The sequence below is a fragment of the Kitasatospora sp. NPDC001095 genome, from assembly GCF_053598615.1.
In genome coordinates this window covers 1-47,617 of the sequence record NZ_JBSFKQ010000055.1, presented here as the reverse complement: position 1 = coordinate 47,617, position 47,617 = coordinate 1, and the positions used below count along the sequence as shown (strand labels likewise).

General features: G+C 74.5%; 41 protein-coding genes, 2 pseudogenes and 1 riboswitch. Of the genes and pseudogenes, 20 read left to right on the top strand and 23 right to left on the bottom strand.

Annotation, left to right across the window (positions count from 1 at the left end; genetic code table 11):
- Positions 1-224: 224 nt before the first annotated feature.
- The 3 genes from ACWDBB_RS31045 to ACWDBB_RS31035 form a co-directional block, all read right to left on the bottom strand.
- The gene (locus ACWDBB_RS31045) at positions 225-1,943 is read right to left on the bottom strand and encodes a hydrogenase maturation protein (protein WP_449792733.1); all 1,719 of its coding nucleotides are present in this window, start codon (positions 1,941-1,943) and stop codon (positions 225-227) included.
- Between the two features lie 186 nt (positions 1,944-2,129).
- Entirely contained in the window at positions 2,130-3,053 is a 924-nt protein-coding gene (locus tag ACWDBB_RS31040) for a DUF4231 domain-containing protein (RefSeq protein WP_449792732.1), read from the bottom strand.
- A 281-nt stretch (positions 3,054-3,334) separates the two neighbouring features.
- Positions 3,335-4,795, bottom strand: coding sequence for an NCS2 family permease (locus tag ACWDBB_RS31035; RefSeq protein ID WP_449792731.1), 1,461 nt, complete (start codon positions 4,793-4,795; stop codon positions 3,335-3,337).
- A 177-nt stretch (positions 4,796-4,972) separates the two neighbouring features.
- Between ACWDBB_RS31035 and ACWDBB_RS31030 the strand changes: the two genes are divergently transcribed.
- Both ACWDBB_RS31030 and ACWDBB_RS31025 read left to right on the top strand, forming a co-directional pair.
- Positions 4,973-5,287 carry a DUF2530 domain-containing protein gene (locus ACWDBB_RS31030; protein WP_449792730.1) on the top strand — a complete coding sequence of 105 codons (315 nt, stop codon included), beginning with the start codon at positions 4,973-4,975 and terminating at the stop codon, positions 5,285-5,287.
- A 52-nt stretch (positions 5,288-5,339) separates the two neighbouring features.
- Positions 5,340-7,799, top strand: a complete 2,460-nt coding sequence (locus tag ACWDBB_RS31025; protein WP_449792729.1) for an HAD-IC family P-type ATPase — start codon at positions 5,340-5,342, stop codon at positions 7,797-7,799.
- 45 nt (positions 7,800-7,844) lie between these two features.
- Here ACWDBB_RS31025 and ACWDBB_RS31020 read toward each other — a convergent pair whose 3' ends face one another.
- Together ACWDBB_RS31020 and ACWDBB_RS31015 are read right to left on the bottom strand one after the other, a co-directional pair.
- Positions 7,845-11,141 carry a sacsin N-terminal ATP-binding-like domain-containing protein gene (locus ACWDBB_RS31020; protein WP_449792728.1) on the bottom strand — a complete coding sequence of 1,099 codons (3,297 nt, stop codon included), beginning with the start codon at positions 11,139-11,141 and terminating at the stop codon, positions 7,845-7,847.
- Positions 11,142-11,348: 207 nt separating this feature from the next.
- Entirely contained in the window at positions 11,349-12,230 is an 882-nt protein-coding gene (locus tag ACWDBB_RS31015; RefSeq protein WP_449792735.1) for a DUF3027 domain-containing protein, read from the bottom strand.
- Between the two features lie 569 nt (positions 12,231-12,799).
- On the opposite strand from ACWDBB_RS31015, the gene ACWDBB_RS31010 reads away from it, so the two are divergent.
- From ACWDBB_RS31010 to ACWDBB_RS30995, 4 genes are all read left to right on the top strand, one after another.
- The gene (locus ACWDBB_RS31010) at positions 12,800-14,152 is read left to right on the top strand and encodes an MFS transporter (protein ID WP_449792734.1); all 1,353 of its coding nucleotides are present in this window, start codon (positions 12,800-12,802) and stop codon (positions 14,150-14,152) included.
- A gap of 73 nt (positions 14,153-14,225) precedes the next feature.
- Complete coding sequence (locus ACWDBB_RS31005; protein WP_449792727.1) at positions 14,226-14,756, top strand: hypothetical protein; 531 nt, start codon at positions 14,226-14,228, stop codon at positions 14,754-14,756.
- A gap of 10 nt (positions 14,757-14,766) precedes the next feature.
- The gene (locus ACWDBB_RS31000; RefSeq protein WP_449792726.1) at positions 14,767-15,558 is read left to right on the top strand and encodes a futalosine hydrolase; all 792 of its coding nucleotides are present in this window, start codon (positions 14,767-14,769) and stop codon (positions 15,556-15,558) included.
- Positions 15,551-16,402: a 1,4-dihydroxy-6-naphthoate synthase gene (locus ACWDBB_RS30995; protein ID WP_449792725.1), complete on the top strand. Its 852-nt coding sequence runs from the start codon at positions 15,551-15,553 to the stop codon at positions 16,400-16,402. The genes ACWDBB_RS31000 and ACWDBB_RS30995 overlap by 8 nt, the downstream gene beginning before the upstream one ends.
- Positions 16,403-16,430: 28 nt before the next feature.
- On the opposite strand, the gene ACWDBB_RS30990 is transcribed toward ACWDBB_RS30995, so the two are convergent.
- Entirely contained in the window at positions 16,431-16,814 is a 384-nt protein-coding gene (locus ACWDBB_RS30990; RefSeq protein WP_360348240.1) for a cold-shock protein, read from the bottom strand.
- 470 nt (positions 16,815-17,284) lie between these two features.
- Here ACWDBB_RS30990 and ACWDBB_RS30985 point away from each other — a divergent pair, with 470 nt between their 5' ends.
- Positions 17,285-17,524: a hypothetical protein gene (locus ACWDBB_RS30985; RefSeq protein WP_392882480.1), complete on the top strand. Its 240-nt coding sequence runs from the start codon at positions 17,285-17,287 to the stop codon at positions 17,522-17,524.
- Positions 17,525-17,555: 31 nt separating this feature from the next.
- Here ACWDBB_RS30985 and ACWDBB_RS30980 read toward each other — a convergent pair whose 3' ends face one another.
- Positions 17,556-18,188, bottom strand: a complete 633-nt coding sequence (locus ACWDBB_RS30980; RefSeq protein ID WP_449792724.1) for an HAD family hydrolase — start codon at positions 18,186-18,188, stop codon at positions 17,556-17,558.
- Between the two features lie 98 nt (positions 18,189-18,286).
- On the opposite strand from ACWDBB_RS30980, the gene ACWDBB_RS30975 reads away from it, so the two are divergent.
- The 4 genes from ACWDBB_RS30975 to ACWDBB_RS30960 all read left to right on the top strand — a co-directional run bounded on the left by ACWDBB_RS30975 (position 18,287) and on the right by ACWDBB_RS30960 (position 22,261).
- A complete protein-coding gene (locus ACWDBB_RS30975; protein ID WP_449792723.1) occupies positions 18,287-19,330 on the top strand; it encodes a FecCD family ABC transporter permease in 1,044 nt (347 codons plus the stop codon).
- Positions 19,327-20,373: a FecCD family ABC transporter permease gene (locus ACWDBB_RS30970; protein ID WP_449792722.1), complete on the top strand. Its 1,047-nt coding sequence runs from the start codon at positions 19,327-19,329 to the stop codon at positions 20,371-20,373. Before ACWDBB_RS30975 ends, ACWDBB_RS30970 begins: the two co-directional genes overlap by 4 nt.
- Positions 20,373-21,191: an ABC transporter ATP-binding protein gene (locus ACWDBB_RS30965; RefSeq protein WP_392882489.1), complete on the top strand. Its 819-nt coding sequence runs from the start codon at positions 20,373-20,375 to the stop codon at positions 21,189-21,191. Before ACWDBB_RS30970 ends, ACWDBB_RS30965 begins: the two co-directional genes overlap by 1 nt.
- 83 nt (positions 21,192-21,274) lie before the next feature.
- The gene (locus tag ACWDBB_RS30960) at positions 21,275-22,261 is read left to right on the top strand and encodes an ABC transporter substrate-binding protein (RefSeq protein WP_449792721.1); all 987 of its coding nucleotides are present in this window, start codon (positions 21,275-21,277) and stop codon (positions 22,259-22,261) included.
- Between the two features lie 247 nt (positions 22,262-22,508).
- Here ACWDBB_RS30960 and ACWDBB_RS30955 read toward each other — a convergent pair whose 3' ends face one another.
- The 3 genes and pseudogenes from ACWDBB_RS30955 to ACWDBB_RS30945 form a co-directional block, all read right to left on the bottom strand.
- Entirely contained in the window at positions 22,509-23,279 is a 771-nt protein-coding gene (locus ACWDBB_RS30955) for a hypothetical protein (RefSeq protein ID WP_449792720.1), read from the bottom strand.
- Between the two features lie 207 nt (positions 23,280-23,486).
- Positions 23,487-23,759: pseudogene (locus ACWDBB_RS30950) on the bottom strand (fatty acid desaturase family protein); the annotation flags it as partial.
- A gap of 517 nt (positions 23,760-24,276) precedes the next feature.
- Positions 24,277-25,218: a hypothetical protein gene (locus ACWDBB_RS30945; RefSeq protein WP_449792719.1), complete on the bottom strand. Its 942-nt coding sequence runs from the start codon at positions 25,216-25,218 to the stop codon at positions 24,277-24,279.
- Positions 25,219-25,386: 168 nt separating this feature from the next.
- Between ACWDBB_RS30945 and ACWDBB_RS30940 the strand changes: the two genes are divergently transcribed.
- The gene (locus ACWDBB_RS30940; protein ID WP_449792718.1) at positions 25,387-27,888 is read left to right on the top strand and encodes a helicase-associated domain-containing protein; all 2,502 of its coding nucleotides are present in this window, start codon (positions 25,387-25,389) and stop codon (positions 27,886-27,888) included.
- A 12-nt stretch (positions 27,889-27,900) separates the two neighbouring features.
- Here ACWDBB_RS30940 and ACWDBB_RS30935 read toward each other — a convergent pair whose 3' ends face one another.
- Complete coding sequence (locus ACWDBB_RS30935; RefSeq protein WP_392882511.1) at positions 27,901-28,155, bottom strand: hypothetical protein; 255 nt, start codon at positions 28,153-28,155, stop codon at positions 27,901-27,903.
- A gap of 125 nt (positions 28,156-28,280) precedes the next feature.
- On the opposite strand from ACWDBB_RS30935, the gene ACWDBB_RS30930 reads away from it, so the two are divergent.
- Positions 28,281-29,918, top strand: coding sequence for a DNA repair helicase XPB (locus tag ACWDBB_RS30930; protein ID WP_449792717.1), 1,638 nt, complete (start codon positions 28,281-28,283; stop codon positions 29,916-29,918).
- Positions 29,919-29,939: 21 nt separating this feature from the next.
- Here ACWDBB_RS30930 and ACWDBB_RS30925 read toward each other — a convergent pair whose 3' ends face one another.
- The gene (locus tag ACWDBB_RS30925) at positions 29,940-30,101 is read right to left on the bottom strand and encodes a hypothetical protein (protein WP_449792716.1); all 162 of its coding nucleotides are present in this window, start codon (positions 30,099-30,101) and stop codon (positions 29,940-29,942) included.
- A gap of 403 nt (positions 30,102-30,504) precedes the next feature.
- Between ACWDBB_RS30925 and ACWDBB_RS30920 the strand changes: the two genes are divergently transcribed.
- A complete protein-coding gene (locus ACWDBB_RS30920) occupies positions 30,505-32,556 on the top strand; it encodes a HelD family protein (protein WP_449792715.1) in 2,052 nt (683 codons plus the stop codon).
- A gap of 54 nt (positions 32,557-32,610) precedes the next feature.
- On the opposite strand, the gene ACWDBB_RS30915 is transcribed toward ACWDBB_RS30920, so the two are convergent.
- The 3 genes from ACWDBB_RS30915 to ACWDBB_RS30905 all read right to left on the bottom strand — a co-directional run bounded on the left by ACWDBB_RS30915 (position 32,611) and on the right by ACWDBB_RS30905 (position 34,766).
- Complete coding sequence (locus ACWDBB_RS30915) at positions 32,611-33,297, bottom strand: copper homeostasis protein CutC (protein WP_449792714.1); 687 nt, start codon at positions 33,295-33,297, stop codon at positions 32,611-32,613.
- Positions 33,298-33,429: 132 nt separating this feature from the next.
- A complete protein-coding gene (locus ACWDBB_RS30910) occupies positions 33,430-34,386 on the bottom strand; it encodes a hypothetical protein (protein ID WP_449792713.1) in 957 nt (318 codons plus the stop codon).
- Entirely contained in the window at positions 34,383-34,766 is a 384-nt protein-coding gene (locus ACWDBB_RS30905; protein WP_449792712.1) for a PadR family transcriptional regulator, read from the bottom strand. The genes ACWDBB_RS30910 and ACWDBB_RS30905 overlap by 4 nt, the downstream gene beginning before the upstream one ends.
- 65 nt (positions 34,767-34,831) lie before the next feature.
- Here ACWDBB_RS30905 and ACWDBB_RS30900 point away from each other — a divergent pair, with 65 nt between their 5' ends.
- Positions 34,832-35,458, top strand: a complete 627-nt coding sequence (locus tag ACWDBB_RS30900) for an HD domain-containing protein (RefSeq protein ID WP_449792711.1) — start codon at positions 34,832-34,834, stop codon at positions 35,456-35,458.
- Positions 35,459-35,545: 87 nt separating this feature from the next.
- Here ACWDBB_RS30900 and ACWDBB_RS30895 read toward each other — a convergent pair whose 3' ends face one another.
- The 5 genes from ACWDBB_RS30895 to thrC form a co-directional block, all read right to left on the bottom strand.
- Positions 35,546-35,902: a hypothetical protein gene (locus ACWDBB_RS30895; protein WP_449792710.1), complete on the bottom strand. Its 357-nt coding sequence runs from the start codon at positions 35,900-35,902 to the stop codon at positions 35,546-35,548.
- Positions 35,903-36,015: 113 nt separating this feature from the next.
- The gene (gene groL, locus ACWDBB_RS30890; protein ID WP_316526858.1) at positions 36,016-37,638 is read right to left on the bottom strand and encodes a chaperonin GroEL; all 1,623 of its coding nucleotides are present in this window, start codon (positions 37,636-37,638) and stop codon (positions 36,016-36,018) included.
- A 323-nt stretch (positions 37,639-37,961) separates the two neighbouring features.
- Positions 37,962-38,165, bottom strand: a complete 204-nt coding sequence (locus ACWDBB_RS30885; protein WP_030289665.1) for a cold-shock protein — start codon at positions 38,163-38,165, stop codon at positions 37,962-37,964.
- 553 nt (positions 38,166-38,718) lie between these two features.
- Complete coding sequence (locus ACWDBB_RS30880; RefSeq protein ID WP_449792709.1) at positions 38,719-38,997, bottom strand: MoaD/ThiS family protein; 279 nt, start codon at positions 38,995-38,997, stop codon at positions 38,719-38,721.
- A 26-nt stretch (positions 38,998-39,023) separates the two neighbouring features.
- The gene (gene thrC / locus ACWDBB_RS30875) at positions 39,024-40,304 is read right to left on the bottom strand and encodes a threonine synthase (RefSeq protein WP_449792708.1); all 1,281 of its coding nucleotides are present in this window, start codon (positions 40,302-40,304) and stop codon (positions 39,024-39,026) included.
- A 16-nt stretch (positions 40,305-40,320) separates the two neighbouring features.
- Positions 40,321-40,455: riboswitch (SAM riboswitch) on the bottom strand.
- A 111-nt stretch (positions 40,456-40,566) separates the two neighbouring features.
- Between thrC and ACWDBB_RS30870 the strand changes: the two genes are divergently transcribed.
- Both ACWDBB_RS30870 and ACWDBB_RS30865 read left to right on the top strand, forming a co-directional pair.
- Entirely contained in the window at positions 40,567-41,604 is a 1,038-nt protein-coding gene (locus ACWDBB_RS30870; protein ID WP_449792707.1) for a glucosyl-3-phosphoglycerate synthase, read from the top strand.
- Between the two features lie 97 nt (positions 41,605-41,701).
- Positions 41,702-43,168, top strand: coding sequence for an alpha,alpha-trehalose-phosphate synthase (UDP-forming) (locus tag ACWDBB_RS30865; RefSeq protein WP_449792706.1), 1,467 nt, complete (start codon positions 41,702-41,704; stop codon positions 43,166-43,168).
- Here ACWDBB_RS30865 and otsB read toward each other — a convergent pair.
- On the bottom strand, positions 43,155-43,994 hold the full coding sequence (gene otsB / locus ACWDBB_RS30860) for a trehalose-phosphatase (RefSeq protein ID WP_449792705.1): 840 nt from the start codon (positions 43,992-43,994) through the stop codon (positions 43,155-43,157). The two genes, ACWDBB_RS30865 and otsB, sit on opposite strands and share 14 nt — an antisense overlap.
- Before the next feature lie 101 nt (positions 43,995-44,095).
- The gene (locus ACWDBB_RS30855) at positions 44,096-44,323 is read right to left on the bottom strand and encodes a DUF3263 domain-containing protein (protein WP_449792704.1); all 228 of its coding nucleotides are present in this window, start codon (positions 44,321-44,323) and stop codon (positions 44,096-44,098) included.
- Positions 44,324-44,425: 102 nt separating this feature from the next.
- On the opposite strand from ACWDBB_RS30855, the gene ACWDBB_RS30850 reads away from it, so the two are divergent.
- The gene (locus tag ACWDBB_RS30850) at positions 44,426-44,776 is read left to right on the top strand and encodes a cupin domain-containing protein (protein WP_449792703.1); all 351 of its coding nucleotides are present in this window, start codon (positions 44,426-44,428) and stop codon (positions 44,774-44,776) included.
- A gap of 47 nt (positions 44,777-44,823) precedes the next feature.
- On the opposite strand, the gene ACWDBB_RS30845 is transcribed toward ACWDBB_RS30850, so the two are convergent.
- Entirely contained in the window at positions 44,824-46,104 is a 1,281-nt protein-coding gene (locus ACWDBB_RS30845; protein ID WP_449792702.1) for an extracellular solute-binding protein, read from the bottom strand.
- Between the two features lie 324 nt (positions 46,105-46,428).
- On the opposite strand from ACWDBB_RS30845, the gene ACWDBB_RS30840 reads away from it, so the two are divergent.
- Positions 46,429-47,376, top strand: coding sequence for an ROK family protein (locus ACWDBB_RS30840; RefSeq protein WP_449792701.1), 948 nt, complete (start codon positions 46,429-46,431; stop codon positions 47,374-47,376).
- Positions 47,373-47,617, top strand: a pseudogene (locus ACWDBB_RS30835) (N-acetylglucosamine-6-phosphate deacetylase); the annotation flags it as partial. The gene ACWDBB_RS30840 and the pseudogene ACWDBB_RS30835, both read left to right, overlap by 4 nt.

Genomic DNA, 47,617 nt, shown 5'->3' with positions numbered 1-47,617 from the left:
GCGGGCCCCCCCCCCCGGGGGGGGGGGGGGGGCCGCCCCCCCCCGGGGCGGGCCCGCCCCCCCCCCCCCGGCCGCCGCTCCCGCGGCGGCAGCGGCCACTGGGCGGGGCGGCCCGGCGCTGAGGCCGGGCGCGGGAGCGGAGCCCGAGCGGGCGTCCGGCCGGGCCCCCCACCCCGGCCGGGCGTCCGCCCGGTCCCGTTCCCGTTCCGACGGGTACCGCCGCGTCAGGCCTGCCAGGGACGCCCGAGGAGCCCCGCCACGTGCTCCGGCGTGGCCACCGGGCAGACCTTGTGCACGAAGTCCCGCCGCAGCGCGTGGTACGGCTCGCCCGCCCGGTAGAAGTTGGCGTGCATCCGGCGCAGTTCCTCCGCCCGGTACTCGGCCAGCGGCTTGGCCTCCTCGTCGACCGCGCGGCGGCGCTTCTTGTCCACCAGCCGCCCCGTGAGGTCCGGGGCGGCGGCGATCCGGGCGGCCTCGCGGGCCACCCAGCGGCGGAACCCGGCCGTGTCCCCGCCGACCGTACGGTCCACCAGGCCGATCCGGCGGGCGTGGTCGGCACCGACCGGCAGCGCCTCGGCGGTCAGCCGCTCGGCCTGCTCGGCGCCGACCCGCCGGGGCAGGGTGTACGTCCAGTACTCGGAGCCGTACAGGCCCATCAGCCGGTAGTGCGGGTTGAGCACCGCCGACTCCCGGCACCACACCTCGTCGGCGGCGAGCGCCGCCATCAGCCCGCCGGCCGCCGCGTTCCCGGCCAGGGCCGCCACCGTCACCTTGTCCGTCGTGGTCAGCACCGCCTCGACGAAGTCGTCCATCGCGTTGATGTTCTCCCAGGACTCCAGTGCCGGGAAGGCCGCGCCCTGGATGACGTTGAGCTGGATCCCGTTGGAGTAGAAGTCCCGGGGCGCGCCGAGCACCAGCACCGAGGTCGGCCGCTCGGCCGCCTCCCGGTACGCGGCGAGCAGCCGGCGGCACTGCCCGGTGCTCATCGCCCCGCCCGCGTGGGCGAATTCGAGGAAGCCGACCTCGCCCTCCTCGCGGTAGCGCAGCTCCGACCAGGTGTCCCGGCGGCTCGCCGCCTCCGGGCTCACCGGCACCTCGCGGACCCGGTACAGCTCGTCGGCGAGCACGGTGGCCGCCGGCAGCTTGAAGGTGGCCGGCCCGCCGGGGGTGCGGCGCGGGCGCAGCTGCGGTATCCACACCGCGCCGTCCACGGTGGCCCGGCAGATCGCGCCGTCCCGGGTGGCCAGCACGGCGCCGGGCACCGGTCCGCGCAGCTCGTCCTCGGGGTGGCCGCCGTGCAGGAAGAACTGCCGCCCGTACAGCTCGTCCAGCACGCCGGGCTGGGAGTCGGCGGCGCGCAGCTTGCGCAGCACGGTGGCGGTGTCGTCCCGCGACCAGTCGATCCGGCGCGCCTCCTGGCGCAGGAAGGGCCGCGGTTCGCCCTGCACGTCCGGCCGGGCGTAGTCCAGCGGCTCGGGGGTGAACAGCCCGCCCTCGTACCGCTGGACGGCCAGCAGGACGGCCTCGACGGCGGCGTCGGCGAGCTCGCCCCGGTACAACTCGCTCTTGCCGCAGGCGGGGACGGAGAACTCGACGGAGGCCCAGATGTCCCCGGCGTCCATCTCCTCGACGGCCTGCAGCACGGTGACGCCCCAGTGCTCCGCCCCCTCGGTGATCGCCCAGTCGAGCGAGGAGGGACCGCGGTCGCCCTTGGGCCCCGGGTGCACGATCAGGACGGTCCGGGTGGACCAGATGTCCTGCGGGACGGCCCTGGTGAGCATCGGGCAGATGATCAGCTCGGGGTCGGTGCGGGCCACCGCCTCCCTCATCCCCTCGTCTCCGAGGGCGAGTTGGACGGCGACCCGGTGGCCGCGCTCGCGCAGTCCGGTGTGGACGCGCTGGGTCAGGCTGTTGAACGCACTGGCGATCAGGAGAATGCGCAAGGAGGGCCTCCGGCGGGAACTGGGGTCGCGCGCAGGCGATGAAACCACGGCATGGACACGTAATGATTACGGTCCGTGTCTCGGCGCTCCACTCTCACGCACCCCGCACACCTGTGCCCCGCGTTTCGCCGGATCTCCCCAACTCCCCGTTCCCACCGGGTACCCTCCGCCGCCGGCGGACCCGCGCTATCGCGGGAACGCCCGGCGGGCCCGCCAGGTGGTGTGCTCCCGGGAGACCGCGTCCTCCGCCTCGGCGGCCAGCCGGGCCCAGCGCGCCTCGGCGTCCGGCGCCCGGAGGTCGAGGTCGGACAGCTGGTTGCCGACGTTCTCCAGCTCGCGCGCGGCCAGCTGGTAGGCGGCGGCCAGCGGGCCGAGCTGCTTGAGCTGCGTCCAGGCGATGATCGCCGCCGCCGCGGCCGAGGTGGCGCCGAAGACGTGCACCGGCAGCGCGCCGGTGGCCTGGGCGACGGCCGCCGCGGCACCGACGATGATCAGCACCGCGACGCCGAGCCCCCAGGAGACCGCCTGCGAGTCGCAGGCCTCGGCCCGGGAGCGGTACCAGGTGCGCTGGCCCTCGACCCGGGCGCGCAGGTAGAGGGTGCGCCGGGCGGTCAGGCTCTCGGCGCGCTGCCGGCGCATCTCCGGGGTGATCTCGGCGACGCTGCCGGGCGGCACGATCTCCGGGTCCTCGAAGGCCCGCAGCACGTCCTCGACCTGGAGCAGGTAGCCGCGGTCGACGTCCACGGACTCGGCCTCGCCGTCGAAGGGCGTGGCCCGGACGGTGTACTTCCAGGCCAGCGTCTTGACCGACTCGGCCGCCGCCCTGGCCTGGTACCAGCGGCCCTGCGGGTTGCTCCGGCGCAGCCGGGACCAGAAGTAGCCGGCCACCAGGAAGGCGGCGACCGAGAACAGCGGCCAGACGTCGAAGTCGCCCTTGTCGTCCGGGCCCGGGAACGACCCGATCACCGCGGCGACCACCAGCATCGCGATCAGGCCGCGGTACCAGCGCAGCGTCTCCCGCTGGCCGTCCAGCGATGCCTTGTCCGTCGTCCAGAACAGCTCCGGCAGAAGCTGTGCCTCGACGCCCCCCGGCGGATCCTGTTGCACCATCGGTCGAGTCCCCTCCCCCTTCTCCGTCCAGCCAGTATTCCCATCGCCAACTCGCCTACACGGGCGCATTTTTGACAACTTCCGACCGTTGGTGACGGGCGCGGCCGGAGGAGCGCCCCCGGAAACGCCGGGCGGCCGGAGGAGCGGCCCCGGAAACGCCGGGCGGCCGGAGGAGCGGCCCCGGAAACGCCGGGCGGCCGGAGGAGCGGCCCGCGGAAACGCCGCGGCCCCGTCCTCCCGGGGTGAAGCCGGGGGGACGGGGCCGCGTGGGCCGTACGGCGTCAGAGCAGGCCGAGGGCCGGCATCAGGTAGTAGAAGGCGAACACCGCCGCCACCGCGTACATCGGGACCGGGACCTCGCGGCCGCGGCCGGCGGCCAGGCGCATCACGCAGAAGACGATGAAGCCCATGCCGATGCCGTTGGTGATGCTGTAGGTGAACGGCATCATCACGATGGTCACGAAGGCCGGGATCGCGATCGTGTAGTCGGCCCAGTCGATCTCCTTGATCGAGTTGGCCAGGATCAGGAAGCCGACGGTGACCAGGGCCGGGGTGGCGGCCTGGGCCGGGACCATGGTGGCGAGCGGGGTGAGGAAGAGCGCCACCACGAAGAGCAGGCCGGTGACGATCGAGGCGAAGCCGGTCCTGGCGCCCTCGCCGACACCGGCGGTGGACTCGACGAAGCAGGTGTTGGCGGAGGACGAGGTGGCACCGCCGGCCGCGGTGGCGATGCCGTCCACCATCAGGACCCTGTTGATGCCGGGCAGGTCGCCCTTCGCGTCCAGCAGGTGGGCCTCGTCGGCCACGCCGAGGATGGTGCCCATCGCGTCGAAGAAGCAGGACATCAGCACGGTGAAGACGAACAGCACGCCGGTCAGCACGCCGACCTTCTCGAAGCCGCCGAACAGGCTGACCTTGCCGACCAGCCCGAAGTCCGGCGCCGAGACCGGGTTGCCCGGCCAGGTCGGGACGGTGAGGCCCCACTTGAGCGCCGGGATGTCGGCCACCTTGTCGATGATCGCGGCGAGCGCGGTGGAGACCGCGATGCTGATCAGGATGGCGCCGGGCACCTTGCGGATCAGCAGGATCAGGGTCAGCAGCAGGCCGACCACGAAGATCAGCACCGGGAAGCCGAGCAGGTGCCCGTTGCCGCCGAGCTGGAGCGGGACCGTGGTGTGGGCGGCGTCCGGGATGCGGCTGACGAAGCCGGAGTCGACCAGGCCGACCAGGCTGATGAACAGGCCGATGCCGATCGCGATCGCCTTGCGCAGACCGAGCGGCACGGCGTTCATGACCCGCTCGCGCAGACCCGTGGCGACCAGCAGCATGATCGCGAAACCGGCCAGCACGACCATGCCCATGGCGTCCGGCCAGGTCATCTTGGGGGCGAGCTGGAGCGCCACGATCGTGTTGACGCCGAGGCCGGCGGCCAGGCCGATCGGGACGTTGCCGATGACCCCCATCAGCAGGGTGGTCAGAGCCGCGGTCAGGGCGGTCGCGGTGACCAGCTGGCCGCTGTCCAGGTGGGCCCCGGTGACGTCGGTGCCGCTGGCCAGGATGATCGGGTTCAGCACCAGGATGTACGCCATGGTGAAGAAGGTGGCGACACCACCGCGGATCTCGCGCGGCAGGGTGGAACCCCGCTCGCTGATCCGGAAGAAGCGGTCGACGGCGCTCGTGGGGGGCTTCGGCGCGGCGTCGGCGGGTTCGGGCGACTCGGTGGTCGGCTGGACCACAGGCATGTGCGTGCGTCCTCTGTGGGGGAGCTGAGGAGAGGGAGTGGACGCCCGGGGCGACGGTGGCCGGGCGCAGATCTTTAAGTATGGTTTCCGGATCGCACACGCGCTATCTTCGCGCGTAGAGCTCGCATGGGGCCGAGGGGCCCGCACCGCCGCCCGCCGCACCGTACGCTAGGCCCCATGCCCAAGACGCCACTGCACCCCTCGCCCCCTCCGCTGGAGGCCAACGACGTCGCCATCGTCGGCGGCGGCACGGTGCTGTGGTTCGTCGCCTTCCTCGCCCTGCTCCCCTTCCAGGGCACCCTCTCCGCGCACGGCCACGGCACCTGGCCCTGGATCTGCCTCTCCGGCGGCCTGCTCGGCCTGATCGGCCTCTGGTACTGCCGCGCCCGACGGGACGCGATCGCCCGCGGCCGCGCCGCCGAGGCGGCCGCGCAGACGGCCGAACACACGGCCGAGGACAACGGCCAGAACCCGGCCACCCGGTCGGACTGAATAGTCCTTTAGTAGCACGCATCGGGCATAGGGCGCCCGTAGAGTCGGTGCCATGACGCAGCCTGACCAGCCAGCGGAAGAGCGGCCGACCGACCGGGACCGACCGGACGGAGCACACCCCCTCGGCCTGCTGCCCGGCCGGCGCGGCGGCCTGACCGCCGCCGAGGTGGCCGAGCGGGTCGCGAAGGGCCAGGTCAACGACGTCCCCGTACGGTCCAGCCGGTCCACCAAGGAGATCGTCCGGGCCAACGTCTTCACCCGCTTCAACGCCATCATCGGCGTGATGTTCGGCATCATCCTGATCGTCGGTCCGCTCCAGGACGGCCTGTTCGGCCTGGTCATCGTGGCCAACACGGCGATCGGCATCATCCAGGAGCTGCGCGCCAAGAAGACCCTGGACAGCCTGGCCCTGATCGGCGAGGCCCGCCCGCAGGTCCGCCGGGACGGCGCCGTCCAGCAGATCGGCGTCTCCGAGATCGTCCTCGACGACACCGTGCTGCTCGGCATCGGCGACAAGGTGATCGTGGACGGCGAGGTCGCCGAGGCGGACGGCCTGGAGATCGACGAGTCGCTGCTGACCGGCGAGCCCGACCCGGTCCTCAAGCAGCCCGGCGACCACGTGATGTCCGGCAGCTTCGTGGTGGCCGGCGCCGGCGCGTTCACCGCCACCAAGGTCGGCCGCGAGGCCTACGCGGCCCAGCTCGCCGAGGAGGCCAGCAAGTTCACCCTGGTGAAGTCGGAGCTGCGCACCGGCATCGACAGCATCCTGCGGATCATCACCTACCTGCTGATCCCCACCGCCCTCGGTCTGATCATCAGCCAGCTGGCCGTCGAGGGCCGGGACTGGCAGGAGGCCGTCCGGCGCATGGTGGCCGGCATCGTGCCGATGGTCCCCGAGGGCCTGGTGCTGCTGACCTCGGTCGCCTTCGCGATCGGCGTGGTCCGGCTCGGCCGCAAGCAGTGCCTGGTCCAGGAGCTCCCGGCGATCGAGGGCCTGGCCCGGGTGGACACCGTCTGCCTGGACAAGACCGGCACCCTCACCGAGGGCGGCATGGACGTGATCGACCTGCGGGTGCTCTCGAACGGGGAGCCCGCCGCCGTCGCCCCGGAGACCGTCCAGCACGCGCTGGCCGTGATGGCCGGCGCCGACGCCCGCCCCAACCCGTCCATGCAGGCGGTCATCGACGCGTACGGGCGCGGCGACGGCGGCGCCTCCTCTGGCCGCGACGGCTGGCGGGTGATCGAGGCCATGCCCTTCTCCTCCGCCCGCAAGTGGAGCGGGGTGCAACTGCTGGAGCCGCAGGGCGGCGAGGCCAGCTGGCTGCTCGGCGCGCCCGACGTGCTGCTGCCCGCCGGGCACCCGGCCCTGGCCGAGGTGGACGAACTGGGCGCCCGCGGCCTGCGGGTGCTGCTGCTCGGCCGCACCGCCGTCCCGCTGGACGCCCCCGACCCGGCGGCCGACCTCACCCCGCTCGCCCTGGTGGTGCTCCAGCAGCGGCTGCGCTCGGACGCCGCCGAGACCCTGCGCTACTTCGAGGGCCAGCGGGTCCGGGCCAAGGTCATCTCCGGCGACGCGGCGGTCTCGGTCGGCGCGGTGGCCGGCCACCTGGGCCTGCCCGGCGCCGACCACCCGCTGGACGCCCGCACCCTGCCCGCCGACCCGGAGGAACTCGCCGAGACCGCCGACCGGACCAGCGTCTTCGGCCGGGTCACCCCCCAGCAGAAGCGCCAGCTGGTCGGGGCCCTGCAGTCCCGCGGCCACACCGTGGCGATGACCGGCGACGGCGTCAACGACGTGCTCGCGCTCAAGGACGCCGACATCGGCGTGGCGATGGGCACCGGCTCGGACGCCACCAAGGCGGTCGCCCAGATCGTGCTGCTGAACGACTCCTTCGCCTCGCTGCCGTCCGTGGTGGCCGAGGGCCGCCGGGTCATCGGCAACATCGAGCGGGTCGCTTCACTCTTCCTGGTGAAGACCGTCTACTCGGTCCTGCTGGCCCTCCTGGTGATCTTCACCCATTCGCCGTACCCGTTCCTGCCCCGGCACTCCACCGTGCTGTCCTCGCTGACCATCGGCATCCCGGCGTTCTTCCTCGCGCTCGCCCCCAACAACGAGCGGGCCCGCACCGGCTTCGTGAAGCGGGTGCTGCGGCTGGCGGTCCCCGGCGGAGTCATCGCCGGCACCGGCACCTTCGTCGCCTACACGCTCGCCCGCGCCGACCACGCGACCGACCTCAAGGCCGACACCAGCGTGGCCACCCTGACGCTCTTCCTGATCGCCATCTGGGTCCTCGCCATCGTCGCCCGCCCGTACAACTGGTGGCGCCTGCTGCTGATCGGCAGCATGTGCGGCGCCTTCGCGCTGGTGCTGGTGGTGCCCCCGCTGAAGACCTTCTTCGACCTCTCGCTGGTCGGCTTCCGCGACCCGCTGACGGGCGTCGCCATCGCGGTGGTCTGCGGCATCGCCCTGGAGATCGCCTGGCGCGTCATGAAGCGCCGCGGCATGGAGTGACCCTCCCGTGGGCCCGCCGCCCGGGGCGGGCCCACGGGGCGCGGCTCAGCCCTCGAAGTCCCGGGCGGCCGAGAGCTCGTAGGCGCGGTCCGGCTCGCTGAGGGCGGCCAGCACCTCGAAGCGGCGGTGCCACTGCCCGACCGACCAGGCCAGCCCGGCGGCGAGGCCCTCCGGGGTGGCCGCGTGCAGCAGCCCGGGCACCGGCGGGACGTCGAACTCGTCGTCCTCGTCGCCGGCCTCGGCCAGCTCCGGGTCGTACGGCGGCTCCGGGGCCTGCGCCCCGGTGTCCCAGCGCCAGTCCACCGCCGCCTCGCCGCCGTCCGGCCCGACGACCAGCAGCTCCTCGTGCTCCTCGTACGCCACCGGGCAGCCGGGCAGCAGCTCCCGCACCACCGACGGCACCCGGTGCAGCACGCCCTCGGACAGCACCCGGCCGCCCGCCACCTCACTGGCCAGCGACACCTGCAGCCGCTCGGCGAGGTCGGCGGCCAGCGCCGGGGCGACCGGCAACAGCGGGTACGGGTGCAGCAGCTGGACCAGGTCGGGGGCGTCGGCGACGACCGCCTCGGCGGCGTCCACCACCACGGTGTGGGCCGGCCGGCGCCCGGTCTCCGGGTCCAGCGGCGGCAGCGCCCGCACCACGTCCAGCGGCTCGATCCGGTCGCGGTCCACCCGGGCCAGCGCGGTGTGGATGCCGTGCAGCTGGCGGTGGCCGACCTCGGCCTCCGGGTCGGTCATCCGGTCCAGCACCTCGTCAGGACCGTGCGGCTCGGCGAGCAGCGCGGCCAGCGTGGTGCGCACCCCGAGCGCGTGCAGGAACTGCTCGTCCAGGGTGGTGCGGGCCTCGTCGTACAGGCCGCGCAGCAGCGGGTCCGCCCCGGCGGCGCGCAGGCCGGCCGGCTCGCGGCCCGCCAGCACCGGGTGGTCGCGCAGCCACCACGCGGTGTACGGCGGCAGGTCGGCGTACGAGCCGTCCGGCAGCAGCGTGCGCACCGGGCCGACCACGGCGTCCCGGTACGGCGGGCGGGCCAGCGCGGCGAGCGCCTGGGGCCAGGCGTCGTCGTCGATCAGATCGAGGTCGCGCACGGCGAGCAGCTCGGCGGCCACCGGCGGGACGCCGATCGCCTCGTCGGCCTGCAGGGCCTCCAGCGCGTCCTCGGCCCACTCGGCGAGCCCGTCCGGGGCCTCGTCCAGCAGGCCGGTGGGGTGGCCGCCGGCCGCGCGGTCGGCGGGCGCGGTCGGGTCGAGCCGCTCCAGGTCGTCCGGGTCGAGCACCACGTCCTCGGCGCGCACCAGCACGAAGTCGGCCAGCACGCCGACGGCGGCGAGCACCTCCGGGCCCCAGCGCTCCAGCAGCTCGTCGTCCACCCAGCCGGCGTCCTCCTCGCGGGCGAGCGCGGCGAACGGGCTTCCGGGCAGCACGAGTTCACCGGCCCGGGCGGGCTCGCCCTCGTCGTCGAGCAGCGCCAGCCGGGCCAGCCACGGGTGGGCGCCCGGCTCCGGGGCGGCGGCCTTCACCAACGCCAGGACGGCGTCGGCGAGTTCGAGCGCCGCGTCCAGGTCGTCCTCGGCCAGCTCGTAGGAACGGGCGACGGCGGCCCGCACCTCGGGGGTGTCCAGCACCCCGGCCGGGGTGGCGGTGCCGGCGCCGAGCTTGGCCAGCAGCGGGTGGGCGGCCTCGGGGTGGGCCAGGCGCAGGTCCAGCGCGGCCAGCGCGCCCGCCAGCGACTCGGGGTAGCCGGGGAAGGCCGCCCAGTCGGCGTCCTCGGAGGGCAGCAGGACGCGCCGCGGCCCGGTGACCGTCCGCCCGTCGGCCAGCGGGACGGGCAGCGCGCCGAGCGCCTCCGGGTCGGCCGCGCCGAGCGCCGCGTACAGGTTGCGCCACCACGCGGGCTCGCGGTCCAGGCCGCCGAGCTGGTCCACCACCTCGGCCAGCGGCACCCGGCGCACGTTCAGCACCCGCAGCTCGGTGCGGCGCTCAAGGCCGGCCGGCAGCAGCCCGGGGAAGATCGGCGAGAGCGCCTCGACCACCGAGCCGTCCGCGCCCTCCAGCAGCGTCGCGTCCCGGGGCCGCAGCGCGGGAGTGCCCTCCTCGACCGGCGCCGGGTGCGGCAGGAACGGCGTGCCCGGCAGCCGGGAGAGCACCGCGGCGCGCAGCGCGTTGTCCAGCGCGCCCTGGCCGAGCGGGGCCGGGACGAGGCCGAGCGAGCCGAGGTCGGCGCCGCGGGCGCGCAGCAGCTCGGCGTAGCTGTCGGCGGCACGCTCGGTGAGGAAGTCGGCCAGCGGGCCGGGCGCGACGTGCCGGCGGGTGGAGTCCAGCGGGTAGGAGGCGATCAGCAGCGCGGGCAGGCCGACCGGCTCGTCGCTGGGGGTCGGCGCGTGCAGCACGGAGGCGATCGCCGGCCGCTGCGGGGCGCCGTCCGGGCCGACCGGGACGGCCCAGGTCACCGTCCAGTACGGGCGGGAGCGTTCCTCGGTGGGCCGGTCGAGCAGCAGCTCGGCCGCGAGCGTGCCGGAGGCGCCGACGGTCTGCCAGAGCGTCCGCCGCGGCCGACCGCCCGCGTCGTCGGTGACGGTGACCTCGGTGACCCCGTCCGGGCGGGCCTCGGCGGCCTCCCGGGTGAGCGTGCGGGTGCCGTCCGGGGTCTCCACCACGACCTCGCGCAGGCCGGGCAGGGTGAGCAGCAGCGCGTCGTCGATCCCGGCCAGCAGACGGCGGGTCAGGTCCTCGGCGGCGGCGTCCCGCAGCGGCAGCACCACCACCGTGTCGTAGCCCGCCGGGGCCGGCCCCTCGGCCGCGAACGGCAGCCGCAGCAGCGGCACGTGGCCGTCCCGGCGGCGCAGCTCGTCGGCCAGCTCGGGCTGGGCCCCGACCAGCGCCCGGGCCTCGCCGAGCGACCAGCGCACCCCGCCGGTGGCGCTCAGCACGGCGGGCTCGTCGGTCACGGCGAGGACGGCCGCGAAGCCGACCCCGAACCGGCCGACGGCGGGCTCCTCGCCGCGCTTGGAGGAGGCGCGCAGGGTGGACAGCGACTCGACGGCGGCCGCGTCCAGCGGGGCGCCGGTGTTGGCCGCGGCGAGCACGCCGTCGGCGAGGGTCAGCCGCAGCCGGCCGGGGCCCTGGCCGGCCCGGACCGCGGCGTCGGCCGCGTTCTGCGCCAATTCGACCACCAGGCGGTCCCGGTAGCCGCCGAGCGCCAGTTCCTCCTCGGCGTTGGCGTCCTCCCGGAACCGGGCCGGCGAGGCGGCCCAGGCGGCCAGCACCCGTCGACGCAGCGCGGCGCTGCCGAAGGGGTCCGCGAGGTGCTCGTCCGTGCCGCTGCCGATGATCCGAGGTTCCACTGGACCTGCCGCCTTCCGCTGCCCTGTTCGTCGTAGGGCATTCTTCCCTGCCCCACTGACTGCTCCCGACCACGCGCCCCGCCGCCGGCGGCCCCGGACTGACTGCTCCCCCGCCGCCGGCGGCCCCGGTGGCCCTCCCGCCGCCCGGAAAGCACCGCGGCCCGCGCCGGTCGGTGACCGGGCGGGCCGCAGCGGAGGGCACGGGGCTCAGGAGTGGCCGAGCTCCTCGGCGGGGGCGTCGGGCTCGACGGAGCCGGAGGTGCGGTCGGGGTGCAGCGGCAGCGGCTCGACCACCAGCTCGTCCAGGATCAGCTCGGACGGCGCCGGCGGGGCCGGGATCACGGCCGCCTCGGAGTGCCCGCCGCAGCCGTACGCGAAGGAGACGATCTGGCCGTCGGCCGGGCCGAACTCGTTGCCGCACACGCCGAAGGCCTGCCCGAGCGAGCCGCCGATCGGGATCAGGAAGCCGCAGCTCGCGCACGAGGCCGGGGCGGCCTGCGCCATCGCGGTCTGCGGGCCGTGGGACTTCTCCCAGCGCTCGGCGGCCAGGTGCAGCCCGAGCCGGGAGAGCACCCGGCTGCGGCCCAGGCCCAGCTCCTCGGCGACGGCGTTGATCCGGGCGCGGGCCGGGGCGGGCTCGACGTGCGGGTCGGTGACGACCATGTCCTCGTCGTCCGCCAGGGCGACCGCGGAGTTCGGCGCGGGCTCGTCCTCGCCCGTCCAGCCGGGCTCCAGCCGCAGGTCGTCGGCGCCGGTGGGCAGCAGGTCGCCCGGGCCCATGTCGCCGGGGCGCAGCCGGTCGCTCCACGGCACCCACTCCGGGGCGAGCACCGCGTCGTCGCCGGGCAGCAGCACGACCTCGTCCAGGGTGACGTTCTTGGCGCGCGGCGCACGCGCGACGGTGACCGCCCAGTGCCAGCCGCGGTAGGCCGCGTCAAGGCACTCGAAGGTGTGGGTGACGACGCGGTCGGCGTCCGCCTGGACACCCAGGTGCGGCCCGACGGCCTCCGCACCGACGGCCTCCTCGGCGGCCTGGCGGGCGAGTTCGACGGCCTCGGCACAGAGCCGGTCGGGGGTACGGCTTCGCATCGCAGCACTCACGGCGTCGATTCTCTCCCAGTTCTTCTGTCGCCCACGGCGTGTTGCCTGTTCCGTCGCGGCTTGGTGTCCCACGTCCATTCTGCGCGACCGGGAGCCCCCTCGGGTACCGGCCGCGCCGCTCGACCGGCCTACCGGCGCCCCGGCGCTCCGGCGGGTCGACCCTGGGCAGGCTACCCGCCGGTCGGTGCCCCGGCACAGTCCGGGGCGGACACGGCCGTTCCGGGGCCGCGCCGAGCGGAGCCCGGTCCCGCGTCGGCTCGGCGATTCTGGGGCAGGATGGGCTTGTGGCGGACCCCGAACCGCCGCAGCACGTACTGCGCGTCCCGCAGGCCGGCAGCCCCGACCAGACGGACGCCGTGCCGCGGCAGCAGCCTCCGGTCCCCGGCGCGGGCGAACCGCCGCCGGCGGACTGCGCCGAGGCGTCCGCCGGATCCGCGGACCGGTCCGCGGCCGGGGCCCCCGACACCCCCGCCGCCCTCGACCTGGCCCCGGCGGACCCGTCGGCGGAACCGGCGGAACCGGAGGAGCCGGAGACCCCCGAGCCCCGTCGGCACTTCCTGGTCCGCACCGCCTCCGCCGCCGGCTCCCGCACCGGCAAGGTGGTGCACGGCACCGGCCGCCGGATCCGCCGGGCCACCGCCGCCGAGGGCGCGGGCGAGTCCGGCCTCGCGAAGCTGATCGAGCTGCACGCGCTCAACTCCTTCGGCGACATGCTGATCACCGTCGCCCTGGCGTCCACCATCTTCTTCTCGGTGCCCACCGGCGAGGCCCGCGGCCGGGTCGCGCTCTACCTGCTGATCACGATGGCCCCGTTCGCGCTGCTGGCCCCGGTGGTCGGCCCGCTGCTGGACCGGCTGCCGCACGGCCGCCGGGCGGCCATGGCGACGGCCATGCTGGCCCGGGCCGTGCTGGCCTGGACGATGGCCGCGGTGATCGCCGGCGGCGGCATCGCGCTCTACCCGGAGGCGCTCGGCGTGCTGGTCGCGTCCAAGGCGTACGGCGTGGTGCGCAGCGTGGTGGTGCCCCGGCTGCTGCCGAGCCGGCTGTCCCTGGTCAAGGCGAACTCCCGGGTCACCCTGGCCGGGCTGCTGGCCACCGGCGTGGCGGCCGCGGTCGGCGGGCTGCTGCACCTGCTCGGGCCCGGCTGGCCGCTGCGCGGGGCCTTCCTGGTGTTCGTGATCGGCACCCTGATGGCCTTCCACCTGCCGCCCGCGGTGGACTCGGCCAAGGGCGAGCAGCGCGCCGTCCTGCACGCCGAGGTGCACGGCGAGGGCTCGCACCTGATCCACCACAGGCCGCCGCCGGTCAAGGCCTCGCTGCGCACCGTCGGCCCCTCGGTGATCCTGGCGCTGCGGGCGATGTCGGCGATGAAGTGGCTGGTCGGCTTCCTGGTGATGTTCCTGGCCTTCCTGCTGCGGGAGGAGCCGGTCGGCGGGCTGCGGCCGACCGCGGCGCTGGGCCTGGTGGCGCTGGCGGCCGGGACGGGCAACGCGCTGGGCTCGGTGCTCGGCTCCTGGCTGCGCACCCGGGGCCCGGAGGCGACGGTCACCGCGATGCTGCTGCTGGCGACCTGCGTCACGGCGGCGGCCGCGCTCTGGTACGGCGTGGTGACGGTGGTTCTGGTCGCCGGGACCGCCGGGATGGCGGCGTCACTGGGCAAGCTGGCGCTGGACGCGCTGATCCAGCGGGACGTCCCGGAGGCGGTGCGGACCTCGGCGTTCGCCCGTTCGGAGACCCTGATGCAGCTGTGCTGGGTGGCCGGCGGCGCGGTCGGCATCCTGCTGCCGCTGAACGGGAAGCTGGGCCTGTCGATCGCCGCCGGGGTGGTCGGCGTGGTGCTGCTGTGGACGCTGCACTCGCTGTTCCGGGTGGGCCTGCGGCGGCACCCGGCGGCGCCCCGGGTGGCCTGACCGGGGCCTGGTGACAACACGCGGTGCCGACCCCCGCGTCGCGTGATCGGCCAGGCCCGGTAGATTCTGACGCATGAGCCTCAATTCCCGTGCCATCGCCGCCCTCGGCGCCGTCGTCGTGGTCGGCGCCGCCACGGTGGGCACCTCCGTCGCCATCGCCGCCGGCCAGACCGAGCACAGCTCCCACCGTGCCACCCTCACGGTCGGCAACTCCTCGATCGTCGCGGACCCGCTGTGCTGGAACGGCGGCAGCCCGATCACCGAGGACCTCCAGGAGAAGTGCCAGGACAAGGCCACCGAGGCCCTGAAGAACGGCACGCTGCCCACCAGGGACGTGGTGGGCAGCGACCGGGTCGGCGTCGGGGTCTCCCCGAACGTGGCCGAGACCGGCTGGTGGGCCTTCACCAACGGCGGCTCGACCGGCCAGGGCGGGCGCTTCAGCCTGTTCTCGTACGCCAAGGGCCCGACCTGGTCGGGTTCCCAGCAGGCGAACAAGGTGCTGAACGCCAGCGGCAAGACCCTGGTCACCGTGGTCGAGGGCGACAAGAACTCGGACAACCCGGTCGCCGTCTGGTACTTCCAGCTGAACACCCAGGGCAGCTGACGGTCCTGCGATGACCGCGCACGCCGTCACCGACGGCCAGGGCGAGCAGTCGGGCCCCGCACGGGCCCGGCTGCTCGTCGTCGTCGCGGTGGCCGCCGAGGCCGAGGCCGTGCTCCGCGGCCTGCGCGGCGGGTCCGCCGTGCTGCCGCTGCCCGGCGGCACGCTGCACCGGGCCGAGCGGGTGCCGGTGGACGTGCTGGCCGCCGGGGTCGGCCCGGCCGCCGCCGCGGCCGGCGCCGCCGCCGCGCTGGCGGCCCACCCGTACGCCCTGGCCGTCTCGGCCGGGATCGCCGGCGGCTTCGCCCCGCTCGCCCCGGTCGGCGCCACCGTGCTGGCCGACGCGATCGTGGCCGCGGACCTCGGCGCCCAGACCCCCGACGGCTTCGCCGACGTCACCGAACTGGGCTTCGGCACCGTCCGGCACACCCCTGCCCCGGCCGCCGTCGCCCTGGTCGCGCGGGCGCTGGGCCCCGGTCTCGCCGTCGGCCCGGTGCTGACCGTCTCCACCGTCACCGGCAGCGCCGAGCGGGCCGCCGAGCTGGCGGCCCGCCACCCGGGCGCCGCCGCCGAGGCGATGGAGGGCTTCGGCGTGGCCGAGGCCGCCGCCCGGTACGGCGTGCCCGCCCTCGAACTGCGCACCGTGTCCAACCCGGTGGGCCCGCGCGACCGGTCCGCCTGGCGGATCGGCGAGGCGCTGGCCGCCCTGGAACGGGCCTTCGCCGCGCTGCCCGTCCGGGAACTGGCCGCGGCGCACGAACCGGCCGCGCGGCACCAACCGATTGAGGAGGCCGGCCGTGGCTGAACGGCTGAGCATCGCGTACTCGCCCTGCCCGAACGACACCTTCGTCTTCCACGCCTGGGCGCACGGCCTGGTGCCCGGGGTGGACGCCCCCGAGGTGACCTTCGCCGACATCGACGTCACCAACGGCCAGGCCGAACGCGGCGAGCTGGACGTGCTGAAGATCAGCTACGGCGCGCTGCCCTGGGTCCTGGACGAGTACGCCCTGCTGCCCTGCGGCGGCGCGCTGGGCCGCGGCTGCGGCCCGCTGGTGCTCACCCTGCCGGGTGTGGGCTCCCCCGCCGACCTCGCCGGGAAGACCGTCGCGGTGCCCTCCGAGCGCTCCACCGCCTACCTGCTGTTCCGGCTCTGGGCGGCCCGGGCGGTGCCGGGCGGCTTCGGCGAGATCGTCGTCCTGCCGTTCCACGAGATCATGCCCGCCGTCCGGGACGGCCGGGTGGACGCCGGCCTGGTGATCCACGAGGCCCGCTTCACGTACCGGCAGTACGGCCTGCACAGCCTGGCCGACATGGGCGAGGCCTGGGAGCAGGAGACCGGCCTGCCGATCCCGCTGGGCGCGATCGTCGCCAGGCGCTCGCTCGGCGCCGAGCGGCTGCGGGAGATCTCCGACGCGATCCGCGCCTCCGTCCGGCAGGCCTGGGCGGACCCGGCGGCGAGCCGCGAGTACGTGCTGGCGCACGCCCAGGAGATGGACCTGGCCGTCGCCGAGCAGCACATCGGACTGTACGTCACCGAGTTCTCCGAGGACCTCGGCGAGGAGGGCTACGCGGCCGTCCACGCGCTGCTCACCCGGGCCGCGGCGGAGGGGCTGGTGCCCCCGCTCGACCCGGGTGCGCTCGCGTTCTAGCCGGCTCGCGTTCCCACGTGCCCGTCGGTCAGACGTCGAACTGGTCGGCCACCGCGCGCAGCAGGCCGGCCAGCTTCTGGCCGGTCGGCTTGGCGGGGTAGCGCCCGCGCTGCAGGCCGGGCAGCACCGCGTCCAGCGTGGTGATCAGGTCCTGGACGATCGGTGCCATGTCGTCGGCGCTGCGGCGCTGGGCGGCGGCCACCGAGGGCAGCGCGTCCAGCAGCTGCACGGCCATCGCCTGGTCCCCGCGGTGGCCGGCGACCACGCCGAACTCGACCCGCTGACCCGGCTTCAGCGACGTGACACCGGCGGGCAGCGCCTTGGTGTGGACGAAGACGTCGCCGCCGTCGTCGCGCGACAGGAAGCCGAAGCCCTTCGTCTCGTTGAACCACTTGACCTGGCCGGTGGGCATCTCGAACAGTCCTCGAATGGGTGTGAGGGATCCCGGCCCTGGCCGGGGATCACTGGGTGGTGGGGAAAGGCGACCGACCCCGCTCCGGCGCCCGTGGGCGCTCGTGGTCGGCACGCGGTCAGGAGCAGACTAACCGTCCGTCACTGCCTCATCCGCGTTCCGCGAGGGATGCGCGTTCCGAGGCCCGGTCGGGGCGGCGGGAACGGGATCTCGCGGTCACGGGCAACCCGGCGCCGGCACGGCCGTGGCGCGGCTCCGCGCGGTCCATCGGCTCACACCCCCGGGTCTGAGGACGCGGGGCGCACCTGTAGCGCCCCTCGGCACCCCGTGCATACCCCCGCTCAACAGGGATCAAAACGTTCAGCTGCCAGGAAACTGCGCAACGTGACCGACCCGCTCCGGTGGGCCCGCCCGCAGGCCGCTCTGCCAGACTGGGAGAAGTCCCGACCGGCCCGGAGGAGTGAGCAGACGTGAGCAGCCAGAGCGCCGACCCCGGTGACGTGTACGTCAAGGCCGGGGCGATCGTCTTCGGCCTCGGGGCACTCGCCACCCTGGTCACCTTCGTCCCGCTGTTCCTGCACCTGACGCCGCTGCCGACGGCCGCGTACTGGCTGAGCATGCTGATGCCGGCCGGCTTCCTGGCCGCGCTGACCGGGCTGCTGCTGAACGCCCGGGCCCAGCGCCGCCGGACCGGGCCCGTCGGATCCTGACGGCCGCCGACGGCCGCCGCGGGCCCGCGCGCTAGCCCCGCTCGGCCAGGTGGCCTGCGAGCCAGTCCGGGAAGCCGGTGAGGTCCGCCAGCACCACGTCCGCCCCCGCCTCGCGCAGCTCCCGCGCGCTGTACGGGCCGGTGGGCACGCAGACCGCGAGGGCGTCCGCGAACCGGGCGCCCCTGATGTCGCCGAGGTGGTCGCCGACGTAGACGCTCGCGCCGTGCTCGCGCAGCGCCACGCCCTTGGTCTCCGCCCAGAGGTCGCCGATCACGGTGTCCGCGGCCAGCCCGGCGTGCTCCAGGTGGAGGCGGGCGTTCGGCTCGTACTTGCCGGTGATCACCGCGACCCGGCCGCCGTGGGCGCGGACCGCCTCGACGGCGGCGTGCGCGCCGGGCAGGGCCACGGTCGGCGCGAAGGCGTGGTCCCGGTAAAGCTCGCGGTAGCGGTCGACGGCCCGCTCCACCTCGCCCTCCGGGAACCAGTTGCGCATCTCGTCCAGCAGCGGCGGGCCGAGCCGGGTGACCGCCAGGTCGGCGTCGATGTGGGTGCCGGTCTCGGCGGAGAGCGCCAGGTAGGTGGCGCGGATACCCGGCCGGGTGTCCAGCAGCGTCATGTCGAGGTCGAAGCCGACGGTGAGCGGAGCGGGTGAGGTCGCGGGCATGCCGTCAGGCTACCCAACGGGGCCATGGGCCACGAGGCAATTTGCCCGGGCTTCACGGGGGAACTTAGGTTTACCTGAGTTGTCTGCGGAGAGGGCCCATGACCGACACCAGCGCACCGCCCGGTGCGCCCCGCGCGCCGTACCGCGCGCCGCGGCGCCGAATACTGTGGCTCGCCGCCGCACTCGCCGTCCTGGCCGCCGCGGTGCTGCTCAGCCTGGCGGTCGGCAGCCGGACCATCCCGTTCGGCGGCACGCTGGACGCCCTGCTGCACGGCGGCGACACCGCCGACGCCGTGGTGGTCCGCGAGCTGCGGGTGCCGCGCACGGTCGTCGGGCTGGCCGTCGGCGCGGCGCTCGGCCTGGCCGGGGCCGTCATGCAGGGCCTGACCCGCAATCCGATCGCCGACCCCGGCATCCTCGGCGTCTCCCAGGGGGCGGCGGCCGGTGTGGTGGTCGCCATCTCCGGCTTCGGCGTCTCCACCCTCACGGGGTACGTCTGGTTCGGCTTCGCGGGCGCGGTGATCGCCACCGTGCTGGTGTACGGGCTCGCCGGGCGCGGCCGGGGCGGGGCCACGCCGATCAAGCTGGCGCTGGCCGGCTCGGCCGCGTCCGCCTTCATCGCCTCGCTCAACACCCTGGTGCTGACCACCGACTCGGCCACCATGGACCAGTTCCGCTTCTGGCACGTCGGCTCGCTCTCCGGGCGGACCTCGGACGTGGCCTGGCAGCTGCTGCCGTTCCTGGCCGTCGGCACGGTGCTGGTGGTCGCGGTGGCGCGCGGGCTGGACGCGCTGGCGCTCGGCGACGACACCGCCAAGGGGCTGGGCGCCAGGACCGGCCTGGTCCGGGCCGTCGGCGCGCTCGGCGCGACCGTCCTGACCGGCTCGGCGGTCGCGGCGGCCGGCCCGATCGCCTTCGTCGGCCTCGCCGTCCCGCACGCGGCCCGCGCGGTGGCCGGCGCCGACCACCGCTGGATCCTCGCCTTCTCCGCCGTCCTCGGCCCGGCACTGCTGCTGCTCGCCGACACCCTCGGCCGGGTCCTGTTCCCGCCGTCCGAGGTCCCGGCGGGCGTGATGACGGCCCTCGTCGGCGTCCCGGTGCTGGTGGCCCTGGTCCGCCGCAGGAAGGTGGTGGCGGCATGACGTCGGTGTCGCTGCGCGGCTACTCGGCCGTCCGGGCCGGGCGGGTGTCGTTCCTGGTGCACCGGCGCTCGGTGGCCGTCGCCGTCGGGCTGCTGGTGGCGCTGACGGCGACCGCGGTGGCCTCGCTCTGCCTGGGCGAGTCCACGGTGGCGCCGGGCGAGGTGGTCAAGGTGGTGCTCGGGCAGCCGAGCCCGCACGAGCTGGTGGTCGGCGAGTTCCGGTTGCCCCGGGTGGTGGTCGGGCTGCTGGTCGGCCTGGCGCTCGGGCTGGCCGGGGCGCTGATCCAGACCGTCGCCCGCAATCCCCTGGCCAGCCCCGACGTGGTGGGCGTGACCTGGGGCGCCACCGCGACCGTGGTCGGCCTGACGGCGTACGGCGTGGTCGGCTCGACCGGCCAGGCCCCGTACGCGGCGGTGGCCGGCGGTCTGGTGGCCGGGCTGCTGGTGTACGCGCTGGCCTGGCGGCGCGGACTGCACGCCCAGCGCTTCGTGCTGATCGGCATCGGCGTCAGCGTCGCGCTGTCCTCCCTGACCTCCGTCTTCCTCACCAAGGGCGACGGCTTCCAGGCCCAGGCCGCCAAGGTCTGGATGACCGGCAGCCTGAACGGCGCCGGCTACGACCAGGCCGACCGGCTCGCCTGGGTGCTGCTCGCGGCCCTGCCGGTCGCGCTGTGGGCCGCCCGCGCCCAGCGGTCGATCTCCTTCGACGACGCCACCGCCGTCGGGCTCGGCCTGCGCCTGGACCGGATCCGCCTCGGCATGGCCCTGCTGGGCATCGTGCTGGCCTCGTGCGCGGCCGGGGCCGCAGGGCCGGTGGACTTCGTCGCGCTGATGGCCCCGCAGATCGCGCTGCGGCTGGCCCGCTCGGCGCAGGTCCCGCTGTTCTGCTCGGCGCTGACCGGTGCGCTGGTGGTGGTCCTCGCCGACCTGATCGCCCGGCGGCTGCTGGCCCCGACGGAGCTGCCGGTGGGCGTGGTGACCGGCCTGGTCGGCGCGCCGTACCTGATGTGGCTGCTGATCCGATCCCGCCGTGGAGGTTCCTGATGTCCGATCACCGTCTGGAGGCCAGGGGCCTCACCCTGGCCTACGAGGCGCGCACGGTCGTCGAGGGCCTGGACGTGAGCGTCCCGGACGGGCGGGTGACGGTGATCGTCGGCCCGAACGCCTGCGGCAAGTCGACCCTGCTGCGGGCCCTCGGCCGGCTGCTGAAGCCGGTCCGGGGCGCCGTGCTGCTGGACGGCGAGGAGCTGGCGCGGATCCCGACCAAGCGGATCGCCCAGCGGCTCGGCCTGCTGCCGCAGTCGCCGACCGCCCCCGAGGGCATCTCGGTGGCGGACCTGGTCGCGCGCGGCCGCCAGCCGCACCAGAGCTGGTGGCGGCAGTGGTCGCCGGAGGACGAGGCGGCGGTCGCGGAGGCGCTGGAGCGCACCTCCACCGCCGAGCTGGCCGAGCGGAGCATGGACGAGCTGTCCGGCGGCCAGCGCCAGCGCGCCTGGATCGCGATGGCGCTCGCCCAGGGCACCGACATCCTGCTGCTGGACGAGCCGACCACCTACCTGGACATCGCGCACCAGGTGGAGGTGCTGGACCTGGTCCGGCGACTGAACGTCGAGCGCGGCCGGACCGTCGTCGCGGTGCTGCACGACCTCAACCAGGCCGCCCGGTACGCGGACCACCTGGTGGCGATGCGGGACGGCCGGGTGGTGGCGCAGGGCGCGCCCGGGGACGTGGTGACGGCCGAGCTGGTGCGGGAGGTGTTCGGGCTGGACTCGGTGGTGGTGCCGGACCCGGTGACCGGCACGCCGCTGGTCGTGCCGGGCGCCCCGTGGTCGGCGCTCACCCCGGACGGCGCTCCCGCCTGACGGCGCCCTTAACGGCACTTTAGCTGCCATTTCGGACATAATCGACGGCGCCCCGACCCCGCCGCGACGCCAGAGGACCGCCGATGCCCCGGATCTCCCGCCGCACCCTCCTCACCGGCCTCGGCGCCGCCGTGCTCGCGACGGCCACCGGCTGCACCGACCACCACCCGGCCCCGGCGGCCACGGACGGCCTCGCCCCCGGCGCCACGCCGTCCCCGACCCCGCTGCCGCCGGTGACGGTGAACGCCGCCACCGGGCCGGTGGTGGTGCCGGGCGCGCCGATGCGGGTGGTCGTGCTGGACACCGACGTGCTCGACTCGGCGCTGACCCTCGGCATCACCCCGGTCGGCGCCGCGCTGCCGGCCCGCGACACCAGCTATCCCGGGTACTGGCCGGCCTCCCGGACGGCCGGGATCCGGCTGGTCGGCCCGGCGGGCTCACCCGACCTGCCGACCGTACGGGCGCTGCGGCCGGACCTGATCCTCTCCAACCAGGCCCGCGACGGCGACCGCTACGAACAGCTGCGGGACATCGCCCCGACCGTGCTCACCCAGACCACCGGGGCACCGTGGAAGGCCGACTTCCAGCTGCACGCCCAGGCGCTGAGCAGGGAGGCGGCCGCGGCGGCCTTCACCGGCTCGTACCAGAGGCACGTCGGGCAGGTGGTGCAGGCGCTGGCGGCGGCCAAGCTGTCGGGGCGCAAGGTGAGCCTGGTGCGGTTCGTCGAGGGCGGCGGCATCCGGCTGTTCGGCCGGCAGAGCTTTCCCGGCACGGTGCTCGCCGACGCCGAGGTGGGCCGGCCGGACGCGCAGAACGTCGACCAGTCGGACTTCGAGATCCCGCCGGACCAGCTCGCCAGGGCCGACGGCGATCTGCTGCTGTACGCGACCTACGGCGATCCGGGACGCTCGGGCACCACCTCGGTGCTGGCGAGCCCGGGTTGGCAGGCACTGGGGGCGGTCAAGGGGCACCGGGCGTTCCCGGTGGACGACCAGCTGTGGTTCCAGGGGATCGGGTACACGGGCGCCAACTACATGCTGGACGAGCTGCAGCGCTTCCTCGGAGCCTAGGGCCGGCGCGCTCCCGCGTAGCGGGCCGGGGCAACACCCACGGCGGCGGTGAAGTCCTGGTCAGGTGCGCCGGGTCGGCGTAGCCCGGCTCGGCGGCGAGCCCGGCCAGGTCCGACTCGCCGTCGTCGGCGGCGCGTGAGGCGGCCTCGTGGAGGCGGGCGCGGCGCGGCACCCACTTCGGGGAGGCGCCGACGTACTCGGCGAACAAGCGCTGGAGGGGGCGGACCGTCCTCGGGCACGGCGGGGGCTACGGCGTTCCGTGCTTCTCCGTGTACCTGGTGGTGAAGCCGAGGACCACCACGTACCGCCCCTCGGCCGCCCTGGTGACCTCGCTCGGCCGCACGGGCTGCCAGATCAGGTACTCGGACCGCTGCCCCTCGTCGTTCCGGTAGCGCCGGCTGCCGTACTTCTCGTACCAGTAGTCCTCGCCGGAGGTCAGGCGTTCGGGCCCCGGCGGCCGGGCGACGCTCACGACCAGCTCCGTCCGCACCGCCTCGTCCGTCGCCGCCTCGAACTCCACGGACGGGGTGATCGGCCTGGCCGCCGCCTCCTGCGCCTCCTCCGGGGCCGGTTCGGCGGGCGGCAGGTGGTCGTACTCGTCGGCCGCGACCAGGCCCTTCCACCGCTGCGAGCTCCGCCAGCCCTGGCCGTCCAGATAGCCGTCCAGATCGGCCAGCCGGGCACGGACGTCGGCCCCGTCGAAGGCCAGGTACACGTTCACGGTCCGCTCGCAGGCCGTCGGCAGCCACTTGCCCCGGATCCAGAGGTCGCCGCGGTAGTCGGTCCGGCACACGTCGACCGTGGACCGCCCCAAACCCTGGGCCCACGGCAGCAGTTCGGGCAGCCGGTCGATCCGCTCCGCCATCCGCCCCTCGGCCGTCCGGCGGGCCTCGGCGGTGTCCGCGGCCCGCGCCACGCCCGGGACGTCCGGCGGGGCCGGAATGGCCGTGTCGCGGTAGAGCCGCCACCCCGCCCAGCTGCCGAACACGACGGCCGCCCCGAGGACCGCGACCAGCACCCACCTCAGCCAGAACCGAACCACACCCACCCCCGGCGTCCGCCCACCCCCCGCTCGGGCATCGTACGGGCGCGGACGCGCGAACGCGCGAGTGGCCGGGCGGCGCCGCCGGAAACCGGTCCGGCCCGGGAGGCCGGCGGATCCGGCTTCCCGTGCGGGACAACGGCGTTCAGGACCTCAGGCCGTCACGTCGCGAAAGCCGGACCTTCACGCGGCCGAGCCTGAGCGGAGCGGCTCATCCGTCCGGTGCAGGTGACCGAAGATCTCCCGGTAGGAGCGGAACAGGCCCGTCTCGTAGTACGGGACGGGCGTCTCGGCGCAGAACTCCCTGGTGATCCGGGCCGCCCGCCCGAGGGCCGGGGTCGGCATGCTGGGGAACAGGTGGTGCTCCACCTGGTAGTTGAGGCCGCCCATCACCGAGTCGACGACCGGCCCGCCACGGAGGTTGCGCGAGGTGAGCACCTGGCGGCGCAGGAAGTCGAGCTTCATCCCGGGCGTCACCATCAGCCCCGCAGAACGGGGAAAGCACCCGTCCCGTACGGGTGTTGACCCCCTGCCCGCACGGGGTGCCAGCCCGCCGCGCCGCTCCGATGGCGGCCCGGCTCCCACTGCCGTCGCCGGCACCGTCAACACCGCCGCCCCCGCGGGCCGGCACCTGGACCTGCACCAGCGCATGTACTGCGACGGCGGCCACCACGACCGCTTCACGACCTTCGCCCGGAACGGGGACGGCCGGTTCCGGCTCATCCCGCTGCTCTCGGGCGTCGAGGCGCTCGCCCTGAACCGGGGCCCGCGGGCCTCGCCCCCTACCGCCCGTCCCCCGGCCCGCCCAGGGCGGCGCGGACCAGGCGGATGACGGTCGGGGTGGCCACCGTCAGGTCGCCGGCGCCTCGTCCACCTCACCGACGACTGCCCCGGCCGCCGACGCCCAGCCGGAGCAGTACGGCGTCGGCTCAGGCCCCGGCCGTCCCGGGAGGGCCGCCGGTACGGCCCTGGCTCAGCCCTCCTGCGGCGGGCGGCGGCGCATGGCGAGCAGCAGCAGGACCGCCGCCGACAGCACGGCGGACACCCGCAGCACGGTCGGGGCCGACGACCAGCTGATCTCGCCCAGCGGCGAGCCCGTCTGGAGGCCGCCGCCCTGGCCCCCGCCCTGCTTGGCCCGCTGCATGGAGTAGAGGGTGGTCGCGCTCATCGTGATCAGCGGAATGCCGAGGACCACGAACTTGCGCATCAGCTCGGAGATCCGGCGGGACAGGTACCCGAGGCCCCAGCCGGCCAGCATCGCCGGGAAGAAACCGGAGACCGCCCCGCCGACCAGCAGGAGGCAGGAGAGCAGGATCAGCGGGGAGGGCTTGCGGGCGGACGCGTCCTTCTCCGCCACCTTGCCCTTGCCCTTGCCCTTGCCCTTGCCCCTGACCTTGCCCCCGGACTTCCCGGTCGGGGCCTGGGGCGGCACCGGGGGAGCGGCCGGGGCCGGGGCCGGCCTGAGCAGGCCCCGGCGCGGCTTCTTCCTCAGGTCCGCGGGCTTGGCCGGCTCCGCCGCGGGCGCGGCCGCTGCCGCCGCCGCCTCGGCCGTGCGCTGCTCGGGGATCGGCTTCGGCGTGGGCCGCGGCCCGTCCGAGAAGTCGAAGAGCGTCATCGTCCACGGGCCGGTGCTCGACACCGTCGGCGGCGGGATCGCGTCCGACCGCTCCTCGACGGCGGCCAGGTCCGGCAGGTCCAGCGGCACCGACGGGATGCCGGCCGCGCTCGGCGCCGGCGGGTCGTACACGCTGTCGGGGTCACGCTCCGGGGCGGGGGCGGACGGCGCCTCCGGGGCGCCGCCGGACGCGGCCCCGCCCGGGCCGGCGTCCGGGCCGACGTCCGAACGGTCCGCCGAACCGCCGCCGGAACGCTCGCTCCACGGCCCGCTCTTGCGCCACCACTCGCCGTCCGTCACACCGACCACCCCGCCTCGCCCGTACCGGCCGCCACCGAACCGCCCTCGGCGTGACGCTACCCACCCCGCCCCCGCCCGCGCGAGTCCGTCCGCGCCCCCGGCGGTGCGCCGGAGGTACGGCGGCCGAGGGACACCGCGCCGTCCGCTCGCCCGACTAACCTAGGTCGAATGACCACACAGCAGGGCCCCCAACGCCGGGGCAGGTCCGCCACCGGCCCGCGCACCCTCGCCGAGGAGCTGCGTTCCCGTCCCGACGACGCGCTCGCCGCCCTGCTCCGCTCCCGCCCCGACCTGCTGAACCCCGTCCCCGGGGACCTCACCCAGCTGTCCGCCCGGCTCTCCTCGCGCGCCTCCGCGCTGCGCGCCCTGGAACGGCTCGACCGCTTCACCCTCCAGGTCGCCGAGGCGCTGGCCACCGCCCCGGACGGCACCTCGCTGAGCACCGTCCGCACCCTGCTGACCGGCCCGGCGAAGGTCAAGCCGCACCCCGGCGCCACCCCGCTCACCCCGGCCGACCGGGCCGCCGTCGCCACCGCCCTGCCACGCGCGGTCGCCACCCTGCGCGACCGGGCGCTGCTCTGGGGCCCGGACAACGGGCTGCGGCTGGTCCTCGCCGTCCGCGAGGCGCTCGCCCCGACCGCCACCAACCCGGGCCGCACCGGACTCGGCCCCACCCTCGCCGACGCCACCGTCGGCATGTCCCCGGCCCGGCTGCAGCAGCTGCTCGCCTCGGCCGGGCAACCCGCCACCCCGGACCCGGTCAGCGCCGTCGCCGCGCTCACCGCGCTGCTCACCGACCGCACCCGCTGCGCCGCGCTGCTCGCCACCGCGCCCGAGGCCGCGCTGCGGCTGCTGGAACGGCTGGTCTGGGGCCCGCCCACCGGCACCGTCCCGGACGCCACCCGCCCGGTCACCGCCGAGGACGCCCAGAGCCCGGTCGAGTGGCTGCTCGCCCGCGGCCTGCTGCTGCCCACCAGCCCCGGCAGCGTCGTCCTGCCCCGCGAGCTCGCGCTGCACCTGCGCGGCGGCCGCACCCACCGCACCGTCGAACCGGTCCAGCCCGAGCCGGTGCCCGCCGCCGCCCCGCGCGACCCAGGGGCCGTGGACGGCGCCGCGGCCGGCCAGGCGCACACCGCGGTCAAGACCGTCGAGGAGCTACTGGACGGCTGGGGCCTCACCCCGCCGCTGACCCTGCGCGCCGGCGGCCTCGGCGTCCGCGACCTCAAGCGCACCGCCCAGGCCCTGGAGACCACCGAGCAGCAGACCGCCTTCTGGCTCGAACTCGCCTACACCGCGGGGCTGCTGGCCCCCGACGGCGAGGTGGACGAACGCTGGGCCCCCACCCCGGCGTACGACGCCTGGCTGCACCTGGACACCGCCGAGCGCTGGTCCGTACTGGCCACCGCCTGGCTCGCCGCCACCCGCGTCCCCGCCCTCGCCGGCACCCCGGACGGCCGGGGCAAGCCGCGCGCCGCCCTCGGCCCCGAACTCGACCGCACCCTCGCCCCGTCCGTCCGCCGCGCCACCCTCGCCCTGCTCGCCGAACTCCCGCCCGGCACCCCGGCTACCGCCGAGGAACTGCTCCCCACCCTGCGCTGGCAGCGCCCGCTGCGCGGCGGCCCCACCGGCCCGGACGGCCGCGAACTGCGCGACGAGCTCACCGCCTGGACCCTCGACGAGGCCGAACTCCTCGGCATCACCGGCCGCGGCGCCCTGGCCGCCCCCGGCCGCGCACTGCTGACCGCCGAGTCCGACCCGGCCGAGGTGCTCGCCCCGCTGCTCCCGCAGCCGCTGGACCACGTGATCCTCCAGCCGGACCTCACCGCGATCGCCCCCGGCCCGCTGCTCACCCCGCTCGCCCAGGCCCTCGCCCTGTGCGCCGACATCGAGTCCAAGGGCGGCGCCACCGTCTACCGCTTCACCCCGGCCTCGGTCCGCCGCGCCCTCGACGCCGGCCGCACCGCCACCGACCTGCGGACCTTCCTGGAGCAGCACAGCCGCACACCCGTCCCGCAGCCGCTCGCCTACCTGATCGACGACGTCGCCCGCCGGCACGGCATCCTGCGGGTCGGCGCCGCCTCCTCCTACCTGCGCTGCGACGACCCGTCACTGCTCGGCGAGGTGCTCGCCGACCGCCGCTCCGCCGACTTGCGGCTCCGGCTGCTCGCCCCCACCGTCCTCGCCTCCCAGGCCGCCCCGGACGTCCTGCTCGCCGCCCTGCGCACCATGGGCTACGCCCCGGCCGCCGAGTCCGCCGAAGGCGACGTGCTGATCACCCGCCCGGACAGCCACCGCACCCCGCCCCGGACCGCCCCCGTGCCCGTCCCCGACGGGCCGCCCGCCCCCGACGACACCCTGCTCGCGGCCGCCATCAAGGCCATCCGGGCCGGCGACCGCGCCGCCACCGCCACCCGCCGCGAGCCCACCTCCGACCCGCGCCACCTCCCCCGCACCGCCGCCGCGGAGACCCTGGCCGCCCTCCAGACGGCCGTCCTGCTCGGCGAACGCATGTGGATCGGCTACCTCAACGCCGAGGGCATCGCCAGCCAGCGGATCATCGACCCGGTCAAGGTCGAAGGCGGCTTCGTCACCGCCTTCGACCACCACGCCGACGAACTCCGCACCTTCGCCCTGCACCGCATCACCGGCGTCGCGGAACTCGACGAGTGACCCGCGGGGCGCTCAGTGCCCCTGCTGCGCCTCCTTCATCTTCTCCTGCACGGCCTTGTCCGCCAGGCTGCCGATCTGCCCCTGCCCGACCGGCATCGCGCCCCCGGTGACGGTGTCCGCCAGCAGGAACCCGGGCGCCGCGAGCAGCCCGCCGGGCCCCTCCCCGATGCCCGCGAGGGCATGCGCCGAACCGGCCGAGGACGCGGTGGCCGCGAAGGCCGAGCCCATCAGGGCGAGGGCGGTGAGAACACGCTTCGACTTCTTCATGACCAGCTCAACGAGCGAGCACGCACCGTGGTCACTCCGAGCGGCCTCCCGCGCAGCCCCCGCGATGCGCGACACTGGAGGGTCTGCGTCAATCCACCCTGTCAGCCAGTGGAGGGCTCCCCCGCGTGAACGACGGACCGCTCATCGTCCAGAGCGACAAAACTCTTCTCCTGGAGATCGACCACCCCAAGGCCGCCGACTGCCGTCGCGCCATCGCGCCGTTCGCCGAGTTGGAGCGGGCGCCCGAGCACGTGCACACGTACCGGGTGACGCCGCTCGGGCTGTGGAACGCGCGGGCGGCCGGGCACGACGCCGAGCAGGTGGTGGACGCCCTGGTGACGTACTCGCGCTACCCGGTGCCGCACGCGCTGCTGGTGGACGTGGCGGACACCATGGGCCGGTACGGGCGGCTCCAACTGGTCAAGCACCCGACCCACGGGCTGGTGCTCACCACCACCGACCGACCGGTGCTGGAGGAGGTGCTGCGCTCCAAGAAGATCGTCCCGCTGGTCGGCGCCCGGGTCGACCCGGACACCGTGGTGGTCCACCCCTCCGAGCGCGGGCAGATCAAGCAGGTGCTGCTCAAGCTCGGCTGGCCCGCCGAGGACTTCGCCGGGTACGTCGACGGCGAGGCGCACCCGATCCACCTGGAGGAGGACGGCTGGCAGCTGCGCCCGTACCAGTCGCAGGCCGTCGAGGGCTTCTGGCACGGCGGCTCGGGCGTGGTCGTGCTGCCCTGCGGCGCCGGCAAGACGCTGGTCGGCGCGGCGGCGATGGCGCACGCCAAGTCGACCACGCTGATCCTGGTCACCAACACCGTCTCGGCCCGCCAGTGGAAGCACGAGCTGGTCAAGCGCACCTCGCTCACCGAGGACGAGATCGGCGAGTACAGCGGGACGCGGAAGGAGATCCGCCCGGTCACCATCGCCACCTACCAGGTGATGACGACCAAGCGGAAGGGCGTCTACGCCCACCTGGAGCTGTTCGACGCCCGCAACTGGGGGCTGGTGGTCTACGACGAGGTGCACCTGTTGCCCGCGCCGGTGTTCAAGTTCACCGCCGACCTCCAGGCCCGCCGCCGGCTCGGCCTGACCGCCACGCTGGTGCGCGAGGACGGCCGCGAGGGCGACGTGTTCAGCCTGATCGGCCCCAAGCGCTTCGACGCGCCGTGGAAGGAGATCGAGGCGCAGGGCTACATCGCGCCGGCCGACTGCTGCGAGGTCCGGGTCACCCTGACCGACTCCGAGCGGCTCGCCTACGCGACCGCCGAGCCGGAGGAGCGCTACCGCTTCTGCGCCACCACGGCGACCAAGCGGCGGGTGGTGGAGGCGCTGGTCAGGAAGCACGAGAAGGACCAGACGCTGATCATCGGCCAGTACATCGACCAGTTGGACGAGCTCGGCGAGGCCCTGGACGCCCCGGTGATCAAGGGCGAGACCAGCAACGCCCAGCGCGAGAAGCTCTTCGACGCCTTCCGGAACAAGGAGATCGGCGTCCTGGTGGTCTCCAAGGTCGCGAACTTCTCGATCGACCTGCCCGAGGCCACCGTCGCCATCCAGGTCTCCGGGACCTTCGGTTCCCGCCAGGAGGAGGCCCAGCGCCTCGGCCGGGTGCTGCGCCCCAAGGCGGACGGCCACGCGGCGCACTTCTACTCGGTGGTCGCCCGGGACACCGTGGACCAGGACTTCGCCGCCCACCGGCAGCGCTTCCTGGCCGAGCAGGGTTACGCGTACCGGATCATCGACGCGGACGACGTGCTGTAGGGCGCGTCAGTACCGGGCATTTCAGTACCGGACACCGTCGCGCCCGAGGAAGATCACGCGCGCGGCGGTGTCCAGGGCGATGCCGACGTTGCGGACGGCGGTGCCGAGCGGGCTGCGGTGACGCCCGGAGGCGGCGGTGGCGCCGGACGGGCCGGATCGGGGGGTTCGGTTCGTGGTGCTCATGTCTTCAACGGTAGGCACCCGGACGACCGTCGGCATCACTCCAAAGGCCGTATCCGCAGGTGCGCGGGTCGTCCTGCGGGTGTACGGCGGACCCCGGGGCCGGGGTAGGGCGAACCCCGAGGCCCGCACGGCCGAACCCCGGGACCGGCGCGCCCCGAACCCCGGGACCGGCGCGGCCGGAACCCCGGGACCCGCACGGCCGGAACCCCGGGAGGAGCACGGCTGGAACCCCGGGACGGACGGGTCTAAGATCGTCCGTCTGCCCCCTCCCGAACCGTGGTACCTGCTGAAGTCCCGCAGGCAGCCGGGGGAGGTGCCGACCGCACGGCAACCGGTCGGCGTGCCCACCGTGAGCTCCTACGATCCGCTGCACCCGCCACCGGGGCAGCCGGGAAGGTTCGCTGTGCCCGCCACCCCCACCACCGACCCCCTCCAGCGCGAACGCGACCACCTGGCCGCGTCCCGGGCCGCGCTGCGCGCCATGCGCGAGGACGTCGAGTCGCTCGACATCCGCGACGTGACCGGCAGCTGGGTCACCACCCTCGTCCTGCAGAACCAGATCGAGGCCAGGATCGCCGCACTGGCCGACCTCTCGCACACCCCGCTGTTCTTCGGCCGCCTCGACTACCTCCACGCGATCAGCGAGGAGCTGAGCGAGGGCAGCGGCGGCGAGAGCTTCTACATCGGCCGCCGGCACGTCCACGACACCGACGGCGACCCGATGGTGATCGACTGGCGCGCGCCGGTCTCCCAGCCGTTCTACCGGGCCAGCCGCACCGAGCCGATGGACGTCGAGCGCCGCCGCCGCTTCGGCTACACCGGCGGCGAGCTCACCGCCTACGAGGACGAGCACCTCACCGACCCGACCGAGTCGGAGCAGACCTCCGCCCTGCTGGCCGCCGAGATCGAGAAGCCCCGCGTCGGCCCGATGCGCGACATCGTCGCCACCATCCAGCCCGAGCAGGACGAGATCGTCCGCTCCGACATCACGGGCACCATCTGCGTCCAGGGGGCGCCCGGCACCGGGAAGACCGCCGTCGGCCTGCACCGCGTCGCGTACCTGCTGTACGCGCACCGCGAGCGCCTGGCCCGTACCGGCACCCTGGTGATCGGGCCGAACAACGCCTTCCTCTCCTACATCGAGCAGGTGCTCCCTGCCCTCGGCGAGCTGGACGTCGCCCAGGCCACCGTGCAGCAGCTGGTCGGACACGTCGAGGTGCGGGGCGAGGACACCCCGGAGGCGGCCCGGCTGAAGGGCGACGCCCGGATGGCCGAGGTGCTGCGCCGGGCCGTGCGGTCGGGCATCTCGCTGCCCACCGAGCCCTGCGTGGTGGTCCGCGGCTCCCGCCGCTGGCGCGTGCCGGTGTACGAACTGGTCGAGATCATCGAGGAGTTGAAGGGCCGCGAGGTCCGTTACGGCGCGTCCAGGGACGCCCTGCCGCAGCGCATCGCGCACGCCGTGCTGCTGAAGATGGAGCAGGGCGGCGAGGCCCCGGACGACCGGGTGCAGGACGCCGTGGCCCGCAACAGCGCCGTCAAGGCGGTGGTCAAGGAGTGCTGGCCGGCCGTCGACCCGGCGAAGCTGGTCCTGCGACTGCTCTCCGAGCCGGAGTTCCTGGCCGAGTGCGCCGAGGGCGTGCTGACGCCCGAGGAGCAGCGGGCGGTGCTGTGGCCCAAGCCCGGCCGCTCGGTGAAGACGGCCCGCTGGACGGCGGCCGACGCCGTTCTGGTGGACGAGGCGACCGACCTGGTGCAGCGCACCCCCTCGCTCGGGCACGTGGTGCTGGACGAGGCCCAGGACCTCTCCCCGATGCAGTACCGCGCGGTCGGCCGCCGCTGCACCACCGGTTCGGCGACCGTCCTCGGCGACCTCGCCCAGGGCACCACCCCGTGGGCGACGGCGAGTTGGCCGGAGGCACTGCGCCACCTGGGCAAGCCGGAGGCGCACATCGAGGAGCTGACCAAGGGCTTCCGGGTGCCGGAGGAGGTCATCGCGTACGCCTCCCGGCTGCTCCCGGCGATCGCCCCCGGCCTGGCCCCGGCCTCCTCGGTCCGCGAAGCGCCCGGCTCGCTGACGATCCGTCCGATCGCGGACGAGGACGGCACGGAGGCGGTCCTCGCAGCCTGCCGGGAGGCGCTGGAGCACGAGGGCTCGACCGGCCTGATCGTCGCCGACGCCCGCATCCCGCGGTTCGCCGAGGCGCTCACCGCGGCCGGCCTGCCGTACCTCTCCCCCGGCACCGAGACCAGCGCGGAGGCCCGGCTCACCCTCGTCCCCGCCTCGCTGGCCAAGGGTCTGGAGTACGACTACGTGGTGCTGGACGAGCCGGCCGCGGTGATCGCCGGGGAGCCGGACGAGCGGACCGGACTGCGGCGGCTGTACGTGGCGCTGACCCGTGCCGTCTCCGGGCTGACGGTGCTGCACGGCGAGCCGCTGCCCGAGCAGTTGCGGTAGCGGCTCGCCCGCCCGGAGGGACCGGCCCGCGGACCGGGCCCTCCGGGCACGCGCTCAGGCGTCGATCAGCGCCCGCCACCCGGCGACCTTGGCCGCGTCCACCGGTGTCCGCCAGCCGTCGACCCGCACCGCGCCGCCGACGTGGAAGGCGTCGAAGCCCTCCGCCCGCAGCTCCTTCAGGTGCTCGGCCCGCAGACCGCCGCCGATCAGGATCCGCTGCCGGTACCCGGGCTCGCCGGCCCGGGCCAGCTCGGCCGACAACACCTCGCGCCCGGCGTCCACCCCGGCGGCCGCGCCGGAGGTGAGGAAGGTGTCCAGGCCGGGCAGCCCGCCGACGGCGGCCCGCAGGACGGCCCGGTCGGTGCTGTGGTCGATCGCCCGGTGGAAGGTCCAGCGGCAGCCGGCGATCGCCTCGGCGACGGCGGTGGTGGCGGCCAGGTCGACGGCGCCGTCGGCGTCGAGGAAGCCGAGGACGAACTCCTCGGCGCCCTCGGCCCGCAGCGCGGCGGCCCGGGCGCACAGCTCCTCCACGTCGCCGGGGGCGAAGCCGTCCCGGATCCGCAGCATGACCCGCAGCGGGATGCCGACGGCGGCCCGGATCCGGCCGAAGTCCTCGACGGACGGGGTGAGCCCGTCGGCCGCCATGTCGGTGACCAGTTCGAGCCGGTCGGCGCCGCCCGACTCGGCGGCCTGGGCGTCCTGGGGCGTCAGCGCGATGACTTCGAAAATTGGTCTAGACATATTCGACAGACTGCCACATCCGGCGGAGCCCGGCGACCCCCGGTGACCCCCAGGGGCCCGATCCGGTCACGCCGGAACGCCCGGAGCTGCCCGGTCCCGCCGCCCCGCCCCACCAACCCTCAGCCACCGCCGTCACGCCGCCCCGTGGACCGCCCCGACCGCCTCCCGCCGCCCGGACCGGTGCACCACCACCGCCACCAGCACCAGCAGCGCCACCGTCGGCGCCGCCACCGGAAGCAGGTGCGAGATCCCCCGGGCCTCGCGCCAGATGTTGAACAGGCAGCCCGGCCCGGTCAGCACCAGCGCCGCCACCCCCGCGGCCGCCGGGGCCGCCCGCCCGCGCAGCCCGGCGAAGGTCAGCAGCAGCGGGAGGAGCAGCATCGCCACGATCCACGGCAGGTCCAGCGGGAAGGTGGTGTCGTCCCAGTTCTGGGCCGTCTCCAGCAGCCCGCCCACGACCGCCGACGCCAGCACCAGCCCGCCGGCGCGCCAGGTCGGCCGGGCCAGCAGGTCGGTCGGCGCCGCGGCCAGCAGCAGAGCGGCCAGCACCAGCGGCAGCGAGGCCATCCCGATGTAGCCGCTCCACCACGCGTCGAAGGAGGAGACCCACACGGCCCCCACCAGCTCGTACAGCCCCACCGCGCCCAGGACCAGCGCGCTGCCCCGCACCGCCGTCCACCGCCCGAGGAGCGCCGCCACCAGGAGCAGCGCGGCGGCCACCGGCCGGGAGAGCAGCTCGGCGTAGGTGCCGTACGAGCCGTCCCAGGAGAGCCGGTTGGCGACCCGGCCCGCGGTGGCCGCCCAGGCCACCAGCGTGGCGCCGGCCACCGCGCCGGCGAGCATCGGCGCGACCAGCGCCAGCAGCCGCCCCGCCGGCGAGGCCCCGGTCAGCCCGAGCCGCACCCGCAGCCCGTACACCGCCAGGCCGAGGAGCTCCCGGGTGACCGCCAGGCGGCCGCCCTCCGCCGTCGTGTCGGCGAACACCTCGGCCAGTTCCTCGCCGCGCTCGCGGCGGTACCGCTCCGGGTAGAACCGGAGCGCGGTCCGCAGCGCCACCGAGGGCCCCGCGCCGATCGCCGGTGCGCTCACGAGAGGCCTCCCCCCGCCGCGGGCCGCCCCTGCGACCCCGCCCCGCCCGGCAGCACCGACCGGATCTTGGCCAGTCGGCGCTCGGCCTCGGTGGCGACCGCCCGCAGCCGCTCCGCCTCGGCGGCCAGCGCGTCCCGGCCGGCCCCGGTCAGCGCGTAGCTGCGCCGGGCCCGACCGTCCACCACCTCCTCGGCGGCGACCTCGATCAGGCCCTGGCCGAGCAGCCGGTCGAGCGCCCCGTAGAGCGTGCCGGTGCGCATCTTGACCCGGCCGTCCGAGATCGCGGCGACCTCCTGGATCAGCGCGTAACCGTGTCTCGGCGCGTCGGCCAGGGCGGTGAGCAGCAGCAGCGTGGGCTCCTGCATGGAGCGTTCTGTCATACGACTACATATATCGCCAACCTACCTATAGGTCCAGGGCCGGGCCCGTCCGCCACAATGTGCCCATGCCGACCGAGGACCTGCTCGCCGCCTGGACCGCCCTGCTGCACCGCTGCGGCGCCGCCGTCGACCCCGAGCCGTACGGCCGGGAGCTGCTGCGCCGCTGGTCGGAGCCGCAGCGCAGGTACCACACCGTCGCGCACCTGCGCGCGGTGCTGCGGCACGTCGACGAGCTGGCCGGGCACGCCGCCGACCCGGAGGCCGTCCGCCTCGCGGCCTGGTTCCACGACGCCGTCTACCGGCCGGACCGCACCGAGAACGAGGAGCGCAGCGCCGCCCTCGCCGTCCGCGCGCTGACCGCCGCCGGGCTGCCCGCCGAGCGGGTCGCCGAGGTCGAGCGCCTCGTGCTGCTCACCGTCGGCCACGACCCCGCCCCCGGCGACCGCAACGGCGAGGTGCTCTGCGACGCGGACCTCGCCGTCCTCGGCGGCACCCCCGAGGCGTACGCGGCGTACGCGGCCGCCGTCCGCGAGGAGTACGGCTTCGTCCCCGCACCGGACTTCACGGCCGGCCGGGCCGCCGTACTGCGCCACCTGCTCGCCCTGCCCGAGCTCTACCGCACGCCCGCCGCCCGCGAGCGCTTCACGGCGGCCGCCCACGCCAACCTGAGGGCCGAGCTCGGCGCCCTCTGACACGAGCCCGCCCGCCCGCGCGCCCGCACGCGCGCCCAGCAGCCGGCTCCCCCCGCACGCGCGCGCCCGTCGGCCGCGCCGCGCGGCCTAGGACAGCTCCCCCACCGGAGCCACCACCGCGCCCTGCTTGCCGCACACCCAGTGCGGCTCCGGCCCCAACTCGGGCTCCACGCTCAGCGCGTGCGGATCCCCGTCGGCCGCGCAGTCGGTGCACAGCGGCCAGCGGCCGTACGCCTCCAGCAGCGCGTCCTGGACGTCCTGGGCGACCAGTCCGAGCACGTAGTCGGTGCCGTCGGGCCACTGCTCCAGCCACCAGCGGCGGTGGGTCACGGCCTGCTCCACCAGCGAGACGACGGCGGCGTCCGCCACGTCCCGCGCGGTGAGGTCGGCCAGGATCAGTGCCCGCGCGTTGTGCAGGGCGGTCTCGATGTCGTCGGCAGCCATCCGTCCATCCTCTCCTCAACTCCCCCGAACGCCGAAACGCCGTGTGGGCGGCCCCCCGAAGGGAGCCGCCCACACGGACGGGGAACCAGCCGATCCGATCGAAGCGATCAGGATCAGAAGTCCATGTCACCGCCCGGCATGCCGCCGCCGGCGGCCGCGGCGGCCTTCTCCGGCTTGTCGGCGATGACGGCCTCGGTGGTGAGGAACAGCGCCGCGATGGAGGCGGCGTTCTGCAGCGCGGAGCGGGTGACCTTGGCCGGGTCGATGATGCCCTCGGCGACCAGGTCGACGTACTCGTTGGTGGCGGCGTTCAGGCCGTGACCGGCGGGGAGGTTGCGCACCTTCTCCACCACGACGCCACCCTCCAGGCCGGCGTTGGTCGCGATCTGCTTGATCGGGGCCTCCAGCGCGACCTTGACGATGTTGGCACCGGTGGCCTCGTCGCCGTCCAGCTCCAGCTTGTCGAAGGCGACACCGGCCTGCAGCAGGGCGACGCCACCACCGGCGACGATGCCCTCCTCGACGGCGGCCTTGGCGTTGCGGACGGCGTCCTCGATGCGGTGCTTGCGCTCCTTGAGCTCCACCTCGGTGGCCGCGCCGGCCTTGATGACGGCCACGCCGCCGGCCAGCTTGGCGAGGCGCTCCTGGAGCTTCTCGCGGTCGTAGTCCGAGTCGCTGTTCTCGATCTCGGCGCGGATCTGGTTCACGCGGCCCGCGACCTGCTCGCTGTCGCCGCCACCGTCGACGATGGTGGTCTCGTCCTTGGTGATGACCACCTTGCGGGCGGTGCCCAGCAGGTCGATGCCGGCGCTCTCCAGCTTCAGGCCGACCTCCTCGGAGATGACGGTGCCACCGGTGAGGATGGCGATGTCGCCGAGCATGGCCTTGCGGCGGTCACCGAAGCCCGGGGCCTTGACGGCGACGGACTTGAAGGTGCCGCGGATCTTGTTCACGACCAGGGTCGACAGGGCCTCGCCCTCGACGTCCTCGGCGATGATGACCAGCGGCTTGCCGCTCTGCATGACCTTCTCCAGCAGCGGGAGCAGGTCCTTGACCGAGCCGATCTTGGAGTTGGCGATGAGGATGTACGGGTCCTCGAACGTCGCCTCCATGCGCTCCAGGTCGGTGGCGAAGTAGGCGGAGATGTAGCCCTTGTCGAAGCGCATGCCCTCGGTGAGCTCGAGCTCCAGGCCGAAGGTGTTGCTCTCCTCGACGGTGATGACGCCTTCCTTGCCGACCTTGTCCATGGCCTCGGCGATCAGCTCGCCGATCTGGGTGTCGGCGGCGGAGATGGAGGCGGTGGAGGCGATCTGCTCCTTGGTCTCCACGTCCTTGGCCTGGGCCAGCAGCTGGTCGGAGACGGCCGCGACGGCCTTCTCGATGCCGCGCTTCAGGGCCATCGGGTTGGCGCCGGCGGCGACGTTGCGCAGACCCTCGCGAACCAGGGCCTGGGCGAGCACGGTGGCGGTGGTGGTGCCGTCACCCGCGACGTCGTCCGTCTTCTTGGCGACCTCCTTGACGAGCTCGGCACCGATCTTCTCGTACGGGTCCTCGAGCTCGATCTCCTTGGCGATGGAGACACCGTCGTTGGTGATCGTGGGGGCGCCCCACTTCTTCTCCAGCACGACGTTGCGACCCTTGGGGCCGAGCGTGACCTTCACTGCGTCGGCGAGCTGGTTCATGCCACGCTCAAGGCCGCGGCGAGCTTCCTCATCAAAGGCGATGATCTTGGCCATCAGAAGTGGTCCTCCGGGACACGGTCGACTGCTCGGACCAAGGGGTGCCCGCGACGGACGGCCCTGGTGCGCGGAGGTCCATTCCCCTGCCGCTCCCGGGGGCCTCACCGACCCGGTCCGCTGTCACTCTCACACTGTGAGTGCTAACGCCAATGATTAGCACTCCGGGTGGTCGAGTGCAAGCCCAATCGGCAATCCGCGAGCCGCCGCGGGAGCCGCCCGGGAACGCCGACGGGCCCGTGCGACACGCGTCGCACGGGCCCGTCGAGAAGCGAGAGGTCACCAGCCGTGGGGCCGCGCCGAGCTCCTGGAGCCGGAAGGGGTCAGACCGCCGCGCGGACCATGTCCGCCTGCGGGCCCTTCTGTCCCTGGGAGATCTCGAACTCGACCCGCTGGCCCTCCTCGAGGGTGCGGTAGCCGTCCATCTGGATCGCGCTGTAGTGGACGAAGACGTCCGCACCACCGTCGACCGCGATGAAGCCGTAGCCCTTCTCCGCGTTGAACCACTTGACGGTGCCCTGAGCCATTCCGAACTCCCCTAGTGCTGTGCTGGCCCTTCACGCGCCCGCAGGTCGCGGGCCCGGGTTGGTTGAAGGCCGGCCCGGGGAACCCCCCCTGGGCGCAGCCGTGCACGCCGCAACCCTCCGCACAGGACGCCAGGCGGCCTCCGACGAGCGGGTGATTGCGTCGACCGCCGCTGAATGTATCCGGATCGACGCCCTCTGCAACAGGCCCAACCACCGGTAATTCCGGTACGGCGTCAAGGGACAGGACGGACCGAATCGGGATGTTCTCGGCATTTCACGCCGGACATAGCGGACGAATTACCCAAATGCCTGCGGTAATTCTGACATCTGCCTGACAGGTTTCACGGGCCGGTCTCATCGGCCGGACGCCCCGGGCCGAGCACTGCGGGGCCGAACGAGCACTGCTGGGCCGAAAGGGAAACCCTGTTCCCAGCCGAGCGACACTCTACTCCGACTCGACCCGGAAATATTCCCGCAGGAATGCGAGCGGTCGCCCGCGCATACGGACAGCGGAATTCCGTACGCGCGGGCGACCGCGGGTTCTCTCGCGGGCTCAGCAGCCGCCGGCCACCGCCGGGATGATCGAGATGCTGGCGCCGTCCTCGATCCCGGTCGCCAGGCCCTCGGCGAAGCGCACGTCGTCGTCGTTCACGTACACGTTCACGAAGCGGCGCAGCTTGCCCGTGTCGTCCAGGATGCGGGCCGAGATGCCCGCGTGGTTCTTCTCCAGGTCGGCGACGACCTCGGCCAGGGTGGCGCCCTCGGCGGTCACCTCGGCGGCGCCGGAGGTGTAGGTGCGCAGGATGGTGGGGATGCGGACGTTGGCGCTCATGACTTCTCCTTGCGGGGGCGGATGGTTCAGGCGGACACGAGGCCGGCGGCGCGGAACGAGTCCAGCGTCGGGCGGATGACGGCGGTCATCCCGGCTTCGGAGACGGCGTCCAGGGTCTTCAGGCCGTCGCCGGTGTTGATCGCGACGGTCTCCTTCGACGGGTCCAGCTGCCCGGTCTCGACCAGCTTCTTCAGCACGCCGACGGTCACCCCGCCCGCGGTCTCGGCGAAGATCCCCTCGGTCCGCGCCAGCAGCCGGATCGCCGCCACGACCTCGGCGTCCGTGACGTCCTCCACCGCGCCACCGGTGCGGCGGGCGATGTCCAGCACGTACGGGCCGTCGGCCGGGTTGCCGATCGCCAGCGACTTGGCGATGGTGTCCGGCTTGACCGGCTTGATCACGTCCCGGCCGGCCTTGAACGCGGCCGACACCGGCGAGCAGCCCTCGGCCTGGGCACCGAAGATCCGGTACGGCCGGTCCTCGACCAGGCCCAGCCTGATCAGCTCCTGGAGGCCCTTGTCGATCTTCGTCAGCTGCGAGCCCGAGGCGATCGGGATCACGATCTGCTCCGGCAGCCGCCAGCCGAGCTGCTCGCAGATCTCGTACGCCAGCGTCTTGGAGCCCTCGCCGTAGTACGGCCGCAGGTTCACGTTGACGAAGCCCCAGCCCTCGCCGGCCGGATCGCCGATCAGCTCCGAACAGAAGCGGTTCACGTCGTCGTAGTTGCCCTCGATGCCGACCAGCTCACCGCCGTACACCCCGGCCATGACGACCTTGCCCTGCTCCAGGTCGTGCGGGATGAACACGCAGGACCGGAGCCCGGCCCTGGCCGCCGCCGCACCCACCGCGCCGGCCAGGTTGCCGGTGGAGGAGCAGGACAGCGTGGTGTAGCCGAACGCCCGGGCCGCCTCGATCGCGCACGCGACCACCCGGTCCTTGAAGGAGTGCGTCGGGTTCCCGGAGTCGTCCTTGACGTGCAGCTGGGCGGTGAACCCGAGCTCCCGGCCCAGGTTGTCCGCCTTCACCAGCGGGGTCCACCCCGGGTTCAGGTTCGGCTTCGAGGCCACGTCCGCCGGAACGGGCAGCAGCGGCGCGTACCTCCAGATGGAGGCCGGACCGGCCTCGATCCGCTTGCGCAGCTCCTCGGCGCCCTCGCTGCCGAACTCGTAGGCGATCTCCAGCGGGCCGAAGCACTCCAGGCAGGCGAAGCTGGGGCCGAGCGGGAAACGGGTGCCGCACTCGCGACAGGACAGCGCGGTGGCGGGGCCGAGGTCGACGGAAACTGGTGCGGCGGTGTTGATAGCCATGATGGCGAGGCCTCTCTCCTCATCTTCCCCGTGGCGCGGTCGCGCACGGGCCGGAATTGGCACCTGTCCCGCCGGGGCCTGTCGACGACAGCCGCGCGAGAAGGTTGCCGGGACGTCAACGGGCCGTTCCCTCAGTCCCTCTGGATGAGCTTGTGAAATTGTGGTGCTGCTCAACGGCGACCCCGGCGTGCGAAGGTCCGACCGCTGTACGAAGACTGTATCCGAAGGCGCCAATCCTGAACGGGACCGTCCGCCACGCGAGATGACAGATTCCACCGACCCCGCCGAGGAGACCTCCGTGCCCGCCGAACCGACTCCCGAGCTCCTCCCGCAGGCGGCATCCTGGCTCCACCGCCGCTCCTGGAGCGCGGCCGACCGGCCGGTCCACACCCTCCTCGACGCCAAGGAACGCACCGGCCGCACCGTCAGCGTGGTCCTCCCCGCCCTGGACGAGGAGGCCACCGTCGGCGACATCGTCCGCACCGTCCGCCGCGAGCTGATGGAACGCCTCCCGCTCGTCGACGAACTCGTCGTCGTCGACTCCGGCTCCACCGACGCCACCGCCGCCGTCGCCGCCGTGGCAGGCGCCCGGGTGGAACACCGCGACCGGATCCTCCCCCGGCTGCCCGCCGTCCCCGGCAAGGGCGAGGTGCTCTGGCGCTCCCTGCTGGTCACCCACGGCGACATCGTCTGCTTCGTCGACGCCGACCTGCGCGAGTTCGACCCGGCCTTCGTCTCCGGCATCGTCGGCCCGCTGCTCACCGACGAGTCGATCCAGCTGGTCAAGGCCATGTACGACCGCCCGCTGGAGTCGGACGGCGCCGTCCTGCCCGCCGGCGGCGGCCGGGTCACCGAACTCGTCGCCCGCCCCCTGCTCAACCTCCACTGGCCGGAACTCGCCGGCTTCGTCCAGCCCCTCGGCGGCGAGTACGCGGCCCGCCGCTCACTGCTCGAACGGCTGCCCTTCCCCACCGGCTACGGCGTCGAACTCGGCCTGCTGGTCGACGCCCTGGAAGTGGCAGGCCTCGACGCCCTGGCCCAGGTGGACGTCGGCGTCCGGCACCACCGCCACCAGGACGGCCAGGCCCTCGGCCGGATGGCCGCCACCATCTACCGGACCGCCCTGGAACGCCTCGACCGCACCCACCGCCTCAAGGCCTCGGCCGACCTCGTCCACCCCCACCTCACCCAGTTCACCCGCGACCCGGAAACCCGCGCCTTCACCGCGCACACCCACCCGGTGACCGCCCTGGAACGCCCCCCGATGCACACCGTGCCGGAATACGCCACCCGTCATTAGGGGCCTGTCCTCGAACCCGCGTCCGCGGGGCGACGCCGGGGGTTCGAAGACAGGCCCCGCGGGTTTGCCACGCCGAGCCCCCGGCAAGATGCCAACCATGGGCGATCTCACGACCAACCGTTCGAACGCGACCGGCACCGCCCCCGTCCTGGTGGCCTCCAACCGGGGACCGGTGTCCTTCAGCACCGCCGACGACGGCACGCTGACCCTGCGGCGGGGCGGCGGCGGCCTGGTCTCCGGCCTCTCCGCCATCGAGGACCCGAACGCCGTCTGGGTCTGCGCCGCCCTCGACGACTCCGACCGCAGAGCCGCCGCCGGGGCCCCCCGCGGCCGCCTCGACCTGGCCGGCCACGCGGTCGGCGGCCAGGCCGTACGGATGCTGGACCTGGACCCGCAGACCTTCGCCCGCGCCTACAACGGCGTCGCCAACTCCACCCTCTGGTTCGTCCACCACCTGCTCTACGCGACCCCCACCGCCCCCGCCTTCGACGCCGGCTTCCGCACCGAGTGGGCCGCCTACCAGGCCTACAACGAGGCCTTCGCGGAAGCCCTGGCCGCCGAAGCCGCCCCGAACGCCGCGGTGCTCGTCCAGGACTACCACCTCTCCCTGGTCCCGGCCCTGCTCCGGGAGGCCCGCCCCGACCTGCGGATCGGCCACTTCTCGCACACCCCCTGGGCCCCGCCCGAGTACTACCGGCTGCTGCCCGACGACGTCGCCCGGGCCGTCCTCACCGGCATCCTGGGCGCCGACCGGGCCGGCTTCCTCACCGAGCGCTGGGCCCGCGCCTTCGCCGCCTGCTGCGCGGACCTCCTCGGCGCCGGCGTCGACCACGACGCGCTCTCCGTCACGCTCGACGGCCGCACCACCCGCCTCGGCGTGCACGCCCTCGGCGCCGACGCCGACTTCCTGCGTGAGCGCGCCCACCGCCTCGACGTCGACGAACGCCTCGCCGCCCTCCGCGCGGCCGTCGGCGACCGCCGCACCATCGTCCGGGTCGACCGCACCGAGCTGAGCAAGAACATCGTCCGCGGCCTGCTGGCCTACCGGCACCTGCTCCGCACCCGCCCGCAGTGGCACGACCGGGTGGTGCACATCGCCTTCGCCTACCCGTCCCGCACCGACCTCGCCGAGTACCGCGACTACACGGCACGGGTCCGGGAACTCGCCGAGGCCGTCAACGCCGAATTCGCCACCCCCACCTGGCAACCGCTGATCCTGCACGTCGACGACGACTTCCCGCGCTCCCTCGCCGCCTACCGGCTGGCCGACGTCGCCCTGGTCAACCCCATCCGCGACGGCATGAACCTGGTCGCCAAGGAGGTCCCCGTGGTCTCCGACCGCGGCTGCGCCCTCGTCCTCTCCCGCGAGGCCGGCGCCCACGCCGAACTCAAGGACGACGCCCTCACCGTCAACCCCTACGACGTCGTCGCCACCGCCGACGCCCTCCACGCCGGCCTCACCATGAGCCCGGAGGAGCGCGCCGACCGCACCAAGCGCCTGGCGGCGGCGGCCACCGCACTCCCCCCGCAGCAGTGGTTCCTGGACCAGCTCAACGCGCTGTGAGCGCGTCCCCCAAGGCCCCCAACAGCTCCACCACACCCTCCGGCCCGGCGACCACCAGGTCCGCCCGGTCGGCCAGCTCCCGCACCGGCGCGTCCCCCACCGCGCCGGCGCACACCAGCACCCCCGCGACACCCTCGCCGCGCAGCTTCTCCACCGCGGCGAAGGCCGCCACGTCCCCCAGGTCGTCCCCCGCGTAGAGCACCGAACGGGCCCCCCGCTCCCGCAGGAAGCCGGTCAGCGCCGCCCCCTTGTCCACCCCCGGCGGCCGCAGCTCCAGCACCAGCCGACCGGGCTCCACCACCAGCCCGTACTCGGCCGCCAACTCCCCCACCGGCGCCCGCAACAGCTCCAACGCCTCCTGCGGCGCCGCCGTCCGCCGGGTGTGCACGGCCACCGCCCGCCCCTTGTCCTCCACCCACGTCCCCCCGGGCGCCCCCACCCGCTCCAGCACCCCCGGCAACTCCTCCCGCACCCGCGCCACCCCCGGATGCGCCTCCGGCGCCGACAGCTCCCCGCCCTCCCACCGCTCGGCCCCGTAGTGCCCCAGCACCACCACCCCCGGCAGCCCCGCGAACCCCCCGTACTCCACCGCCACCCCGGCCGGCCGGCCGGTCACCACCACCACGCCACCCACCACCGGAGCCAGCCGCCGCAACGCCCCCACCACCCCCGGATGCGCCCGCGCCCGCTCCGGATCCGCCACGATCGGCGCCAACGTCCCGTCGAAGTCCAACCCGATCACGGCATCCCCGGGCGCCGCCAGAACGGCCCGCACCCCGTCCCGCCCAGCCCCGGTCGCCGGCACGAACATCTCTTCAAAGCCCATACCGGAGCCCCTACCCCGGAGCACCCCGCTCCGCACTCCCCCGGCCCGCGGGCGCGCGGGAGCCCCACCTTCCCGAGAGTCCCCCTCGATCACCGAGCCGGTCAGCGAGCCCCCCGCCGAGCCTCCCGCACCCGCCGCAGCCGATTCACCAGCACCGGCGCGTGCGCCAGCGCCTCCTCCCGGTCCAGCAGAGCGTTCAGCACCTGGTAGTACCGCGTGGGGGAGAGCCCCAGCTCCTCCCGGATCGCCCGCTCCTTGGCCCCCGCCGTACGCCACTGCCGCGCCTCCAGCGCCAGCACCGCCCGTTCCCGCTCACTCAGCTCGCCCACCGCGCACACCTCCGCCCGCCACTACGGAGTGTCATTCTCCCGCGCGACCCCGACACACAGTGCTCGCCCCACCGCCACCCCGGCCGCACTAACGTCACTCCCATGACCACGCCCAGCTTCGCCCTGCACATCCCGACCGCCGACCTCGACCCCGACCCGCTGGACCCCTCCCAGATCGCATCCGGCACCCCCGAGGTCACCGGCAGGGTGCTGTCCGAGTCCGCCGACGGCCGCCACCTGCGCGGCCTCTGGCAGATCACCCCCGGCGTGGTCACCGACGTCGAGGCCGACGAGATGTTCGTGGTGCTCAGCGGCCGGGCCACCATCGAGATCGAGGGCGGCCCGACCCTGGAGGTCGGCCCCGGCGACTGCGCGGTCCTGCGCGAGGGCGACCGCACCACCTGGACGGTCCACGAGACCCTCCGCAAGGCCTACGCCATCACGCTCCCGTAGGAGCCGGACGACCCCGCCCGGGCCGGGGCCGGTCCCGGCCCCGGCCCCTACTTGCGGACCGCCGCCGCCTCCTTCACGGCCGCGTCCTGCAGCCCCCCGAGCACCTGCTTCGGATCCCCCGTCACCGCCTGCCCGATCCCCGCCTTGATGCGGTCGCTGACCTCGCCCCAGGCCGGGTCCCCGAACGGGTAGAAGCTCGCGTTGGTCAGCCCGACCGCGAACTGCTTGAGGTCCTCGTGCTTCGGGTCCGTCGACATCTGCGCGAACGCGTCCTGGGTGACCGGCAGGAGGTTGTACTGCTCGTCGAACTTCAGCTGGTTGTCCTTGTCGTAGACGAACGACAGGAACTTCTTGATCTCGTTCTTGTGCCCGTTCGCCTTGAACGCCATCATCCAGTCCGCGACCCCGAGGCTCCCCGTGCGCCCGAGCCCGTCCCGCTTCGGGATCGGCGCCGTCCCGAACTCGACCTTCCCGGCGGTCGCCATCCGCAGCAACGTCGGATGCCCGTTCAGCATCGCCACCTTCCCGGCGGCGAAGTCCTGGAACACCGGGGTGCGGTTCATCTTGCCGGGGTCCGGGTACGTCAGCCCGGTGGCCACCAGGTTGCTCTTCAGCCAGCTGAAGGTCGCCTGGTTCTGGGAGCTGTCGATGGTGTAGTTGCCGACGTCGTCGGAGATGCTGCCGCCGCCGCTCAGCGTCCACAGCATCGACTCGGCCGGCGCCTCCTCCGGTCCCAGCGGCAGCCCGTACGGGGTCACCCCCGGCACCTTGGCCTTGATCTTCTCCGCGTCCTGCCGCAGCTCGTTCCAGGTGGCCGGCGGCTGGGCGATCCCGGCCTGCCGGAACATCGCCTTGTTGTAGAAGAGCACCCGCGACGAGGAGACGAACGGGATCCCGTACTGCGTCCCGAGCACCTGCCCGGCGTGCGCGAAGGTCTCCAGGAACCTGGCCTGGGTCTCCACCGAGAGCACGTCGGACGCCGGGTAGAGCCGCTCCGCCGCCACCTGGTCGGCGAAGCCGCCGGTCTGCAGCAGGTCCGGCGACTTGCCGGCCGCGATCATGTCCTCGACCTTCTTGCCGATCTCGGTCCAGCTGTCCACCTCGACGCTGACCTTGATCCCGGGGTTGGCCGCCTCGAAGTCCCTGGCGACCGCGTCCCAGTAGTGCCGGGAGTTGGTCTCGGGGCTCTCCCCGTAGTCGGCCGCGACCAGCTTGAGGGTGACGGGCCCGTCGTCCTGCCCGGTGCAGGCACTGGCCGCGATGAGGACCAGTGTTCCGGCCAGCACACCGCCGAGCACACGGGTGGGAACGTGGACGCGCCTGTTCAACGCGGGTACCGCCTTCGGGGGGACGAATCGGCCGGAACGGGGGATTCCGGCAGGGGACGCGCCACACTGCCAAACCCGCCGACCGCCGGTCCACACCACCGACCGGGCCCGCCCGAGTAGTTATCGAAGTGCTCTGAGTCATTGCACAATGCGCAACAGAACCCCCGCGCACCCCGGTCCGCACCCGCTCCGGCACCCGGCCCCGCGCCCCGGCGCAAAGCCCCGCACACCTGCGCAGCTGCGACAAAGCTCACCCAGTATGGACCAGACCAATCCGACAACTGGACTAGACCTCTTCGACCCGCCCAAGGGAAACTGTCCTCCGTGAAGCACGTCATCGCACTCGATGTAGGCGGCACCGGCATGAAGGCCGCGCTGCTCGCCCAGGACGGCTCCGTGCTGTTCGAAGCACGCCGACCGACCGGGCGGGAGCACGGCACCGACGCCGTCGTCACCGCCATCCTCGACTTCGCCACCGACCTGGCGGACGAGGGCCGCAGCCGCTTCGGCGTCGCCCCGCTCGCGGCCGGTGTCGCCGTCCCGGGCACGATCGACGAGAAGAACGGCATCGCGGTCTACTCCGCCAACCTCGGCTGGCGCGACCTCCCGCTGCGCAAGCTGCTCGGCGAGCGCCTGGCCGGGCCGCAGGGCGGCGCGATGCCGGTGGCCCTCGGCCACGACGTGCGTTCCGGCGGCCTGGCCGAGGGCCGGATCGGAGCCGGCCGGGGCGTCGACCGCTTCCTGTTCATCGCCCTCGGCACCGGCATCGCCGGCGCCATCGGCATCGACGGCCGGATCGAGGCCGGCGCGCACGGCTACGGCGGCGAGATCGGCCACGTCGTGGTCCGCCCCGGCGGCCCGCTGTGCGGCTGCGGCGCCCGCGGCTGCCTGGAGACGCTGGCCTCCGCCTCCGCCGTCTCCCGCGCCTGGGCCGAGGCCAGCGGCGACCCCGACGCCGACGCGGCATCCTGCGCCGCCGCGGTGGACGCCGGGGACGACCGTGCCGTCGCGGTCTGGCAGCGGGCCGTCGACGCCCTGGCGGACGGCATCGTCCTGGCCCAGAGCCTGCTCGACCCGTCGACGGTGATCGTCGGCGGCGGGCTGGCCGAGGCCGCCGACACGCTCTTCACCCCCCTGCGCGCGGCGGTCGCCGAGCGACTGACCTTCCAAATGCCCCCGAAGGTCGTGCCCGCCATGCTCAAAGACACCGCCGCATCCCTGGGCGCGGGCCTGCTCGCCTGGGATCTGCTCACCTTGGAGGTGACCGCGTGACCACCGCGGACCGTGACCGTACTGCCCTGGCCGGCGCCCGACTGGTCCTGCCCGGCGGCGTCGTCGAGGGCGGCCGCCTCACCGTCGACGGCGAGCGCATCGCCGCCATCGGGAACGGGGCGGGTGGCGGCGACAGCGAGCCCGGCGACCTCGACCTGACCGGGTACACCGTCGTGCCCGGCTTCGTCGACCTGCACGTCCACGGCGGCGGCGGTGCCTCGTACACCTCCGGCATCGCCGA

Coding starts and splice junctions, on each gene's coding strand:
- ACWDBB_RS30925 (WP_449792716.1), bottom strand. CDS start 30,101: ATGAGCACCACGAACCGAACCCCCCGATCCGGCCCGTCCGGCGCCACC.
- ACWDBB_RS30895 (WP_449792710.1), bottom strand. CDS start 35,902: ATGGCTGCCGACGACATCGAGACCGCCCTGCACAACGCGCGGGCACTG.
- ACWDBB_RS30940 (WP_449792718.1), top strand. CDS start 25,387: ATGACCACACAGCAGGGCCCCCAACGCCGGGGCAGGTCCGCCACCGGC.
- ACWDBB_RS30970 (WP_449792722.1), top strand. CDS start 19,327: ATGACGTCGGTGTCGCTGCGCGGCTACTCGGCCGTCCGGGCCGGGCGG.
- ACWDBB_RS30915 (WP_449792714.1), bottom strand. CDS start 33,297: ATGTCTAGACCAATTTTCGAAGTCATCGCGCTGACGCCCCAGGACGCC.
- ACWDBB_RS30980 (WP_449792724.1), bottom strand. CDS start 18,188: ATGCCCGCGACCTCACCCGCTCCGCTCACCGTCGGCTTCGACCTCGAC.
- thrC (WP_449792708.1), bottom strand. CDS start 40,304: ATGGCTATCAACACCGCCGCACCAGTTTCCGTCGACCTCGGCCCCGCC.
- ACWDBB_RS30880 (WP_449792709.1), bottom strand. CDS start 38,997: ATGAGCGCCAACGTCCGCATCCCCACCATCCTGCGCACCTACACCTCC.
- otsB (WP_449792705.1), bottom strand. CDS start 43,994: ATGGGCTTTGAAGAGATGTTCGTGCCGGCGACCGGGGCTGGGCGGGAC.
- ACWDBB_RS30975 (WP_449792723.1), top strand. CDS start 18,287: ATGACCGACACCAGCGCACCGCCCGGTGCGCCCCGCGCGCCGTACCGC.
- ACWDBB_RS30870 (WP_449792707.1), top strand. CDS start 40,567: ATGACAGATTCCACCGACCCCGCCGAGGAGACCTCCGTGCCCGCCGAA.
- ACWDBB_RS30885 (WP_030289665.1), bottom strand. CDS start 38,165: ATGGCTCAGGGCACCGTCAAGTGGTTCAACGCGGAGAAGGGCTACGGC.
- ACWDBB_RS30960 (WP_449792721.1), top strand. CDS start 21,275: ATGCCCCGGATCTCCCGCCGCACCCTCCTCACCGGCCTCGGCGCCGCC.
- ACWDBB_RS30935 (WP_392882511.1), bottom strand. CDS start 28,155: ATGAAGAAGTCGAAGCGTGTTCTCACCGCCCTCGCCCTGATGGGCTCG.
- ACWDBB_RS31025 (WP_449792729.1), top strand. CDS start 5,340: ATGACGCAGCCTGACCAGCCAGCGGAAGAGCGGCCGACCGACCGGGAC.
- ACWDBB_RS30965 (WP_392882489.1), top strand. CDS start 20,373: ATGTCCGATCACCGTCTGGAGGCCAGGGGCCTCACCCTGGCCTACGAG.
- ACWDBB_RS30865 (WP_449792706.1), top strand. CDS start 41,702: ATGGGCGATCTCACGACCAACCGTTCGAACGCGACCGGCACCGCCCCC.
- ACWDBB_RS30850 (WP_449792703.1), top strand. CDS start 44,426: ATGACCACGCCCAGCTTCGCCCTGCACATCCCGACCGCCGACCTCGAC.
- ACWDBB_RS31030 (WP_449792730.1), top strand. CDS start 4,973: ATGCCCAAGACGCCACTGCACCCCTCGCCCCCTCCGCTGGAGGCCAAC.
- ACWDBB_RS31040 (WP_449792732.1), bottom strand. CDS start 3,053: ATGGTGCAACAGGATCCGCCGGGGGGCGTCGAGGCACAGCTTCTGCCG.
- ACWDBB_RS30990 (WP_360348240.1), bottom strand. CDS start 16,814: ATGCCCACCGGCCAGGTCAAGTGGTTCAACGAGACGAAGGGCTTCGGC.
- ACWDBB_RS30905 (WP_449792712.1), bottom strand. CDS start 34,766: ATGACAGAACGCTCCATGCAGGAGCCCACGCTGCTGCTGCTCACCGCC.
- ACWDBB_RS30900 (WP_449792711.1), top strand. CDS start 34,832: ATGCCGACCGAGGACCTGCTCGCCGCCTGGACCGCCCTGCTGCACCGC.
- ACWDBB_RS31015 (WP_449792735.1), bottom strand. CDS start 12,230: ATGCGAAGCCGTACCCCCGACCGGCTCTGTGCCGAGGCCGTCGAACTC.
- ACWDBB_RS31005 (WP_449792727.1), top strand. CDS start 14,226: ATGAGCCTCAATTCCCGTGCCATCGCCGCCCTCGGCGCCGTCGTCGTG.
- ACWDBB_RS31000 (WP_449792726.1), top strand. CDS start 14,767: ATGACCGCGCACGCCGTCACCGACGGCCAGGGCGAGCAGTCGGGCCCC.
- groL (WP_316526858.1), bottom strand. CDS start 37,638: ATGGCCAAGATCATCGCCTTTGATGAGGAAGCTCGCCGCGGCCTTGAG.
- ACWDBB_RS31035 (WP_449792731.1), bottom strand. CDS start 4,795: ATGCCTGTGGTCCAGCCGACCACCGAGTCGCCCGAACCCGCCGACGCC.